54 protein-coding genes (1 of these 54 running past the window's edge) are annotated in these 57,671 nt (G+C 70.9%); 40 read left to right on the top strand and 14 right to left on the bottom strand.

Translation table 11 applies throughout. The features are described from left to right. The 9 genes from FB047_RS17110 to FB047_RS14065 all read left to right on the top strand — a co-directional run. On the top strand, positions 1-370 hold a 370-nt coding region (locus FB047_RS17110; protein WP_205823034.1), incomplete at its 5' end, for an Ig-like domain-containing protein. Positions 371-375: 5 nt separating this feature from the next. After that, positions 376-648, top strand: coding sequence for an RCC1 domain-containing protein (locus tag FB047_RS14030; RefSeq protein WP_167494254.1), 273 nt, complete (start codon positions 376-378; stop codon positions 646-648). Between the two features lie 131 nt (positions 649-779). Continuing rightward, the gene (lysA, locus tag FB047_RS14035) at positions 780-2,210 is read left to right on the top strand and encodes a diaminopimelate decarboxylase (protein WP_205823036.1); all 1,431 of its coding nucleotides are present in this window, start codon (positions 780-782) and stop codon (positions 2,208-2,210) included. After that, positions 2,207-3,529 (top strand): homoserine dehydrogenase, encoded by a 1,323-nt coding sequence (locus tag FB047_RS14040; protein ID WP_136587837.1) that lies wholly within the window; start codon positions 2,207-2,209, stop codon positions 3,527-3,529. The genes lysA and FB047_RS14040 overlap by 4 nt, the downstream gene beginning before the upstream one ends. Before the next feature lies 1 nt (position 3,530). Next, positions 3,531-4,613 (top strand): threonine synthase, encoded by a 1,083-nt coding sequence (thrC, locus tag FB047_RS14045; RefSeq protein ID WP_136587838.1) that lies wholly within the window; start codon positions 3,531-3,533, stop codon positions 4,611-4,613. Then, positions 4,610-5,542: a homoserine kinase gene (gene thrB, locus FB047_RS14050; protein ID WP_136587839.1), complete on the top strand. Its 933-nt coding sequence runs from the start codon at positions 4,610-4,612 to the stop codon at positions 5,540-5,542. The genes thrC and thrB overlap by 4 nt, the downstream gene beginning before the upstream one ends. A 152-nt stretch (positions 5,543-5,694) precedes the next feature. Then, complete coding sequence (gene rho, locus FB047_RS14055) at positions 5,695-7,878, top strand: transcription termination factor Rho (RefSeq protein WP_136587840.1); 2,184 nt, start codon at positions 5,695-5,697, stop codon at positions 7,876-7,878. A gap of 30 nt (positions 7,879-7,908) precedes the next feature. After that, a complete protein-coding gene (gene prfA / locus FB047_RS14060) occupies positions 7,909-8,985 on the top strand; it encodes a peptide chain release factor 1 (RefSeq protein WP_136587841.1) in 1,077 nt (358 codons plus the stop codon). 9 nt (positions 8,986-8,994) lie between these two features. After that, positions 8,995-9,588 carry a GrpB family protein gene (locus FB047_RS14065; protein ID WP_136587842.1) on the top strand — a complete coding sequence of 198 codons (594 nt, stop codon included), beginning with the start codon at positions 8,995-8,997 and terminating at the stop codon, positions 9,586-9,588. Positions 9,589-9,684: 96 nt separating this feature from the next. Here the strand turns inward: FB047_RS14065 and FB047_RS14070 are convergent, their stop codons facing one another. Genes FB047_RS14070 through cysK form a run of 3 tightly spaced genes read right to left on the bottom strand, consistent with a single transcriptional unit; the run spans position 9,685 to position 12,636 of the window. Then, entirely contained in the window at positions 9,685-11,085 is a 1,401-nt protein-coding gene (locus FB047_RS14070; protein WP_136587843.1) for an amidase, read from the bottom strand. Between the two features lie 41 nt (positions 11,086-11,126). Further along, entirely contained in the window at positions 11,127-11,696 is a 570-nt protein-coding gene (epsC, locus tag FB047_RS14075) for a serine O-acetyltransferase EpsC (RefSeq protein WP_136587844.1), read from the bottom strand. Between the two features lies 1 nt (position 11,697). Further along, complete coding sequence (gene cysK / locus FB047_RS14080) at positions 11,698-12,636, bottom strand: cysteine synthase A (protein ID WP_136587845.1); 939 nt, start codon at positions 12,634-12,636, stop codon at positions 11,698-11,700. Positions 12,637-12,786: 150 nt separating this feature from the next. Between cysK and prmC the strand changes: the two genes are divergently transcribed. From prmC to FB047_RS14165, 17 genes are all read left to right on the top strand, one after another. Next, on the top strand, positions 12,787-13,689 hold the full coding sequence (gene prmC, locus FB047_RS14085) for a peptide chain release factor N(5)-glutamine methyltransferase (protein WP_136587846.1): 903 nt from the start codon (positions 12,787-12,789) through the stop codon (positions 13,687-13,689). 58 nt (positions 13,690-13,747) lie between these two features. Beyond that, positions 13,748-14,464 (top strand): L-threonylcarbamoyladenylate synthase, encoded by a 717-nt coding sequence (locus FB047_RS14090; protein ID WP_136587847.1) that lies wholly within the window; start codon positions 13,748-13,750, stop codon positions 14,462-14,464. After that, a complete protein-coding gene (locus tag FB047_RS14095; RefSeq protein ID WP_136587848.1) occupies positions 14,461-15,636 on the top strand; it encodes an MraY family glycosyltransferase in 1,176 nt (391 codons plus the stop codon). The genes FB047_RS14090 and FB047_RS14095 overlap by 4 nt, the downstream gene beginning before the upstream one ends. Next, positions 15,633-16,121 (top strand): Cg1360 family ATP-synthase-associated protein, encoded by a 489-nt coding sequence (locus tag FB047_RS14100; RefSeq protein ID WP_136587849.1) that lies wholly within the window; start codon positions 15,633-15,635, stop codon positions 16,119-16,121. The genes FB047_RS14095 and FB047_RS14100 overlap by 4 nt, the downstream gene beginning before the upstream one ends. A gap of 213 nt (positions 16,122-16,334) precedes the next feature. After that, positions 16,335-17,147 carry a F0F1 ATP synthase subunit A gene (gene atpB, locus FB047_RS14105; protein ID WP_136587850.1) on the top strand — a complete coding sequence of 271 codons (813 nt, stop codon included), beginning with the start codon at positions 16,335-16,337 and terminating at the stop codon, positions 17,145-17,147. Positions 17,148-17,191: 44 nt separating this feature from the next. Continuing rightward, a complete protein-coding gene (gene atpE, locus FB047_RS14110; protein ID WP_043360904.1) occupies positions 17,192-17,425 on the top strand; it encodes a F0F1 ATP synthase subunit C in 234 nt (77 codons plus the stop codon). A 34-nt stretch (positions 17,426-17,459) separates the two neighbouring features. Further along, positions 17,460-18,017 carry a F0F1 ATP synthase subunit B gene (locus FB047_RS14115; protein WP_136587851.1) on the top strand — a complete coding sequence of 186 codons (558 nt, stop codon included), beginning with the start codon at positions 17,460-17,462 and terminating at the stop codon, positions 18,015-18,017. Beyond that, positions 18,017-18,805 carry a F0F1 ATP synthase subunit delta gene (locus FB047_RS14120; RefSeq protein ID WP_136587852.1) on the top strand — a complete coding sequence of 263 codons (789 nt, stop codon included), beginning with the start codon at positions 18,017-18,019 and terminating at the stop codon, positions 18,803-18,805. Before FB047_RS14115 ends, FB047_RS14120 begins: the two co-directional genes overlap by 1 nt. A 62-nt stretch (positions 18,806-18,867) precedes the next feature. After that, complete coding sequence (gene atpA, locus FB047_RS14125) at positions 18,868-20,499, top strand: F0F1 ATP synthase subunit alpha (RefSeq protein ID WP_136587853.1); 1,632 nt, start codon at positions 18,868-18,870, stop codon at positions 20,497-20,499. A 26-nt stretch (positions 20,500-20,525) separates the two neighbouring features. Next, entirely contained in the window at positions 20,526-21,428 is a 903-nt protein-coding gene (locus FB047_RS14130; RefSeq protein ID WP_136587854.1) for a F0F1 ATP synthase subunit gamma, read from the top strand. A gap of 22 nt (positions 21,429-21,450) precedes the next feature. Beyond that, positions 21,451-22,899 carry a F0F1 ATP synthase subunit beta gene (gene atpD, locus FB047_RS14135; protein ID WP_058232212.1) on the top strand — a complete coding sequence of 483 codons (1,449 nt, stop codon included), beginning with the start codon at positions 21,451-21,453 and terminating at the stop codon, positions 22,897-22,899. 1 nt (position 22,900) lies between these two features. Continuing rightward, complete coding sequence (locus FB047_RS14140; RefSeq protein ID WP_136587855.1) at positions 22,901-23,161, top strand: F0F1 ATP synthase subunit epsilon; 261 nt, start codon at positions 22,901-22,903, stop codon at positions 23,159-23,161. A 68-nt stretch (positions 23,162-23,229) separates the two neighbouring features. After that, positions 23,230-23,979 (top strand): YaaA family protein, encoded by a 750-nt coding sequence (locus FB047_RS14145; RefSeq protein ID WP_136587856.1) that lies wholly within the window; start codon positions 23,230-23,232, stop codon positions 23,977-23,979. A gap of 109 nt (positions 23,980-24,088) precedes the next feature. After that, complete coding sequence (locus FB047_RS14150) at positions 24,089-24,745, top strand: DUF5684 domain-containing protein (protein WP_240752831.1); 657 nt, start codon at positions 24,089-24,091, stop codon at positions 24,743-24,745. An 80-nt stretch (positions 24,746-24,825) separates the two neighbouring features. Beyond that, positions 24,826-25,806, top strand: coding sequence for an aldo/keto reductase (locus FB047_RS14155; protein ID WP_136587857.1), 981 nt, complete (start codon positions 24,826-24,828; stop codon positions 25,804-25,806). A gap of 121 nt (positions 25,807-25,927) precedes the next feature. Then, positions 25,928-26,701, top strand: a complete 774-nt coding sequence (locus tag FB047_RS14160; protein ID WP_136587858.1) for a PP2C family protein-serine/threonine phosphatase — start codon at positions 25,928-25,930, stop codon at positions 26,699-26,701. Positions 26,702-26,747: 46 nt separating this feature from the next. Next, a complete protein-coding gene (locus tag FB047_RS14165; RefSeq protein ID WP_136587859.1) occupies positions 26,748-28,280 on the top strand; it encodes an APC family permease in 1,533 nt (510 codons plus the stop codon). A 198-nt stretch (positions 28,281-28,478) separates the two neighbouring features. Here the strand turns inward: FB047_RS14165 and FB047_RS14170 are convergent, their stop codons facing one another. Then, positions 28,479-29,462 (bottom strand): asparaginase, encoded by a 984-nt coding sequence (locus tag FB047_RS14170; RefSeq protein ID WP_136587860.1) that lies wholly within the window; start codon positions 29,460-29,462, stop codon positions 28,479-28,481. Positions 29,463-29,599: 137 nt separating this feature from the next. Between FB047_RS14170 and FB047_RS14175 the strand changes: the two genes are divergently transcribed. Beyond that, on the top strand, positions 29,600-30,070 hold the full coding sequence (locus FB047_RS14175) for an OsmC family protein (protein WP_136587861.1): 471 nt from the start codon (positions 29,600-29,602) through the stop codon (positions 30,068-30,070). A gap of 80 nt (positions 30,071-30,150) precedes the next feature. Continuing rightward, positions 30,151-30,630 carry a hypothetical protein gene (locus FB047_RS14180; protein ID WP_167494255.1) on the top strand — a complete coding sequence of 160 codons (480 nt, stop codon included), beginning with the start codon at positions 30,151-30,153 and terminating at the stop codon, positions 30,628-30,630. A gap of 187 nt (positions 30,631-30,817) precedes the next feature. Here FB047_RS14180 and glpK read toward each other — a convergent pair whose 3' ends face one another. The 3 genes from glpK to FB047_RS14195 form a co-directional block, all read right to left on the bottom strand. After that, complete coding sequence (glpK, locus tag FB047_RS14185) at positions 30,818-32,329, bottom strand: glycerol kinase GlpK (protein ID WP_136587863.1); 1,512 nt, start codon at positions 32,327-32,329, stop codon at positions 30,818-30,820. A gap of 84 nt (positions 32,330-32,413) precedes the next feature. Beyond that, on the bottom strand, positions 32,414-33,169 hold the full coding sequence (locus FB047_RS14190) for an MIP/aquaporin family protein (RefSeq protein ID WP_136587864.1): 756 nt from the start codon (positions 33,167-33,169) through the stop codon (positions 32,414-32,416). A gap of 121 nt (positions 33,170-33,290) precedes the next feature. Continuing rightward, positions 33,291-35,009 carry a glycerol-3-phosphate dehydrogenase/oxidase gene (locus tag FB047_RS14195; RefSeq protein ID WP_136587865.1) on the bottom strand — a complete coding sequence of 573 codons (1,719 nt, stop codon included), beginning with the start codon at positions 35,007-35,009 and terminating at the stop codon, positions 33,291-33,293. Between the two features lie 112 nt (positions 35,010-35,121). Here FB047_RS14195 and FB047_RS14200 point away from each other — a divergent pair, with 112 nt between their 5' ends. Beyond that, a complete protein-coding gene (locus FB047_RS14200) occupies positions 35,122-36,087 on the top strand; it encodes a sugar-binding transcriptional regulator (RefSeq protein ID WP_076674632.1) in 966 nt (321 codons plus the stop codon). A gap of 21 nt (positions 36,088-36,108) precedes the next feature. Here FB047_RS14200 and dhaM read toward each other — a convergent pair whose 3' ends face one another. The 4 genes from dhaM to FB047_RS14220 form a co-directional block, all read right to left on the bottom strand. Beyond that, positions 36,109-36,858 carry a dihydroxyacetone kinase phosphoryl donor subunit DhaM gene (dhaM, locus tag FB047_RS14205; protein WP_136587866.1) on the bottom strand — a complete coding sequence of 250 codons (750 nt, stop codon included), beginning with the start codon at positions 36,856-36,858 and terminating at the stop codon, positions 36,109-36,111. Next, the gene (dhaL, locus tag FB047_RS14210) at positions 36,855-37,490 is read right to left on the bottom strand and encodes a dihydroxyacetone kinase subunit DhaL (RefSeq protein ID WP_136587867.1); all 636 of its coding nucleotides are present in this window, start codon (positions 37,488-37,490) and stop codon (positions 36,855-36,857) included. Before dhaL ends, dhaM begins: the two co-directional genes overlap by 4 nt. Then, positions 37,487-38,482: a dihydroxyacetone kinase subunit DhaK gene (dhaK, locus tag FB047_RS14215; RefSeq protein ID WP_136587868.1), complete on the bottom strand. Its 996-nt coding sequence runs from the start codon at positions 38,480-38,482 to the stop codon at positions 37,487-37,489. The genes dhaL and dhaK overlap by 4 nt, the downstream gene beginning before the upstream one ends. Positions 38,483-38,573: 91 nt before the next feature. Beyond that, the gene (locus FB047_RS14220; protein WP_240752836.1) at positions 38,574-39,275 is read right to left on the bottom strand and encodes a lysophospholipid acyltransferase family protein; all 702 of its coding nucleotides are present in this window, start codon (positions 39,273-39,275) and stop codon (positions 38,574-38,576) included. Positions 39,276-39,469: 194 nt separating this feature from the next. Here FB047_RS14220 and FB047_RS14225 point away from each other — a divergent pair, with 194 nt between their 5' ends. Together FB047_RS14225 and dxr are read left to right on the top strand one after the other, a co-directional pair. After that, a complete protein-coding gene (locus FB047_RS14225) occupies positions 39,470-40,429 on the top strand; it encodes an FKBP-type peptidyl-prolyl cis-trans isomerase (protein WP_136587870.1) in 960 nt (319 codons plus the stop codon). Positions 40,430-40,535: 106 nt separating this feature from the next. Then, a complete protein-coding gene (dxr, locus tag FB047_RS14230; RefSeq protein ID WP_136587871.1) occupies positions 40,536-41,618 on the top strand; it encodes a 1-deoxy-D-xylulose-5-phosphate reductoisomerase in 1,083 nt (360 codons plus the stop codon). Between the two features lie 275 nt (positions 41,619-41,893). On the opposite strand, the gene FB047_RS14235 is transcribed toward dxr, so the two are convergent. Beyond that, positions 41,894-43,564 carry a Mur ligase family protein gene (locus FB047_RS14235; RefSeq protein ID WP_136587872.1) on the bottom strand — a complete coding sequence of 557 codons (1,671 nt, stop codon included), beginning with the start codon at positions 43,562-43,564 and terminating at the stop codon, positions 41,894-41,896. 87 nt (positions 43,565-43,651) lie between these two features. Here FB047_RS14235 and FB047_RS14240 point away from each other — a divergent pair, with 87 nt between their 5' ends. Further along, a complete protein-coding gene (locus FB047_RS14240; RefSeq protein WP_136587873.1) occupies positions 43,652-44,968 on the top strand; it encodes a M50 family metallopeptidase in 1,317 nt (438 codons plus the stop codon). A 114-nt stretch (positions 44,969-45,082) separates the two neighbouring features. Here the strand turns inward: FB047_RS14240 and FB047_RS14245 are convergent, their stop codons facing one another. Continuing rightward, on the bottom strand, positions 45,083-47,023 hold the full coding sequence (locus FB047_RS14245) for an anthranilate synthase family protein (protein ID WP_136587874.1): 1,941 nt from the start codon (positions 47,021-47,023) through the stop codon (positions 45,083-45,085). 214 nt (positions 47,024-47,237) lie between these two features. Here FB047_RS14245 and ispG point away from each other — a divergent pair, with 214 nt between their 5' ends. The 6 genes from ispG (at position 47,238) to FB047_RS14275 (ending at position 54,179) form a co-directional block, all read left to right on the top strand. Further along, positions 47,238-48,389 carry a flavodoxin-dependent (E)-4-hydroxy-3-methylbut-2-enyl-diphosphate synthase gene (gene ispG, locus FB047_RS14250; protein ID WP_205823045.1) on the top strand — a complete coding sequence of 384 codons (1,152 nt, stop codon included), beginning with the start codon at positions 47,238-47,240 and terminating at the stop codon, positions 48,387-48,389. A 50-nt stretch (positions 48,390-48,439) separates the two neighbouring features. Beyond that, positions 48,440-49,624: a benzoate/H(+) symporter BenE family transporter gene (locus FB047_RS14255; protein WP_136587875.1), complete on the top strand. Its 1,185-nt coding sequence runs from the start codon at positions 48,440-48,442 to the stop codon at positions 49,622-49,624. Between the two features lie 74 nt (positions 49,625-49,698). Next, positions 49,699-50,229 carry an RNA polymerase sigma factor gene (locus FB047_RS14260; protein WP_167494256.1) on the top strand — a complete coding sequence of 177 codons (531 nt, stop codon included), beginning with the start codon at positions 49,699-49,701 and terminating at the stop codon, positions 50,227-50,229. Beyond that, the gene (locus tag FB047_RS14265) at positions 50,226-51,335 is read left to right on the top strand and encodes a hypothetical protein (RefSeq protein WP_136587876.1); all 1,110 of its coding nucleotides are present in this window, start codon (positions 50,226-50,228) and stop codon (positions 51,333-51,335) included. The genes FB047_RS14260 and FB047_RS14265 overlap by 4 nt, the downstream gene beginning before the upstream one ends. A 49-nt stretch (positions 51,336-51,384) precedes the next feature. Next, complete coding sequence (locus tag FB047_RS14270) at positions 51,385-53,181, top strand: proline--tRNA ligase (RefSeq protein ID WP_136587877.1); 1,797 nt, start codon at positions 51,385-51,387, stop codon at positions 53,179-53,181. A gap of 176 nt (positions 53,182-53,357) precedes the next feature. Then, positions 53,358-54,179 (top strand): aldo/keto reductase, encoded by an 822-nt coding sequence (locus FB047_RS14275; RefSeq protein WP_136587878.1) that lies wholly within the window; start codon positions 53,358-53,360, stop codon positions 54,177-54,179. A 196-nt stretch (positions 54,180-54,375) separates the two neighbouring features. Here FB047_RS14275 and FB047_RS14280 read toward each other — a convergent pair whose 3' ends face one another. Then, positions 54,376-55,185: a DUF1206 domain-containing protein gene (locus FB047_RS14280; RefSeq protein WP_136587879.1), complete on the bottom strand. Its 810-nt coding sequence runs from the start codon at positions 55,183-55,185 to the stop codon at positions 54,376-54,378. 76 nt (positions 55,186-55,261) lie between these two features. On the opposite strand from FB047_RS14280, the gene FB047_RS14285 reads away from it, so the two are divergent. After that, positions 55,262-57,100, top strand: coding sequence for an alpha/beta fold hydrolase (locus tag FB047_RS14285; RefSeq protein WP_136587880.1), 1,839 nt, complete (start codon positions 55,262-55,264; stop codon positions 57,098-57,100). Positions 57,101-57,212: 112 nt separating this feature from the next. Then, on the top strand, positions 57,213-57,671 hold the start of the coding sequence (locus FB047_RS14290) for a glycogen/starch/alpha-glucan phosphorylase (RefSeq protein ID WP_136587881.1). Its footprint extends 2,037 nt past the window's final position; only the first 459 of its 2,496 coding nucleotides appear in the window; the start codon lies at positions 57,213-57,215; the stop codon falls past the right edge of the window.

Genomic DNA, 57,671 nt, shown 5'->3' on the forward strand with positions numbered 1-57,671 from the left:
GGGGGGGGGGGTAGCTCCCGCCCCTGACGCTCCCGGGCTGCAACGGCGGACCGTCCTCGCCGGCGCCGCCTGGAGCATTCCGATCTTGTCGGTCGCGTCGGCGACGCCGGCGTTTGCAAACGCCTCCCAGGCGTCGATCATGACGATCGCGGGTCCCGCGTCGGGCGTGCCGGCGTCAGGCGCCGTGCCCGTGACGGTCACGGTGAAAGACGCGCAGGGTCAGCCGCAGGCGGGCCAGCCGGTGTCGTTCACCGGGCCGGAGGGGTCGACGTTCGACGCCGCCGACGGTGTCACGAACTGCGCGGGGCAGTACACGGCGAACTTCAATCTGAACAAACCGTGGCCGAGGCGGGGTCGTCCAGTACGGTGACGGCTGTGACCGCGAGTGCGAACGCGACCCAGACCTTCGTCGTGCTCGGCTCGAACCTGCTGTCGTGGGGCTCGGGGACCTCCGGGGTCACGGGCCACGGAGACGTCAACAACAGCCCGACGCCTTCGCAGGTGATGCGGGTCTTCCCCTCCCCGGTCGTCCAAGTCGCTCAGGGCGGGGGCTATTTCACGCTGTTCCGTCTGCAGGACGGGAGCGTATGGGGAGTGGGACGCAACAGTCAGGGGCAACTCGCAGATGGCACGACGAAGGTTCGCTAGCCGCCCTGCGGGAAGGGAGCGGCATACGCCGTGCTCTAGACTGATCGGACTGCCCGCCGCGTGACTCTCCGCGGGGGTGGGAGCCGTGATCCGCGGCCGTCGCGTCGCCGCCAAACCCGATAGGTTCCTCCGTGTCCGCCTCGCACTCCGCGCTCGTGCCCGAGTGGCTCACCGCCCCGGCCGAAGCGAACGAGCTCGTCGCCCCCGTCTGGCCCGCCAGCGCACACCGCGTCGACGACGGTTCCGTCGAGATCGGCGGAGTCTCGGTCTTCGACCTGCGCGACCGGTTCGGCACTCCGCTCTACGTCCTCGACGAGGACGAGGTGCGCGCGCACGCCCGCCGCGCTCGCGAGGCCTTCGACGGTGCGGCCGAGCGGCACGGCATCCGGGCTCGCGTCTACTACGCGGGCAAGGCGTTCCTGTCGACCGAGGTCGTCCGCTGGGTCGTCGACGAGGGGCTCTCCGTCGACGTCTGCACGCTCGGCGAACTCGAGGTCGCCCTGGCCGGGGGAGCGGAGCCCGCGCGACTCGGCTTCCACGGGAACAACAAGAGCGTGCGCGAGCTCGAGCGGGCGGTCGAGGTCGGGATCGGCTCGGTCGTCGTCGACAGCCCCATCGAGATTGAACGTCTCGCCGCGGTCGCCGAGCGGCGCGGCGCGGTGCAGTCGGTGCTCGTGCGCGTGCGCACCGGGGTGCACGCCGAGACCCACGCCTTCCTCGCCACGGCCCACGAGGACCAGAAGTTCGGCTTCTCGCTCGAGGGGGCGGCCGAGGCCGTCGCGCGCATCCGCGAGCTGCCGAGCCTGCGCTTCGTCGGCCTGCACGCCCACATCGGCTCGCAGATCTTCGACTCGTCGGGCTTCCGCGAGTCGGCGGCGCGCCTCGTCGACCTCCACGCCGACCTGCTCGCCGGGGGAGAGATCCCCCTGCTCAACGTCGGCGGCGGCTTCGGCATCTCGTACACCTCGGTCGACGACCCGAAGCCGATCGAAGAGATCGCCGACGGCATCCTGGACGCCATCGCCGACGAGTGCGCGGTGCGCGGCATCCCGATGCCCGACGTCGCCACCGAACCCGGCCGCGTGATCGTCGGCCAGGCCGGCGTGACCCTCTACGAGGTGGGCACGGTCAAGACCGTCACCGCGGCGGAGGGACTCGAGCGCACCTACGTCAGCGTCGACGGCGGCATGAGCGACAACGCCCGCCCCGCCCTGTACGGCGCCGACTTCTCGGCGCGCGTCGTCTCGCGCACGAGCTCCGCGACGCCGGCGCTCTCGCGCGTGGTCGGTCACCACTGCGAATCGGGGGACATCGTCGTGGATGCCGAATACCTCCCCGGCGACGTCACGCCCGGCGACCTGCTCGCCGTCCCCGCGACCGGCGCGTACTGCTTCTCGCTCGCGAGCAACTACAACTACACGCCCCGCCCGCCCGTCGTCGCCGTGCGCGGGGGCGAGGCCCGGGTGATCGTCCGCGGCGAGACCGTGGCCGATCTGCTCGCACGCGACGCCGGGATCTCGGCATCCGCTTCCACCGCAACACCCCACGGAGACACCGAATGACCGACTACCGCACGCTCCGCGTGGCGCTCCTCGGCGCCGGCGCCGTCGGCTCGCAGGTCGCCGACCTGCTGCTCAAGCACGGCGACGAGCTCGCCGACCGCGCGGGCGCGAAGCTCGAACTCGCCGGCATCGCCGTGCGCAACCTCGACGGCAAGCGCGACGCCGACCTTCCGCGCGAGCTCTTCACGACCGATGCCGAGACGCTCATCGTCGGCAGCGACATCGTCATCGAGCTGATGGGCGGCATCGAGCCCGCCCGCACCCAGGTGCTGCACGCGATCGCCTCGGGCGCCGACGTCGTCACCGCCAACAAGGCCCTGCTCGCGACCCACGGCTCCGAGGTGTTCGAGGCCGCCGACCAGGTCGGAGCCGAGGTCTACTACGAAGCCGCCGCCGCCGGGGCCATCCCGATCATCCGGCCGCTGCGCGACTCCCTCGCCGGCGACCGCGTCGTGCGCATCATGGGCATCGTCAACGGCACGACGAACTACATCCTCGACCGCATGGACACCGAGGGCGCCGACTTCGCCGACGTGCTCGCGCAGGCGCAGGCGCTCGGCTACGCCGAGGCCGACCCCACCGCCGACGTCGAGGGCTACGACGCCGCGCAGAAGGCCGCGATCCTCGCCAGTCTCGCGTTCCACACCACGGTGCCCCTGGACGCCGTGCACCGCGAGGGCATCACCTCGGTCGACGCCGCGATGATCGAATCCGCGCGTCACGCCGGCTATGTCATCAAGCTGCTCGCCGTGTGCGAGCGCCTCACGGCCGACGACGGCTCGGAGTCCATCTCGGTGCGCGTCTACCCCGCCCTCGTCGAGCGCACGCACCCGCTCGCGAGCGTGCACGGGGCCAACAACGCCGTCTTCGTGCAGGCCGAGGCCGCGGGCGACCTGATGTTCTACGGCGCAGGTGCCGGCGGCGTGCAGACCGCGTCGGCCGTGCTGGGCGACGTCGTCTCGGCCGCGCGCCGCCACATCGCCGGGGGAGTGGGCGTCGGTGAGTCGACCCGCGCGAACCTCCCCGCCGTGCCCATCGGGCACGTCATCACGCGCTACCAGATCACCCTCGAGGTCGACGACCAGCCCGGCGTGCTGGCGACCGTCGCCGGCATCCTGAGCGAGGGCCGCGTGTCGATCGCGACCGTCGAGCAGACCGTCATCGAGGCGGACGAGAACACCCAGACCGGCGGTTCCGCCCGTCTGGTCATCGGAACACACAAGGCCCGCGAGCAGGACCTGAGCGAGACCGTCGAGCGTCTCGCCGCGAGCGGCGTCGTCGAGCGCGTGGTCTCCGTGCTGCGTGTGGAAGGGAACTGACATGGCACACCTCTGGCGCGGAGTCCTCCGCGAATACGCCGACCGTCTCGGTGTCACCGACGCCTCCACCGTCGTCACCCTCGGCGAGGGCGGCACGCCGCTCATCCCGGCTCCGGCGCTGTCGCGGCGCACCGGCGCCGAGGTCTGGGTCAAGTTCGAGGGCATGAACCCCACCGGATCCTTCAAGGACCGCGGAATGACCGTCGCGCTCTCGCGCGCCGTCGAGCACGGTGCCAAGGCGGTCATCTGCGCCTCCACCGGCAACACCTCGGCGTCGGCGGCGGCCTACGCCGCACACGCCGGCATCACCGCCGCGGTGCTCGTGCCCGAGGGCAAGATCGCGATGGGCAAGCTCAGCCAGGCCGTGGCGCACAACGGTCGCCTCATCCAGATCCGCGGCAACTTCGACGACTGCCTCGAGATCGCCCGCGAGCTCGCCGACCACTACCCGGTCCACCTGGTCAACTCGGTCAACCCCGACCGCATCGAGGGGCAGAAGACGGCCGCCTACGAGGTCGTCGCGCAGCTCGGCGACGCCCCCGACTTCCACTTCATCCCGGTCGGCAACGCGGGCAACTACACCGCCTACTCGCGCGGATACCGCGAAGAGGCCGCCCGCGGCGTCGCGACGAAGGTGCCCCGCATGTTCGGCCTGCAGGCGGCCGGGTCCGCGCCGCTGGTGCGCGGCGAGGTCGTGAAGAACCCCGAGACGATCGCCAGCGCGATCCGCATCGGCAACCCCGCCTCGTGGGATCTCGCGCTCGAGGCGCGCGACGCCACCGACGGCTGGTTCGGCGCGATCGACGACGACGGCATCCTCGAGGCCCAGAAGATCCTCGCGGGAGAGGTCGGCGTCTTCGTCGAGCCCGCGTCGGCCATCAGCGTCGCGGGTCTGCTCAGCCGCGCCGAGGCCGGCGTCGTCCCCGCGGGCGCGAAGGTCGTGCTGACCGTCACCGGCCACGGACTCAAGGACCCGCAGTGGGCCCTGCGTCGCGCCGACGGCTCGACCGTCGAGCCCACCGTCGTCGACGCGACCACCTCGGAGGTCGCCTCCGTGCTCGACCTGCAGCCGGTGACCGCGTGAGCTCAGGCCCCGGACGCCGGGTCGCGGTCCGCGTTCCCGCGACGAGCGCGAACCTCGGCCCCGGCTTCGACACCCTGGGCCTCGCCCTCAGCGTCTACGACGAACTGATCGTCGAGCAGCTCGACGGCGACCGCCTCGAGATCGAGGTCGAGGGCGAGGGGACGGCCGACGTCCCCCGCGACGCCTCGCACCTCGTGGTGCGCGCGATGGCGCACACCTACGCCTCGGTCGGTCGCCCCCTGCCCGGATTGCGGCTGACGGCGCACAACGTCATCCCGCACGGGCGCGGCATGGGCTCCTCGGGGGCTGCGGTGGTCGCCGGCATCCTGGCCGCGAAGGGACTGCTCGAGGGAGAGGTCGCCTTCAGCGACGTCGACCTGCTGCGCCTGGCCACCGAGATGGAGGGGCACCCCGACAACGTCGCGCCCGGCCTGTTCGGCGGTCTGACCATCGCGTGGATGGATGCCGAGGGCCCCCAGCACAAGCAGCTCATCGTGCACCGCGGTGTCTCGCCCCTCGTCTTCGTGCCGAGCTTCACGATGTCGACGGCCGTGGCGCGGAGCCTGCAGCCCCTGCAGGTGCCGCGCGAGGACGCGGTGTTCAACGTCTCGCGCTCGGCGCTGCTCATCGCGGCGATGACGCAGAGCCCCGAGCTGCTGATGGCGGCGACGGAAGACAAGCTGCACCAGAACTACCGCGCGCAGGCCATGCCCGAGACCGACCGGCTCGTCCGGGCGCTCCGCGCGGAGGGGTACGCCGCCGTCGTCTCGGGTGCGGGACCGAGCGTGCTCGTGCTCGCCGACGGGCCGGGGCAGCGACTCGCGGCGGCGGATCTTATGGCATCCGTCGTCGACACCCCGTGGCAGGCGCTCATGCTCGCCGTCGACGTCAAGGGTGGTACAGTGAAAAACGCAGAGGGTTCCGCGTAATCTCGCGAATCTGAGCCTCTGCACACCTGCGAAATCCGCAACACATCGCGAACCCGGTATCGGCTGCAGTCTTCCGAACCGCTGGTGTCTCTTCGTCTGCGTTCTGCATGGCGATGCGCGATCTGATCACGTTTCATTTCTGAGGAGCACTCGTGGAGTCCATCTCCGAGACCCAGCCCGTCGACGCGCCCGAGGGCGCCGAGAACATCGAGCAGCCCGTCGCTGCCGACGAGGCGACCGACAACGACACCGCCACCGCCGAGGCGGAGCAGACCGAGGGCACGGAAGCCCCGGATGCCGCGGCCCCGGCCGACGCGGAGGCCGAGGCTGACGCCGACGCGGGCGCCACGGCCGAGCCCGAGGCGCTGTTCACCGACGACGCTCTCGCCGCGAGCGCGCCGGTGGAGGAGGCCCCCGCCGAGGAGGCTGTCGCCGCGGCACCCGCCGCGGAAGAGGCGCCCGCCGAGGAACCCGCCGCCGCTGAGGCGCCTGCCGCCGCCGAAGAGCCCGCGCCCGCCGAGAAGCCGGCCCGCGCGCCGCGCAAGCGCGCCCCGCGCCGTGCGACCACCGCCTCCGCGAAGGAGAAGGCCGCGGCCGAGGCCGCCGCTTCCGAGGCCGCCGCCACCGAGGCCACCGCGGACAAGGCCGACGCCGCCGCCGAGGAGCCGACCACCCCCGCGACCACCGCGGCCGACGTCGCCGCGGATTCCGCCGTCGAGGCCCCGGCCACCGCCGCCGACGCGTCGCCCGACGAGGCGACCGCGACCGAGACCGCGACCGAGACCACCGCTGCCGAGACCACCGCCGCCGGGGATTCCGCTCCGGCCGAGTCGGCGGCATCCGAGGCGCCCGCGGCCGACGCCGCCGAGCAGGCCGACGAGACGCCCGCCCGCGGCCGCGGACGCAGCCGCTCGCGCAACCGCAACCGCAACAAGGGCGAGACCGCCGACAAGAACGACGCGCAGCCCGCCGCCGACGAGACCGAGCAGCAGAGCGCCCCGCAGGCCGCGACCGCCTCGGCGCCGTCGGGGAATCAGCGCGACGCCTCGCAGAACGGCTCGCAGGCGCAGCAGCAGCAGCAGGGCGCGTCGAACAGTCGCAACCGTCAGCGCAACAAGCGCCGCGGCCCGAACACCACGGGTGACGAGTTCGAGACCGAGATCGGCGAGGACGACGTGCTCGTCCCGATCGCCGGTGTGCTCGACGTGCTCGACAACTACGCCTTCGTCCGCACCACCGGCTACCTCCCCGGCCCGAGCGACGTCTACGTCTCGCTCGGTCAGGTCAAGAAGTACAACCTGCGCAAGGGCGACGCCGTCGTCGGTGCGATCAAGCAGCCCCGCGAGGGCGAGCAGCAGGGTCGCCAGAAGTACAACGCGCTCGTGCAGGTCGACTCGATCAACGGTCTGTCGGTCGACGACGCGGCCGCCCGCGTCGAGTTCAACAACCTCACCCCGCTGTACCCCCAGGAGCGTCTGCGTCTGGAGACCGGCCCCGAGAAGCTCACGCAGCGCATCATCGACCTGGTCGCCCCGGTCGGCAAGGGCCAGCGCGGCCTGATCGTCGCGCCCCCGAAGGCCGGCAAGACGATCGTGCTGCAGCAGATCGCCAACGCGATCGCGACGAACAACCCCGAGGTCCACCTCATGGTCGTGCTCGTCGACGAGCGCCCCGAAGAGGTCACCGACATGCAGCGCACCGTGCGCGGTGAGGTCATCGCGTCGACCTTCGACCGTCCCGCCGAAGACCACACCACGGTCGCCGAGCTGGCCATCGAGCGCGCGAAGCGCCTCGTGGAGCTCGGTCGCGACGTCGTCGTGCTGCTGGACTCCATCACCCGCCTCGGCCGCGCCTACAACCTCGCCGCCCCCACCTCGGGTCGCGTCCTGAGCGGCGGCGTCGACGCGTCGGCGCTGTACCCGCCCAAGCGCTTCTTCGGAGCCGCGCGCAACATCGAGAACGGCGGTTCGCTCACGATCCTGGCCACGGCGCTCGTGGAGACCGGGTCGAAGATGGACGACGTGATCTTCGAGGAGTTCAAAGGCACCGGCAACAGCGAACTGCGCCTGAACCGTCAGCTCGCCGACAAGCGCATCTTCCCGGCCGTCGACGTCAACGCCTCCAGCACGCGCCGCGAAGAGATGCTGCTCTCTCCCGACGAGGTCAAGATCACCTGGAAGCTGCGTCGCGCCCTCGCCGGTCTCGAGCCCCAGCAGGCCCTCGAGGTCGTGCTCGGCAAGCTCAAGGAGACGCAGTCCAACGTCGAGTTCCTCGTGCAGATGCAGAAGTCGATCCCGGCGCCCGCGCGCGGCGGTGACGACAACAGCATCCGCTGATCGGCGGCGCTCGCGATGTCGGTCCCGGCGATGTTCGATTCGGTCCGCGGGCTCCTCGATGAGCACGCGGCCGTCGAACTCGAGCTGAACGACCCCGCGGTGCACGCCGACGCGGCGCGCGCCAAGCGGGTGAACCGGCGCTACGCCGAGCTGAGCCGCATCGTGCACGCCTACGAGGCCTGGCGCGCGGCATCCGACGATCTGGATGCCGCGCGCGAACTCGCGCGCGAAGACGAGGCTTTCGCCGACGAGGTCCCGGCGCTCGAAGAACGGGTGGACGAGACGCAGGAGCGTCTGCGGCGCCTGCTCATCCCGCGCGACCCCGACGACGCCCGCGACGTGATCATGGAGATCAAGGGCGGCGAGGGCGGTGCCGAGAGCGCGCTGTTCGCGGCCGACCTGCTGCGCATGTACCTCCAGTACGCGGCATCCATGGGGTGGAAGACCGAGCTGCTCGAGCGCACCGAGAGCGACCTCGGCGGCTACAAGGACGTTCAGGTCGCGATCAAGGGATCGTCGAGCGACCCGGCGCAGGGCGTCTGGGCGCACCTGAAGTACGAGGGCGGCGTGCACCGCGTGCAGCGCGTGCCGGCGACCGAATCGCAGGGGCGCATCCACACCTCCACGACGGGCGTGCTCGTCTTCCCCGAGGTCGACGAGCCCGAAGAGGTCGCGATCGACCCTAACGACCTCAAGATCGACGTGTTCCGTTCATCGGGACCCGGCGGGCAGTCGGTCAACACGACCGACTCGGCCGTGCGCATCACCCACGTGCCCACGGGCATTGTCGTGTCGATGCAGAACGAGAAGTCGCAGCTGCAGAACCGCGAGGCCGGGATGCGCGTGCTGCGCGCCCGCCTGCTCGCGAAGCAGCAGGAGGAGCGCGACGCCGTCGCCGCCGACGCGCGACGCTCGCAGATCCGCGGCATGGACCGTTCGGAGCGCATCCGCACCTACAATTTCCCCGAGAACCGCATCGCCGATCACCGCACCGGATACAAGGCGTACAACCTCGACCAGGTGATGGACGGCGCCCTCGGTCCGATCATCGAGTCGGCGATCGCCGCCGACGAGGAGGCGCGGCTCGCCGCTCTCGCCGACTCCTAGGATCGGGTGATGCCCACCCCCGCCGAGATCGTCGCGTTCGACGACACGCCCCCGCCGCCCGGGATGTCTCCCTGGGTCGGTGCGGCGGAGCAGCCTCGGCGTATCGAGGTGGTGGACCCGGATGCCGCGTGGCCCGAGGTCTTCGACACGCTCTGCGCGCAGATCCGCGGGGCCCTCGGCGAACGCGCCCTCTCGATCGAGCACGTCGGCTCGACGTCGGTGCCCGGTCTCGCCGCCAAACCGGTGATCGACATCGACCTCACCGTCGGCGACACGGACGACGAGGCGGCGTACGTTCCCGCGCTGGAGAACCTCGGCTTCGTGCTGCGGGTGCGCGAGCCCTGGTGGCTTGGACACCGCTGCCTCGTGCGTACCGCGCCCGAAGCGAACCTGCACGTCTGGCCCCCGGACAGCCCCGAAGCGGCGCGACACCGGATCTTCCGGGACTGGCTGCGCGCGGATGCGGCCGACCGCGAGCTCTACGCCGAGACGAAGCGCGCCGTCGCCGCCGACGGCCTGATGAGCGCCTACAACGCCCGCAAGGAGCGCGTCGTCCGCGAGATCTACGCGCGTGCGTTCGCCGCGGCCGGCCTGCTTCCCTGACCGGGCCGTCGCTCGACGTCGAGTCGAGCGGAACGGGGCCACAACGCAGGATCGGCCGACCGTCCGGAACGTCCTGCGTCGTGTCGCTGCGTGCGGTCAGGCGTCCCACACGGGCGGGTGGGGGAGTGGGCCGCGGCGGCGCTCGAGCTGCGCGGCGAGCGAGAGCAGCACGGCTTCGCCGCCGGGCCGACCGACCAGCTGCACCGACACGGGGTGGCCGGAGGGGTCGGCGGTCACCGGCAGCGTGAGGGCGGGCAGACCCGCGACGTTGACGAAGCTCGAGTACGGCGCGTACTCGACCTGCATCGCGAAGGTGCGCTCGGGGCTGTGACCCGCGTAGGCTCCGACGGGCTGCGGCGGCTGCGCGAGAGCGGGCGTCAGGACGGCGTCGAAGCGCGAGAAGTCCGCCACGGTCCGCCTCTCGAAGGCGCGAGCGGCGGCGAGGCCGCCGAGCAGCTCGACCGCCGACAGGCGGCGTCCTTCCTCGACCAACCACGCCGTCAGCGGTTCCACGAGGGCGGCGTCCGCTTCGTCGAGGGGGATGCGCGCCGCGCTCGCGCGCCAGAGCACGTGGAAGAGGTCGGGGTACCCGACCGGATGCCAATCGGCATCCGTCACGTCGTGCCCGGCATCCGCGAACCACGCCGCCGCCGTCGAGAACGCGTCGCGGGCGGCGGCATCCAGGACGATGTCTTCGCTGTCGTCCCAGGGCGACACCGTGGTGGTGCCCAGGCGCAGAGGACCGGGATCGCGTCGGGCGGCGTCGACGAACGGGCCCGCCCCGGGTGCGCCCGTGGCATAGGGGAAGGGCGAAAGGGAGACGAGGGCGTCGAGCAGCAGGCCGGCGTCTTCCACGGTCCGGGCGATCGGCCCGGTCACCGACAGCTGATCGGGGGAGTCCAGCCCCGAACCGATCGGCAGTCGACCCCGCGAGGGCTTGAGTCCGACGACCCCCACGGTGGCCGAGGGGATGCGGATGGATCCGCCGCCGTCCGACCCGACGGCCGCGGGGAGCAGACCCACCGCCACGGCGACCGCCGCGCCGCCGCTGGAGCCGCCCGCACCCGCCGAGGGTCGCCAGGGATCGCGCGCCGGGGCGTGGATGAGGGGCTCGGTGAACCCGGTGAGCCCGAACTCCGACGTGCTCGTCTTGCCCACGTTCACCGCGCCGGCGGCGTCGAGCGCGATCGCCAGCGGATCGGATGCCGCCGGGACGTGGTCCTCCCGCGATCTCGACCCGTACCGCGTCGGCACACCGGCCCGCGCGACGAGATCCTTGTCGGCGAGCGGAACGCCCCACAGCGACCCCCGCGCCGGCCGCTCGAGCCCCGCGGCGCGACGGACCGCGGCATTCGCCGTCACCTCCGCGAACGCACCGAGGTCGTCGAGGCGCTCGATGCGGTCGAGGTAGTGCCCGACCACTTCGACGGGGGAGAGGTCACCGTCGCGCAGTCCCCGTACCTGGGCGGTCAGGGACATGTCGTGCAGGCGGGTCATGGACCGAGCCTACGTCCGTGCTCCGCCGGGCCGCTCGCCGCTCAGATCCAGTACTCCGGCGTCGTGAGCAGCGCGCGCGTGTCTTCGCCGTTGCGGCGCGTGCGCGCCTTGGCCGGGACGCCCACGAGCACGCTGTCGGCCGGGGCGTCGCGCGTGACGACGGCGTTCGCCCCCACGACCGAGCGGGCACCGAGGGTGATCGGCCCGAGGATCTTCGCCCCCGCGCCCACGGCGACGCCGTCGTGCAGCGTGGGGTGCCGCTTCCCGCCCTCGCGCTGTCGACCGCCCAGGGTCACGCCGTGGTAGAGCATGACGTCGTCGCCGACCTCCGCGGTCTCGCCGACGACGACGCCCATGCCGTGGTCGATGAAGAACCGCCGACCGATCGTCGCTCCGGGGTGGATCTCGATGCCGGTGAGCCAGCGGGTCACCTGCGACAGGGCCCGCGCGGGGAAGCGCAGCCCCCGTCGCCACAGGCGGTGGGCGACGCGGTACGCCCACACAGCGTGCAGCCCCGGGTACAGCAGCGCGATCTCGATCCCGCCGCGCGCCGCGGGATCGCGGAGCTTGGCGGAGGCGATGTCTTCTCGGATGCGGGAGAGCACTCCCACGTCAGTCTTCGCGCAGGTGCTCGTAGAGCGCGGTTGAGAGGTACCGCTCGCCGTAGGACGGGATGATCACGACGATGTTCTTGCCCGCGGCCTCGGGGCGACGAGCGACCTCAAGTGCCGCCCAGATGGCGGCACCCGACGACATGCCGACCAGGATGCCGTCCTTCGCGGCCGTCTCGCGGGCCAGGCGGATGGCGTCGTCGAACTCGACGTCGATGACCTCGTCGATGATGTCGCGGTCGAGGATCGCCGGCACGAAGTTGGGTCCGATGCCCTGGATCTTGTGCGGGCCCGGGTGCCCCTTGGTCAGCACGGGGGAGTCCGCGGGCTCGACGGCCACGATCTTGACGTCGGGGTTGCGCTCCTTGAGCACCTGGCCGACGCCGGTGATGGTGCCGCCGGTGCCGATGCCGGCGACGAAGTAGTCGACCTTGCCCTCGGTGTCGCGCAGGATCTCTTCGGCCGTCGTCTTGCGGTGGATCGCCGGGTTGGCCTCGTTCTCGAACTGGCGGGCCCAGACCGCGCCCGGCGTCTCGGCGACGATGCGCTTGGCCTCGTCGACGGCGTGCGACATGCCCTTGGTGGGATCGGTCAGCACGAGTTCGGCGCCGAAGGCCTTGAGCAGGATGCGGCGCTCCTTCGACATCGAGGCCGGCATCGTCAGGATGACCTTGTAGCCGCGCGCCGCGCCGACCATCGCCAGCGCGATGCCCGTGTTGCCGCTCGTCGACTCGACGAGGGTGCCACCGGGCTTGAGCTCGCCCGAGGCTTCGGCGGCGTCGACGATCGCGATGCCGAGGCGGTCCTTCACGCTCGAGGCCGGGTTGTAGAACTCGAGCTTCGCGAGGATCTGCCCCCCGGCGCCCTCGGCCACGCGGTTCAGCCGCACGAGCGGCGTGTCGCCGAATGCAGAGGTGATGTCGGAGTGGATGCCGGGCATGGCTCGCCTTTCGCCGTCGGTCGGGACGCGATCATTTTAGGCGAGCCCTCCGACACGGCGGCTCGTGTGACGCTGCTTGACGCGGCGGGGCGCACCCGTCCCGAGCCCGCGCGGGCCGGAGGCGTCCCGCGGCTAGGCTGGGTGCCCGTCATGTCTGAGCCCGCCTCGCCTCCCCACCCCCCGGTCCCCGCCCCCGAGCGGGTCGCCGACGTGCTCCGCGACATCGCGGAGCGTCTCCGCGCCGCCGGCGTCACCGACCCCCAGGTGGATGCCGAACTCCTCCTCGCCCATGTGCTCGACTCCTCGCGCGGAGGCGTGCAGGCCGCCGCGATCCGCGGGGATCGCCTGCCCGAGGCGGCATCCGTCGCCCTGGCTCCGCTCGTGGACCGCCGCTGCGCGCGCGAGCCCCTGCAGCACCTGACCGGACGCGCCCCCTTCCGCTCCCTCGAGCTGGCCGTCGGACCGGGCGTGTTCGTGCCGCGACCCGAGACCGAGATGGTCGCGCAGCTCGCGATCGACGCGCTGCGGGCCGTCGCCTCCGACGCCCCTGTCGCCGTCGACCTCGGCACCGGCAGCGGCGCGATCGCCCTCGCGATGGCGACCGAGGTGCCGCACGCACGCGTGTACGCCGCGGAGAACAGCGTGGACGCGTTCATCTGGACGAAGCAGAACCACGCCCTCGTGGGCGCCGAGAACCTCACCCTCGCCTTCATCGACCTCGCCGACGCCTTCCCCGAGCTCGACGGCACGGTCTCGGTCGTGGCATCCAACCCTCCTTACGTGCCCGACGACGCGATCCCGCGCGATCCCGAGGTGCGTCTCTACGACCCCCCGGCCGCGCTCTACGGCGGGGCGGACGGATTGGATGCCGTGCGCCGACTGAGTCGTGTGGGGCTGCGCCTCGCGCACCCCGGCGGGACGATCGTCATCGAGCACGGAGAGTGGCAGGGAGAGGCGATCCGGCAGATCCTCACGGCGGACGGCTGGCTCTCGGCATCCACTCATCCCGACCTCACCACGCGCGATCGCGCCACGACCGCCGTCCGTCCCTGACCGGAGCGCTCGAGCGTGAGCGTGCAGCGCGCGCGGCGCGACTAGACTGGCGCGCGTCATGTCACCCGTCTACGACTGCCGAGACGAGTCGCAGCTGCTGTCCGGAATGCGCCATGCGCGTCAGGCGATCGGCCGAGGCGAACTCGTCGTGCTCCCCACCGATACCGTCTACGGAATCGCCGCCGACGCGTTCAACGCGCGCGCCGTCGCCGGGCTCCTCGAAGCGAAGGGGCGCGGTCGTCAGCAGCCGCCGCCGGTCCTGGTCGCGGGCGTCGGCACGCTCCGCGCGCTGGTGGCCGAGATCCCCGCCGCCGTCGAGGACCTCGTCCGCGAGTTCTGGCCCGGAGGCCTCACCATCGTCCTCCCGGCGCAGCCGTCGCTGTCGTGGGACCTGGGCGACACCCACGGAACGGTCGCCGTACGCATGCCGGCGCAGAAGATGACGCTCGAGCTGCTCGAAGAGACCGGGCCGCTCGCGGTGTCGAGTGCGAACCTCACCGGCATGCCCGCCGCCGTCGACATCGACGCCGCGCGCGACATGCTCGGCGACAGCGTCGCGGCCTACCTCGACGCGGGCGTGAGCGAGACCGGGGTCGCCTCGACGATCGTCGACGCCACGCTGCTGGTCGGGGGAGCCGATCCCGTCGTGCGCGTGCTGCGCGAGGGCGCGATCTCGCGGGAGCGGCTGCGCGAGGTGCTCGGCGACCTGCTCGAGCCCGATCCGGCCGACGCGCCCTCCGACGCAGCCCCGGATGCCGAGGCTCCCGGTCCGTGACCCAGTACCTCCTCACCATCCTCTTCACGGCGGCGGTCACACTCGCGCTGTCGTGGGTGGTGTGGAAGCTCGCGCTGCGGTTCAAGCTCTACCCCGGCATCCGTGACCGGGACGTCCACAAGACCCCCACGCCGCGCCTGGGCGGGGTCGCGATGTTCCTCGGCGTGGTCGCCGCCTTCGCGCTGTCGAGCCGCAACCCCTACTTCTCGATCTTCTGGACCGATCCGGTCCCGGTCCTGTCCCTGCTGGGGGCCGTGCTGCTCATCGTCCTCGTCGGCGTCGCCGACGACCTCTGGGACCTCGACTGGATGATCAAGCTCGGGGCGCAGTTCGTCGCCGCGGGCGTCATCGCCTGGTTCGGACAGCTGCAGATCCTCTCCCTGCCCATCGGCGCCCTGACCGTGGGCTCGAGCTGGGTGAGCTTCCTGCTGACCGTCTTCGCCCTCGTCGTCGTCATGAACGCGGTGAACTTCATCGACGGGCTCAACGGTCTGGTCGCGGGGGTGTGCCTGATCGCCAACGGCGTCTTCTTCGCCTACTCGTACCTGCTGGTGCGCGATACCGGAGCGAGCACCTACTTCAACCTCGCGTCGTTCATCGCGGCGGTCCTGGTCGGCGCCTGCTTGGGCTTCCTGCCGATGAACTGGACCCCCGCCAAGCTCTTCATGGGCGACGCGGGCGCCCTCATGCTGGGCCTTCTGATGGCCAGCTCCGCCGTGGCGATCACCGGGCAGCTCGACCCCGCCGTCCTCGACCCCGAGAAGATCGGTCGCTCGCAGCTGCTCGGTGCCTTCATCCCGATCCTGCTGCCGGTGGTCATCGTGCTGCTGCCCCTGCTCGACTTCGGCCTCGCCGTCGCCCGGCGGCAGTGGGCGGGGAAGTCCCCGTTCTCGCCCGACCGCAAGCACCTGCATCATCGGATGCTCGACATGGGGCACTCCGACCGCGACGCCGTGCTGATCTTCTACAGCTGGACGGCGGTGGTCAGCCTCGCGTTCCTGCTGATGTACATCGGCACCCAGCAGAGCTGGCCGGGCGACTACGCCATCGGGATCGCCTTCGGCGTCACCGGGGTGCTCGCGTGCGCCGTCCTGACCCTCCTTCCCTCATCGCACCGTCTGCGACGGCTCTCCCGTCGCGTCCGACCCACCCGACCGGAGTCCCCCTCATGAGCAGCGTCTCTCCCGCCCCCCGTCGTCCTCTCTCCAGCACGCCCGTCCTGCGCACCGCTCTCGTCTGGGGCGGGATCGTCACGGCCGTGCTGCTCGTCGTGGGCGCGGTGGTCGGTTTCGCCGTCGGGGGAGCGGGGGGTCTCGGCAGCGCTCTGGCGGGGGTCGCCGTCAGCGCGATCTTCCTCGCCGTCACGGCGACGAGCATCCTCGTCGCCAACCGATGGTTCGGCGACCCGCTGTACGTGCCCATCTTCTTCGGCATCGTCCTGGGCGGGTGGCTGCTGAAGCTGATCCTCTTCATCGTCGCGATCGTCGTTCTGCGCGGGCAGGGCTGGGTCGACCCGGTCGTCTTCTACGTCGCGCTGGTGGTCAGCGTCATCGCCTCTCTCGCCGTCGACGTCGTGGTGCTGCTGCGCATGCGCATCCCGAGCGTCAGCGACATCACGCTGCCCACCGACCCCGACGCCGGCGACCTTCGCGCCTGACGGATGCCATAACCCACCCGTGCGTCTCGTCGCGCCCTTTAGTCCGCGGACGAGACGATCGGCCCTCGCGGACTCATGGATCCGCCGGGAGTTTGATAGGGTGGCATAAGTACCCGCCCGCGATGGGAAATCTTCTCCAGGTTCGCACTTCGGGTACCATCACCGACCATCGTCGCAACGGTTCACACCGATGCCCCGAAGCTGGAGCCAGCGCTGTCCACTCAAGCTGCGACCCTGATCACGAACTTCGCGTCTGCGGGTGCGGAGTTCCACCCGCCCTCCATCTCTGAGTTCTTCCCCGACGCGGTCCTGTTCGAGGGCACGATCTTCGCGATCACCCGCATCAACCTCACGCAGATGCTGGCGACGCTCGCGCTCGTCCTCTTCCTCGTCCTCGGCACCCGCCGGATGAAGATCGTCCCCGGCCGCTTCCAGAGCATCGCCGAGATGGGCCTCGACTTCGTCCGCGTGAACATCGCCGAAGACATCCTCGGACGCAAGGACGGCAAGCGGTTCCTTCCGATCCTCACCACGATCTTCTTCATGGTGCTGTTCATGAACATCACGGGTGTCATCCCGTTCCTGAACATCGCCGGTACGAGCGTCATCGCCGTGCCGCTGCTGCTCGCGATCGTCGCCTACGTCACGTTCATCTACGCCGGCATCAAGAAGAGCCCCGGAGGCTTCTTCAAGAACGCGCTGCTGCCCTCGGGCGTGCCGTGGCCGCTGTACATCATCATCGTCCCGCTCGAGTTCCTCTCGACCTTCATCATCCGCCCCGTCACGCTGACGCTGCGTCTGCTGATGAACATGGTCGTCGGCCACCTCATGCTGGTGCTGTTCTTCTCGGCCACCCAGTTCTTCGTGGTCGGGCTCAGCGGATGGTGGACGGCGCTCGGCGCCGGCTCCCTCGCCTTCGGCTTCGCCTTCACCCTGTTCGAAATCTTCGTCGCCTTCCTCCAGGCGTACGTCTTCGCGATCCTCACCGCGGTCTACATCCAGCTCGCGGTCGCAGAAGAGCACTGAGCGGCCCGGCGCACGCCGAGCCACCCAACGAAAGGAAAAAACCCGTGGACGCAACTACGGTTCTCGCCCAGGTCACCGGTAACGTCGCCACGATCGGCTACGGCCTCGCCGCCATCGGCCCCGCCATCGGCGTGGGCATCGTCGTCGGCAAGACGATCGAGGGCGTCGCCCGTCAGCCCGAGCTCGCGGGCCGCCTGCAGGTCCTGATGTTCATCGGTATCGCCTTCACCGAGGCGCTCGCCTTCATCGGTATCGCGACCGGCTTCATCTTCACCTGATCCGGCCGCTCTCGACTCACTGTAAGGAGACAGGATGCTGAACGCTCTTGTCACACTCGCCGCGGAGCCCGCGGGAGAGGCGCACAACCCGCTGATCCCGGCGGTGTACGACATCATCTGGTCGGCGGTGTGCTTCGTCGTCATCATCTTCGTGGTGTGGCGTGTGGCCCTGCCGCGGATGGCGAAGCTGCTCGACGAGCGCAGTGCTGCCATCGAGGGCAACATCGCCAAGGCCGACGAGGCTCAGCGCCAGGCCGAGGCCGCCCTCGAGGAGTACACCGCGCAGCTCGCCGAGGCGCGTCGCGAAGCCGGTGAGATCCGCGAGTCCGCGACCCAGGACGGTCGCAAGATCGTCGCCGAGGCCAAGGAGACCGCCGCGTCCGAGGCGGCTCGCATCACCGCCAGCGCTCACGCGCAGATCGAGGCCGAGCGTCAGACGGCCCTCGTGCAGCTCCGCTCCGAGGTCGGGACCCTCGCGGTCGACCTCGCGGGCAACGTGATCGGTGAGACCCTGTCGGACGACGCGCGCGCCAACGCCGTGGTCGACCGCTTCCTCGCCGAGCTCGAGGCCTCCGAGAAGGCGGCCAAGTAATGGGCAGCGCGACCACTCAGGCCCGGACCGCGACGTCGGAGGCCCTGGCCTCAACGTCGGGTGTCGATCTCGACGTCGCACGCGAGCTGTTCGCTGCCGTGGCCGCCGTGAGCGGATCGGCGCAGCTGAGCGGCGCGCTGTCCGACTCGTCGGTCCCGGCCGAGGCCCGCGCGGGCCTCGTGTCGGCCGTGTTCGGTCCGTCGTATCGGCCCGCCACGGTGTCGCTGCTCACGAGCGCCGTCCAGCAGCGCTGGTCGAGCGCGGCGGAGTTCGTCGAGGGTCTCGAGGAGCTCGCCGTCCGCGCGACCTCGGTCGCCGAGGCCGGCGACATCGAGGCGGAACTCTTCTCGTTCTCGCGCACCGTCGCCTCCAACGGCGAGCTCGAGCTCGCCCTGGGCGGACGGTTGGGTGACGCATCGGCGAAGGGGACGCTCGTCTCGACCCTCCTCGACGGACGCGCGAGCGCCGGAACCGCCCTCATCGTGTCCTCGCTCGTCGAGCACGCGCGAGGACGACGGGTGCGTGCCCTGCTCCGTCGCGCGGAGCGCATCGTCGCCGACCAGCGTTCGCGCATCGTCGCCACGGTCTCCGCGGCCGCCCCCCTGAGCGCCGACCAGCAGACCCGTCTGCAGAACGCTCTCAGCGCACGTTACGGCTCAGCTGTCACGCTGAACACCGTGATCGACCCGACCGTGCTCGGAGGCCTGCGCGTGCAGGTGGCCGACGACGTCATCGACGCGAGCGTGTCCGCACGTCTCGCCGACCTCCGCCAGCGGATCGCCGGCTGAAGACTTTCCGCCCGAGCGGGCGTGATCTTGGGGGCCGAGGGCCCCACGAACGAAGGAAGACAATGGCAGATCTCTCTATCAGCCCCGACGTCATTCGTGACGCGCTGAAGGACTTCGTCAACGCCTACGAGCCCACCGGCGCCGCGGCGACCGAGGTCGGCGCCGTCGTCGACGCGGCCGACGGCATCGCTCACGTCGAGGGCCTTCCCGGCGTCATGGCCAACGAGCTCATCCGCTTCGCGGACGGCACGCTCGGCCTCGCCCAGAACCTCGACGAGAACGAGGTCGGTGTCGTCGTGCTCGGCGAGTTCTCCGGCATCGAAGAGGGCCAGAGCGTCACCCGCACGGGCGAGGTCCTCTCCGTCGGCGTCGGCGAGGGCTACCTCGGCCGCGTCGTCGACCCGCTGGGCAACCCCATCGACGGTCTCGGCGAGATCGCGACGACCGGCCGCCGCGCCCTCGAGCTCCAGGCTCCGGGCGTGATGCAGCGCAAGAGCGTCCACGAGCCCCTGCAGACCGGCATCAAGGCGATCGACGCCATGATCCCCGTCGGCCGCGGTCAGCGTCAGCTCATCATCGGCGACCGCCAGACCGGCAAGACGGCCATCGCGATCGACACGATCATCAACCAGAAGGCCAACTGGGAGTCGGGCGACGTCAACAAGCAGGTGCGCTGCATCTACGTCGCCATCGGTCAGAAGGGCTCGACCATCGCTTCGGTGAAGGGCGCGCTCGAGGACGCCGGAGCGATGGAGTACACCACCATCGTCGCCGCCCCCGCCTCCGACCCCGCGGGCTTCAAGTACCTCGCGCCCTACACCGGCTCGGCCATCGGCCAGCACTGGATGTACGAGGGCAAGCACGTCCTGATCATCTTCGACGACCTGTCGAAGCAGGCCGAGGCCTACCGCGCCGTGTCCCTCCTCCTGCGTCGCCCGCCGGGCCGCGAGGCGTACCCCGGCGACGTCTTCTACCTGCACTCGCGTCTGCTCGAGCGTTGCGCGAAGCTGTCCGACGAGCTCGGCGCCGGATCGATGACGGGTCTGCCCATCATCGAGACCAAGGCCAACGACGTCTCGGCGTACATCCCGACCAACGTGATCTCGATCACCGACGGCCAGATCTTCCTGCAGTCCGACCTGTTCAACGCCAACCAGCGTCCCGCGGTCGACGTGGGTATCTCGGTGTCGCGCGTCGGCGGTGACGCCCAGGTCAAGTCGATCAAGAAGGTCTCCGGAACGCTGAAGCTCGAGCTCGCGCAGTACCGCTCGCTCGAAGCCTTCGCGATGTTCGCGAGCGACCTCGACGCGGCTTCGCGTCGTCAGCTCGCCCGCGGTGCACGTCTGACCGAGCTGCTCAAGCAGCCGCAGTACTCGCCGTACCCCGTCGAGGAGCAGGTCGTCTCGATCTGGGCCGGCACCAACGGCAAGCTCGACGCGGTCGAGGTGTCCGACGTGCTGCGCTTCGAGCGCGAGCTGCTGGACTACCTGCGCCGCAACTCGACCGTGCTCGACACGCTGCGCGAGACCAACGTGCTCGGTGACGACACGCTCGCTGAGCTCGAGAAGCACGTCGACGCGTTCTCGAAGGAGTTCCAGCCCGGCAAGGACCAGAGCGTCGTCGGCGCCGAGAAGGTCGACGCCGCGGAGGCCGAAGACGTCAACCAGGAGCGAATCGTCAAGGGCCGTCGCTGAGTAGCGGCGACACGAGGACGTAAATCATGGGCGCACAACTGCGGGTCTACAAGCAGAAGATCTCTTCTGCTCAGACCACCAAGAAGATCACCAAGGCGATGGAGCTCATCGCGGCCTCGCGCATCCAGAAGGCGATGGCGCGTGTGCGCGCGGCATCCCCCTTCGCGCGGGCCGTCACGAGCGCCGTCTCGGCGGTCGCCACGCACTCCTCCGTCGATCACCCGCTGACGACCGAGCGCGAGAACATCCGCCGTTCGGCCGTGGTCATCTTCACCTCCGACCGCGGTCTCGCCGGCGCGTTCAACTCGCAGATCCTCCGCGAGGGTCTCGAGCTGGCCGAGCTGCTCCGTTCGCAGGGCAAGGAGGTCGTCTACTACCTGGTCGGGCGCAAGGCCGTCGGATACTTCCAGTTCCGTCGCATGCCGAGCGTCGCCCAGTGGGTCGGCGACACCGACACCCCGCAGTTCTCCACCGCGGAGGAGATCTCGGATGCCGTGATCGAGGCGTACCGCAAGAGCGGCGAGAACGAGGGCGGCGTCGACGAGATCCACCTCGTCTACAACCGCTTCGTCAGCATGATGACCCAGTCGCCCGAATCCGTGCGTCTGCTCCCGCTCGAGGTGCTCGAGGCCGATGAGGCTCCCGCGCAGTCCGAGGTCTACCCGCTCTACGAGTTCGAGCCGGACGCCGAGACGGTTCTCGACGCGCTCCTCCCGACGTACGTCCAGAGCCGCATCTTCAACGCCCTGCTGCAGTCGTCGGCCGCCAAGCACGCCGCGACGCAGAAGGCCATGAAGTCGGCCAGCGACAACGCCGACAAGCTCATCACCGACTACACCCGCCTGCGCAACAACGCGCGTCAGGCGGAGATCACGCAGCAGATCGCCGAGATCGTCGGCGGCGCCGATGCCCTGGCATCCGGCAAGTAAGTTCCCAAGGAGAGAAGAAGCCATGAGCCTCACCGCCGAGAAGACCGACGCGGCCGTCGTCGGACGCGTCGCGCGCGTCACCGGCCCGGTCGTCGACATCGAGTTCCCGCATGACGCGATCCCCGAGATCTACAACGCGCTGAAGACCACGATCACCATCGGTGACGAGTCGACCGAGATCACGCTCGAGGTCGCTCAGCACCTCGGTGACGACCTCGTCCGCGCCATCGCCCTCAAGCCCACCGACGGCATCGTCCGCGGTCAGGACGTGCGCGACACCGGCGGCCCCATCTCGGTGCCCGTCGGCGACGTCACCAAGGGCAAGGTGTTCGACGTGACCGGCGAGGTGCTCAATGGCGCTCCCGGCGAGACCATCGAGGTCACCGAGCGCTGGGGCATCCACCGCAAGGCGCCCAGCTTCGACCAGCTCGAGTCCAAGACCGAGATGTTCGAGACCGGCATCAAGTCGATCGACCTCCTCACGCCCTACGTGCAGGGTGGAAAGATCGGTCTGTTCGGTGGTGCCGGTGTCGGCAAGACCGTCCTCATCCAGGAGATGATCCAGCGCGTCGCGCAGGACCACGGTGGTGTGTCGGTGTTCGCCGGTGTCGGCGAGCGCACCCGTGAGGGCAACGACCTCATCGGCGAGATGGAAGAGGCGGGGGTCTTCGACAAGACCGCCCTCGTCTTCGGCCAGATGGACGAGCCGCCGGGGACGCGTCTTCGCGTGGCCCTGTCGGCGCTGACGATGGCGGAGTACTTCCGCGACGTGCAGAAGCAGGACGTGCTGCTGTTCATCGACAACATCTTCCGCTTCACGCAGGCCGGTTCCGAGGTCTCCACGCTGCTGGGCCGCATGCCCTCGGCCGTGGGATACCAGCCGAACCTCGCCGACGAGATGGGTGTGCTCCAGGAGCGCATCACCTCGACCCGCGGTCACTCGATCACGTCGCTCCAGGCCATCTACGTGCCCGCCGACGACTACACCGACCCGGCCCCGGCGACCACGTTCGCGCACCTCGACGCCACCACCGAGCTCTCGCGTGAGATCGCGTCGAAGGGTCTGTACCCGGCCATCGACCCGCTGACGTCGACCAGCCGCATCCTCGACCCGCGCTATATCGGTGCGGACCACTACCGCGTGGCCACCGCCGTGAAGCAGATCCTGCAGAAGAACAAGGAACTGCAGGAGATCATCGCGATCCTCGGTGTCGACGAGCTCTCCGAGGAAGACAAGATCGTCGTGTCGCGTGCACGTCGCATCCAGCAGTTCCTCTCGCAGAACACCTACATGGCCAAGAAGTTCACCGGCGTCGAGGGCTCCACGGTCCCGATCAAGGAGACCATCGAGTCGTTCGACGCGATCGTCAAGGGTGACTTCGACCACGTCGCCGAGCAGGCGTTCTTCAACGTCGGTGGCATCTCCGACGTCGAGGCCAAGTGGGCGCAGATCCAGAAGGAGAACGGCTGACATGTCGTTGCGCGTGAGCCTGGTGTCGGCGGACGCCGAGGTGTGGACGGGGGAGGCCTCGCTCGTCGTGGCCAAGACCGTCGAGGGTGAGATCGGCTTCATGCAGGGTCATGAGCCGGTGCTCGCGATCCTCGCCCAGGGCGAGGTGCGCATCACCCGCGCCGACGGCACGAAGATCCTGGCCAACGCCGAGGACGGCTTCCTGTCGATGGCCGACGACGAACTCACGATCGTCGCCGGAAACGCCGCTCTCGTCTCCTGACACCGCTTCATCGCCGACGCGCGTCGCCCGACTCCGGGCGGCGCGCGTCGCTTTTTCCCGGAGGGCCCATGCTCGTCCTGCTTCCGCCGTCCGAGACCAAGACGCCGGGCGGTGATGGCGCGCCGCTGTCGCTCGCGTCGCTGTGGGCTCCCTCGCTCCTGCCGCAGCGGGAGGCCGTGGTCGACGCCCTCGTCGCGCTGAGCGCCGACGAAGACGCGGCGGCGCGCGTTCTCAAGCTCAGCGCGAAGCGCCGGCACGAGATCGCCGACAACGCCGCTCTGCGATCGGCGCCGACGATGCCCGCGGTCGACCGCTACACCGGCGTCCTGTTCGACGCCCTGGATGCCGGCAGCCTCGACGGGCACGCCCGCGGCTGGCTCGCGGAGCACGTCGTCATCCATTCGGCACCGCTCGGTCCGGTGGCGGCGCTCGACGGCATCCCCGCGTACCGTCTGGCGGCGGGGACGTCGATTCCCGGCCTGCCGGCGCTCCGGCGCGTGTGGGCGGACGCCGTGGGCACGGCGCTGGCGGATGCCGGTGTGCCGTTCGTGCTCGACCTGCGCTCCGAGGCGTACGTCGCTCTCGGGCCGGTGCCCGATGAGGTGGCGTCGGCGTACGTGCGCGTGGTCACCGCGGGCGAGGACGGCGCCGTCCGCGCGCTGAACCACTTCAACAAGCACGCGAAGGGCGAGCTCGTGCGCGCGCTGGCGATCAGCGGAGCGCGCATCTCGTCAGCGGATGATTTCACCTGGTGGGCGGACGCGAACGGGTTCACCGTCCGGGCCTCGGGCGAGGGCGAGTTGCACCTCGCAGTCTGAGGCGCGCGAAATCGGGGGATGTCAGCGAACACTCAGGTTCGCTAGCATGTCACGCGCGGGAGACACCCGCCGGCTCGCGTGACCGCGCGAGCCGCTCGAGAGGATCGACGTGAACAACATCAATCTCGCTTACTCCGACTACGGGACGACCAGTGCCGGCGAGGCGGCATTCCTGGCCGTCGCGTACCTCTTCATCTTCCTGTTCTCGATCATCGGCTACGTGATCATCGCCTTCCTTCTGATGAAGGTGTTCGATCGGGCGGGCGTGCAGGGCAAGTGGCGCGCCTGGGTTCCGGTCTACAACGCGATGGTCTTCGCCAAGCTCGGCGACGTCTCGCCGTGGGCCGTGCTCATCACGCTCGTGGCGGCGAGCATCCCGGTGCTCAACTTCATCGCGCTGCCCGCCTACCTGGTCGTCATGATCATGGCCGCGGTGCGCGTCAACGCGAAGTTCGGTCGCACGTGGCCGATCCTGCTGCTGTTCCTTCTGAACGCCATCGGCATCTGGATCTGGCTCGGCATCCTGGGCTTCAGCAGCAACCGTTGGAACCCGGCCGCAGCGTCGCCGTCGCCGTGGGGCTCGTCCTTCATAGCCGACAAGACCTTCTGGAACGGCATCCCCGCGCAGCCCGCGCAGAACGTCCAGGGCCAGAACGGCGGCGGTTACGGCGCCCCGGTCGCTCCGCCGGCGCAGGGCTACGCCCCGCCGGCCGCTCCCGGCACCACGCCCCCGCCGCCGGCGCCTCCCGCCGGACCGCAGGTCTGATCGAGCACGACCCGATCCGCGGGCTCCTCGCGCGCTCCGCGCGGGGAGCCCTTCCTCGTTCCCGGGGATAGCGTGGAGGTATGAGCTCCCACCCCGTTCCCCTCCGTCCCGTCGGCCGATCCGGGCTCCGCGTCTCGGCGGTCGGCCTCGGATGCAACAACTTCGGGCGGGCGGGCACCGCCACCGAGACCCTCGAGGGCACGCGCGACGTGCTCGACGCGGCCATCGAGGCGGGGGTCACGTTCCTCGACACCGCCGACATCTACGGTCGCTCGTTCGGACTCTCCGAGACGCTGATGGGCGAAGCGCTCCAGGGTCGACGCGACAGCGTCGTGCTCGCCACCAAGTTCGGGCACGCCGACCTGGCTCCCGCTTTTCCCGGCGGAGCGAAAGGATCGCGCGCGCACATCCGCCGCGCGGTCGAGGACTCCCTCCGACGTCTGCGCACGGACTGGATCGACCTGTACCAGCTGCACACGCCCGACCCCGAGACGCCGATCGACGAGACGCTCGACGCCCTCGCGGACCTCGTGCGCGAGGGCAAGGTGCGCTACGTCGGGCACTCGAACTTCGCCGGGTGGCAGATCGCCGAGGCGGATGCCGCGGCCTCGGGCGTGCGTTTCGTGTCGGCGCAGAACCAGTACAGCCTGCTGGCCCGGGCGGCGGAGCGGGAGGTGCTGCCCGCCGCGCAGCACTTCGGACTCGGGTTCCTCCCCTTCTTCCCGCTGCACAACGGCCTGCTGACCGGCAAGTTCACGCGCGACGGCGGGCCGGAGGGGAGCCGCATCATGCGCCAGCGTCCGCACCTGTGGCGCGACGCGCCCTGGGACGCGCTGGAGAGCTACCAGGCGTTCTGCGACGCACGCGGGATCTCGATGCTCGAGGCCACTTTCGGGTGGTTCCTCGCCCACCCGGTCGTCTCCAGCGTGATCGCGGGAGCGACCAGCGCCGAGCAGATCCGGTCGAACGCCGCCGCCGCCACCGCATGGTCGCCGAGTCCCGAGGATCTCGCCGAACTCGATGGCATCCTGGCCCTTCCCGCCGACCCGGCCGCGGGGTGATTCCCGACGCGGGGGAGGCGGTGTCGCGCGGCGCGTCCCCGGGCTCGGCGCACGGGTCGACTAGGATGACAGGGCCGCGCGGTTCCGCCGGCGCAGCTGTCGGCCAACCGGAGGATCTTTCGTGCCCGAGGTGACCACCCACACGCGTACCGTCTCCCTCTCCGACGGTTCCCTCGATCTGCGGTGGGCGGCCCTCACCGACACCGGGCGTCGACGTGAGGTCAATCAGGACGCCGTCCTCGCCGACTACCCCCTGTTCGTCGTCGCCGACGGGATGGGCGGTCATCTGGGCGGCGAGATCGCCAGCGCGAGCACCGTCGATCGTCTGCGCGCCGTGGTCGAGACGGGCCCGGTGACGACCAAGAACATCGAGAAGGCCCTCTCGCGCGCGGTGAAAGACATCGTCTCCCACCCCGAGACCACCGACGAGGGGACCGGTACCACGCTCACGGGGCTGTACCTCGAGACGCAGACCGACGAGCCGCACTGGGTGACGCTCAACATCGGCGATTCCCGCGTCTACCTCCTGCGCGACGACGAGATCGTGCAGGTGACGACGGATCACTCGGTGGTGCAGGAACTCATCGCCGCCGGTCGACTGAGCCCCGAAGAGGCCGAGAACCACCCCTACGGCAACGTGATCACGCGCGCCGTCGGCCCGAGCGACAGCGTCAAGCCAGACTACCTGCGCCTCGACGTGCTCGACGGCGACCGGTTCGTCGTCTGCTCCGACGGCCTCACCAAAGAACTCACCGACTTCGGCATCCGTCACTTCCTCGAGGCCAACGCGGATCCCGCCGCGGCCGTCGAGGCGATGATGGCGGCGGCGCTCGAGAACGGCGGGCGCGACAACATCACGATCGTCGTGCTCGACGTGGCCCGCCGCTCCGCCTGAGAATCTCCTCTTGACCGCGGCTGGCCGCGGATTCTACGTTCGGCATATGACCTCCGCACCCGAACGGACGGCCGGCAAAGGCCTGGCCAGTGGAACGCTGGGGCTGTGGGGCTCGACCGTCATCGGTCTGGCATCCACCGCTCCCGTCTACTCCCTCGTGGCCACCCTCGGCTTCGTCGTCCTCGCGGTCGGCGCGCAAGCGCCCATCGCCTTCGTCGTGGCCTTCGTGCCGATGCTGTTCATCGCCTTCGCGTACCGCGAGTTGAACAACGAGATCCCCGACTGCGGAACCACGTTCACGTGGGGCACCAAGGCCTTCGGACCCTGGATCGGCTGGATGGGCGGGTGGGGCGTCGCCGTGGCCGGCATGGTCGTGCTCGCCAACCTGTCGCAGATCGCCGGCATCTACCTGTGGTCGCTCATCGGCGACGGCTCGCTCGCCGAGAACGTGCCCCTGGTCACGGCGACCGGTGTCGCCTTCATCGCCGCGATGACGTACGTCAGCTACCGCGGCGTCGAGATCGGGGAGCGGATCCAGAACATCCTCCTCGCCGTCCAGTACCTCGTCCTCGCCCTTTTCGTCGTGCTCGCGCTGTGGAAGTTCTTCGACGGAACGGCCCCGAACCCCACCCCGTTCGACATCGCCTGGTTCAACCCGCTGGGCTTCACGGACTGGAGCGGGTTCACCGAGGCCGTCCTGCTGGCGCTGTTCATCTACTGGGGATGGGACACCTGCCTCGCGCTCAACGAGGAGACGAAGGACCCCAAGCGCATCCCCGGGCGGGCCGCCCTGCTGACCACCGTCATCCTGCTCGGCACCTACGTCACCGTCACCGTGGCGGCGATGATGTACGCCGGCGTCGGGGAGGACGGGGCCGGCCTGGCCAACCCCGACAACGCGGACGACGTCTTCCTCGCCCTGAAGGACGGCCTCTTCGGTCCGTTCGGGTGGGTGCTGATCGTCGCGGTGCTCATCTCGGCCGTCTCGTCGACGCAGACCACCATCCTCCCGACCGCGCGCGGAACGCTCGCCATGGCCGCGTACAAGGCGCTTCCGGGGCGGTTCCGGTCGGTGCACCCGCGCTACAAGACGCCGTCGTTCTCGACGCTGGTGATGGGGATCGTCGCGAGCGTCTACTACGTCGGGATGACCCTCATCAGCGACAACATCCTGCAGGACTCGATCCTCTCGCTCGGCCTCGCGATCGCGTTCTACTACGCGATGACCGGATACGCGTGCGTCTGGTACTACCGACGCGAGCTGTTCTCCTCCGGCAAGAACCTCGTGTACCGCGGCATCCTGCCCCTGCTGGGTGCGCTCATGCTGACCTACGCATTCGTGCAGTCGGCGATCGACATGTACGACCCGGAGTACGGCAACACCGTCTTGTTGGGCGTCGGCGGGACGTTCGTGGTCGGCATCGGCGCCCTCGCGATCGGCGTCGTGCTGATGGTGGTGTGGTTCGCCTTCCCGGGGTCGAAGCCGTTCTTCCGGGGCGAGAGCCTCAACCGCGACACCGAGGTGCTGGTGCCCGACGAGCCCATCGCCTACCCGCGCTCGGTCGACGGCGGCATCTGAGGGCGCCGCCCGGTCGGACACGGCCGGGCGGCCGTCGGGATCCGCGCGAGTGGGCGCGAGCAGGGGTCCGCGCACGCCGGGATCTGCGCGAGCCGGCGCTTTAGCGAGCAGGCTCAAGCCGGGGTCCGCGCGGGCCGGGGCCTGCGCGAGATGGATCGAGCCGGGGTCCGCGCGAGCGGGCGCCCCGGCCGCGACGGGTCAGACCACGGCGCGGATCGAGCCGACGACGCCCCCGCCGCCGGACACCGTGAGCGGCAGGAGCGCGAGCGTGTCGGCGACGGCCTCGCTCGAGAGGGCTCCCGCGCGCTCGAGCAGGCGCAGGGCCACGGCCCACCCCGCCCGGTTGGAGCCGTCGAGCATCTTCAGGGCGACGGTCGTGCCGTCGGGGGCCGTCATGACCTGGACGCCCTCGGCACCCATCTTGGAGAAGACGCCGAGACGCTCGATGACGATCGTGTCGGGACGGCCCGGACCGTCGATGGTCCAGGGGTGCTCCTTGACGGCGCGCACGAGCGCTCCGGCGCTGCGGTGCAGGGCGAAGGGGGAGCGCTCGGACGAGGTCGCGATGCGCTGGATCGCCCGCGCCAGCCCGACGAGGCTCATCGCGTAGACGGGGGCGCCGCAGCCGTCGATGGCCGTGGTGGTCATGCGCTCGCCCACGAGACGCTCCAGCACCTCGCGGATGTGCACCTGCAGGGGGTGCTGCGGGTCGAGGTAGTCCGCGGTCGACCACCCGTTGGCCACGCAGGTCAGCAGCATCGCGGCGTGCTTGCCCGAGCAGTTCATGCGCAGCGGGGAGGGGGCGCCGTGATCGCGCACGAGCTCGTCGCGCGACGCGGTGTCGGTGGGCCAGGCCGCAGGGCAGCCGAGGTCGTCTTCGGTGAGTCCGGCGGACTGCAGGATGCCGCGCGCGAGCTCCGCGTGGCGGTCGGTGCCGCAGTGGCTCGCCATCGAGATCGCGAGGCGCTCGTCGGCGAGGTCCGCCCCCGCGGACAGGCACGCCAGCGCCTGCAGGGGTTTCATGCTCGAGCGCGGCAGGAACGCCGCCGTCACGTCGCCCAGGGCGAGCTTCTCGGTGCCGTCGGGGGCGAGCACGACGGCGACGCCGACGTGGCGGGATTCGACGAAGCCGTTGCGGTCGACGACGGCGAGTTCGACGGAGGCGGGGGGCGTGGCGGGCATCCCTTCATCGTATCCCGCCGGCCCCCTCCCGACCCTGCCGAGCCACCCGCGCGAGTCGCCAGGATCTGTCGCTTCAGCGGCCCTCGAAGCGACGAATCCTGGCGCCTCGCGCGGGGGAAGAGGGCAGACTGGAGGGCATGAACGGAGAGCACCACTACCGCCTGCGCTCGACCTGGACCGGCGATCGGGGGACGGGCACGAGCGGGTACCGCGACTACGACCGGGCGGTGACGCTGACGGTCGACGGCAAGCCCGAGATCGCGGCATCCGCCGACAAGCCCTTCCGGGGCGACCCGGCCAAGTGGAACCCGGAGGAACTGCTGCTCGCCGCGCTCAGCGAGTGCCACCTGCTGTCGTACCTGCACGCGTGCGTCACGACGGGAGTGGTCGTCACCTCGTACGAGGACGACGCCTCGGGAACGATGCTGGAGGACGGCAACAGCGGGGGAGCGTTCACCGAGGTGGTGCTGCGTCCGCGCGTCACGGTCGCCGAGCAGTCGATGGTGGAGGCGGCCACCGCCGCCCACCGTCAGGCGCGGGAGTGGTGCTTCATCGCGAACTCGGTCAACTTCCCGGTCCGGCACGAGCCGGTGATCACCGTCGGCTGAGGCGCGCCCACCGCTCGGACCGCCCGCACGGACCCGCCGGCCGGACGATGCGACGCGTCCGTGCGTCGTACAGTGAGCGCATGCAGATCGAACCCGCTTTGCGTCGACTCGACCGCGTCGCCGGAGGCCGACAGGCCGACCACCGGGTGCAGGTGTCCGACGACCCGAAGGTGCGGCGCGCGTTCCGCGCGATGACGCTGCTGCTCGCCCTCGGTTTCGTGCTCGGCGTCGCGACGGTCGTGATCGCCCTCGTGATGACGCTCAACGGCGACGACGTGGGCTTCGCCGTCTGGATGCGCTGCCTCGTGGTGCTGGCGATCACCACGACCCTGTTCTACTTCCTCTGGCGCGCGCACGCCGGCTGGTACTGGGCCTTCCGCCGCCTGCAGCTGTTCAGCCGCATCTTCCCGGTCGTGGCGCTCGTGCTCGCGGCCATCCCCGGGCTGTACCCGTTCTGGGTGGTCACCGAGCAGATCCTCTTCGCCATCCTGCTCATCGGCGTCTCGGACTACCTGCAGTCCGACGCCGTACGGGCGGCGTACCCCAAGCCGCAGCGCTGAGGCGGCGGCATCCGGATGCCGCGTGGCCGGCGCCCCGCGACCTCTTCGGCGGGCGCGGGGGAGCCGCGGTGGCGAGGCTCGCGAACGCAGGGGCGACGGCGCGCGACGCGACGCCGCGGGCGCCCCGGAGAGACGACGGAACCCCGCCGGCCTGAGGCCGACGGGGTTCCGGAAGGGGGCGTGCGGGTCAGCGCACGTCGTCGTCGATCCAGTCCATCGACTTGGTGACGGCCTTCTTCCACAGGCGCAGCTCGCGCTCGCGCTCGCTGTCGTCCATGTTGGGCTCCCAGCGCTTGTCTTCCTGCCAGTTGGCGCGCAGGTCGTCGAGGTTGTCCCAGAAACCGGTCGCCAGACCCGCGGCGTACGCGGCACCGAGCGCGGTGGTCTCGGCGACGACCGGGCGCACGACCGGGACGCCGAGGATGTCGGCCTGGAACTGCATGAGCGCGTCGTTGGCGGTCATGCCGCCGTCGACCTTGAGCTCGGCGAGGTCGACACCGGAGTCGGCGTTGACCGCGTCGAGGACCTCGCGCGACTGGAAGGCGGTGGCCTCCAGTGCGGCGCGGGCGATGTGGCCCTTGTTGACGTAGCGCGTCATGCCCACGATCGCGCCGCGGGCGTCGGGACGCCAGTACGGAGCGAACAGACCCGAGAACGCCGGCACGAAGTACACGCCGCCGTTGTCGTCGACGCTCGAGGCGAGCGCCTCGACCTCGGGGGCCGAGGAGATGATGCCGAGTTGGTCGCGCAGCCACTGGATGAGCGAGCCGGTCACGGCGATCGAACCCTCGAGCGCGTAGCGCGCCGGCTGGTCGCCCAGCTTGTAACCGAGCGTGGTCAGCAGGCCGTTCTTCGAGTGGACGATCTCTTCGCCCGTCTGGAAGATGAGGAAGTTGCCCGTGCCGTAGGTGTTCTTGCTCTCGCCCGGATCGAACGCCGCCTGGCCGAAGGTCGCGGCCTGCTGGTCGCCCAGGATGCCGGCGATCGGGGTCTCGCGCAGCAGCGACGAGGACTCGACGGTGCCGTACACCTCGGAGGAGGAGCGGATCTCGGGCATCATCGAGCGCGGCACGCCGAAGTCGGACAGGATGTCGTCGCGCCACTCGAGGGTCTCGAGGTCCATGAAGAGGGTGCGGCTGGCGTTGGTGACGTCGGTCGCGTGCACGCCACCGTCGATGCCGCCGGTGAGGTTCCACAGCACCCAGGTGTCGGTGGTGCCGAAGATCAGGTCGCCGGCCTCGGCCTTCTCGCGGGCCCCGTCGACGTTCTCGAGGATCCACACGATCTTGGTGCCCGAGAAGTAGGTGGCCAGGGGCAGGCCGACGATGCTCTTGTAACGCTCCGGGTCGCCGTCCGCGAGGCGGTCGACGATCGACTGCGTGCGGGTGTCCTGCCAGACGATGGCGTTGTAGACGGGCTTACCGGTGTTCTTGTCCCAGACCACCGCGGTCTCGCGCTGGTTGGTGATGCCGACGGCGGCGACGTCGTGGCGGGTGATGTCGGCGCGGCTGAGGGCCAGGCCGATCACCTCCTGGGTGTTGCGCCAGATCTCGAGCGGGTCGTGCTCGACCCATCCCGCGCGCGGGAAGATCTGCTCGTGCTCCTTCTGTCCGACGGAGATGACACTCCCGGACTTGTCGAAGATCATCGCGCGGGTCGAGGTCGTGCCCTGGTCGATGGCGAGGACGTAGTCGGCCATGGATGGACTCCTTTGTCTTGTTCGGTGAACGGTGTTGCGGGAAGGAAGTAGGCGGGGGCGCCGGGCGACGCCCCCGCGGAAGTGTTACTTGCCGAGGCTCAGGAGCACCGGGGCGAGCAGACCCGCGAGCAGACCGCCCACGAGCGGGCCCGCCACGGGGACCCAGGCGTAGCCCCAGTCGCTGGAACCCTTGCCCTTGATCGGGAGGATCGCGTGGGCGATGCGGGGGCCGAGGTCACGGGCGGGGTTGATGGCGTATCCCGTGGGGCCACCGAGCGAGGCGCCGATACCGACGACGAGCAGGGCCACGGGCACGGCCGCGAGACCGCCGATGCCGCCGGGGACGCCGATGTCGGCCACGCCGTAGTCGCTGAAGCCGAAGATCACGAAGACCAGCACGAAGGTCGCGATGACCTCGGTGAGGAAGTTGAAGCCGTAGGAACGGATCGCGGGGCCCGTCGAGAAGACGCCGAGCTTCGAGGCGGGGTCGGGCTCGTCGTCGAAGTGCTGCTTGTAGGACGCCCACGCGAGGACGGCACCGATGATCGCGCCGACGAGCTGGGCGGCCACGGCCACGAGGAACTGGACGAAGCCGATCTTGCCGGCCACGAGGAGGCCGATCGACACGGCGGGGTTGAGCTGTGCGCCGGAGTAGGCGGACACGATGACACCGGCGAAGACCGCCAGGCCCCATCCCCAGTTGACCATCAGGGTGCCGCCGGCGTTGCCCTTGGTCTTGGCCAGGGCCACGTTGGCGACCACGCCACAGCCCAACAGGATGAGCATCGCGGTGCCGACCACCTCCGAGAGGAAGTACAGCCCCAGGTTCACTTCTTGCATGTCGTCATCGACCTTTCTTTTCTCACCCGGACACCTTCGGCACGGGTGGTGATGCGGCTCGGTGTTCCGAACCTATGCGCGACGTGCGGGCGCGCAACAGACGGCGCGCCCGCACGTTCTCTCAGATTCGCGCGACTCCGGCCTGGGCCAGGTCGACCCGGTGCGCCGAGCGCAGGATCTCGGTGGTCCGGCCGATCTCCTCGTCGACGCGGTCCGCGTCCCAGCCGAGGGGGCCGGAGACGGCCTCCGCGACCTCGCGCAGCGTGCGCTCGGTCATCCCGCCGACGAAGGCGAGGTGCGTGCGGCGCAGCAGCACGTCGATCAGGTGCACGACCTGCTCGTTCGCGGCGATCCACTCGAGCTCTTCGCGGTAGTAGCCGTCTGCGTCGGCGACGGGGGTCGGCTCGGCCGGGAGTGCGTCGAGGATGGTGTCGGCGCGGGTGCCGTAGCGCTCGAGCATGGCCTCCACGAGCTCGGCGGAGTGCGCATTCGTGCGAGCGGCGACCCAGCGGCGACGCTGCTCGGGCGTGGCCGGGAAGCCGGCGCCGCCACCGATCGACAGTCCCTGCGTGCTCACGCGGTGGGGACGGCGGAGCTTCTGCAGCGTCTTCATGCTGAGGTGCTCCGCGAGCGCGCGGAACGTGGTCCACTTCCCGCCGACGAGGCTCATCGCGGGGGTGCCGGCGATTTCATCCTCGACGATGCGATAGTCGCGCGAGACGAATCCGGGGGCGGTGTCGTCGTGACGCGGGAGGGGGCGGATGCCGCTGAAGGTGTAGACGATCTGCGAGCGGTCGACGCCGATGGTCGGGAAGACGTGCCCGATGAGGTCGAAGAAGTACTCGATCTCGTCGTCGGTGCACACGACGGGCTTCGATGGGTCGGCGTCGATGTCGGTGGTGCCGACCAGGACGCGGTCCTTGAGCGGGTAGATCAGCACGATGCGCCCGTCCGAGTGCTCGAAGAAGATCTCGCGGCCGCCGGTCGCGGCGAGGAGCTCGGGGTTGTCGAGCACGATGTGCGAGCCCTTGGTCCCGCCCATGAACTGGGTCTTCAGACCCATGGCCTCGTTGGCGAGGTCGGTCCAGGGGCCGGCGGTGTTGAGGATGACCTTGGCCTTGACGCTGAACTCCTCGCCGGAGACCTCGTCGCGCACCCGCACGCCGTTCGCGTCGGCGCCGACGGCGGAGACGTAGTTGACGGCCTGCGTGCGACCGGCGCCGGCCTCGATGCCGTCGCGCAGCACGTCGAGGGCGATGCGCTCGGGGTCGTGCATCGACGCGTCGAAGTACGTGGCCGTGTAGGCGAGGTCGTGGTTGAGCTTCGGCAGTTCGGCGAGCGACTTCTTCTTGCCGAGGAATTTGTGGCGGGGCACCGAGCCGCCGTCGCGCGAGAAGGTGTCGTACATGATGAGGCCGACCTTGATCAGCAGCGCGCCGCGCTCGTTCGGCTTGCCGCGGCCGTGCGTCACCAGCAGGCGGAACGGGGCGGACAGGATGCCGGAGAACGTCTTATAAATCGGGATGGTCGTCTCGAGCGGCTTGACGTAGTGGGGGGCCGTCTTGAGCAGGTCGTTGCGCTCGGTCACGGCTTCCTTCACGAGGCGGAACTCGCCGTTCTCGAGGTAGCGGATGCCGCCGTGCACCATGTGGCTGGAGGCCGACGAGGCGCCCGACACGAAGTCGCCGCGCTCGACGAGGGCGACGCTGACACCCTGAAGGGCCAGATCGCGCAGGGTGGCGAGGCCGTTGATGCCCCCACCGATGATCAGGACGTCGAGGTCTTCGGCGTCACGGAGCGCCTGGACGTCGGCGCGGAGCGAAGAAGTAGGGGACGACATGTCGACTGCGACCTTTCGTTGTTGGTACGACGATCAGGATGCGCCCCCCTGCACGTTGTTGCAAGCCCCTTGAACAAACGTGCAGAATGGTGTCCATGAAGGTGGCAGGACGGTGACGACGCAGGCCGAGGAGCGCTCCCGCGACGCGTTGCGCGCAGCGCAGCTGTACTACATGCAGGACCTGACGATGGATGCCATCGCGCACGAGATGCGCGTCTCGCGCTCGTCCGTCTCGCGTCTGCTGCAGCACGCCCGCGACGTGGGCCTGGTGACGATCTCGATCAGTCCCCCCGACGACGCGCGGGGGCAGATGGCGCAGCGCATCGCCGACCGGTTCGGGATCACCGCGCACATCGTGCCCACCCCGGCCCGCACCTCGGAGGCCGAGCGCCTCGAACGCACCGCCCTCACGGCCGCGCGCATCCTCGCCGAGCGCGTCGAGTCGTCGATGACCGTGGGCGTCGCCTGGGGATCCACGCTCTCGGCCATGGCGCGACACGTACCGCAGAAAGACGTCCACGACACCCACATCGTGCAGATGAACGGCGCGGCCAACGTCCGCACCTCCGGCATCCCGTACGCGGGGGAGATCCTGTCGAAGTTCGGGGCGGCGTGGTCCTCGTCGGTGCACCAATTCCCGGTGCCGGCCCTCTTCGACGACCCGCGCACGAAGCAGGCGATGTGGCGGGAGCGCTCGGTGCGGTCGGTGCTGGAGATCCAGCAACGCGTGGGCCTGTTCGTCTTCGGACTCGGATCGCCCCACGCCGACGTGCCCTCGCACGTCTACAGCGGCGACTACTTCGACGAACGCGATCGCGCGGTGATCGAGCGCGAGGGCGTCGTGGGCGATTGCGCCACGGTCTTCTACCGCGCCGACGGCTCGAGCGACATCCCCGAGCTCAACGCGCGCTCCAGCGGACCCGACCTCGACACCGTGCGTCGCATCCCGCGGCGCTTCTGCGTCGTGTCGAGCCTGTCGAAGCTCGACGGCCTGCGCGGCGCGCTCGCCGCGGGCCTGGTGACCGAGCTCGTCGTGGAGGAGTCGCTCGCGCGTCGGCTGTTGAGCGTCACCCGCTGACCCCGCCTCCTCGGGGTGGGCTCAGCGCTCGCCGAACCCGTCGTCGATGAGGGAGCGCAGTTCGTCGAGGGCCTGCCGCGCCTGCGGCCCGGTCGCGCTGACCCGCACCCGGGACCCCTGCCGGACGCCGAGAGCCATGAGCGCGAGCAGGCTGCGGCCCGAGACCTCGTCGCCGCCGGCCTCCAGATCGGCGATGCGCACGTCGGCGTCGTAACGCGACGCGGCCTTGACGAACGTCGCCGCCGGACGCGCGTGCAGGCCCGACGGGTTGACGACCACCGCCTCGAAGGACGGCGCATCGGCGGTGCCCTCGTCGGCGGTGTCCTCGTCGACGGATGCCGCGGGCGAGGGGCTCGTGACCTCGTCGCCCGCCGCGCCGAGCTGCCGTCTCTTCGCGTCACCGGCACCCGCCACCTCGGCGGCCACCTCGTCGAGACCGGCGCCGCCGGCCGCGGTCACGACCGCCGCCACGAGACCCTCCACGAAGGGCGCGGGGCTCAGCCGGACCCGCTCGGGGGCGCCAACGAACTCCAGAGCCGTCTCGGCGCTGAGGATCGCGGACCCCAGGTCCATCAGGACGAGCACGCCGTCGCCCGAATCCGCCTCGTCGATCGCGGCGGCGATGGCCACGGCATCCGTACCGAGATCGCCGTCGGGGCCCCCCGCCGCCACGCGAACGGCGGGAGGCTCGGCGCCGCCCATCTGCAGCGAGAGGTGCACCGCGGCGTCGGCGAGGGCGCGGCTGTGCGAGACCGCGACGATCCCGATCACTCCGCGGCCGCCAGCGTGTCGGCCAACGCCTCGAGGAGCAGCGTCGAGGAGGCCGCCCCCGGGTCGATGTGTCCGGCGCTGCGCCCGCCGAGGTAGCTCGCGCGCCCCTTGCGGGCGACGAGCGGTTCCGTCGCGTCGCGGCCCCGGGCGGCGGCCTCGGCGGCGGCGCGCGCGGCCGCGGCGGGGCCGTCGTCGGCTGCCGCGTCCCACGCGTCGATCGCGGGGGAGAGGGCGTCGATCATCGTCTTGTCGCCCGGCTCGGCCTTGCCGCGGGCGATGACGCCCTCGACACCGGCGCGGAGCGCCGCGCCCAGGGCAGCGGTATCCACCCCGTCCGGGGATGGCAGCGCGGGCCCCATGCGCAGGAAGAGCGTTCCGTAGAGCGGGCCGCTCGCCCCGCCGACCGTCGAGACGAGCGTCATCCCCACGGTCTTGAACAGCTCGGCGGGGCTCGCCGGCGCCGGGTCGAGCTTGGCGACCACCGCATCGAGACCGCGGGCCATGTTCGAGCCGTGGTCGGCGTCGCCGATCTCGGAGTCCAGGCGCGTCAACTCGTCTTTGTGGTCGGTCACGGCGTCGCGGAACGCGCGGATCCAGGCGACGAGATCGTCGGTCGACACCGCGGCGCTCACGCGCCCCACCGGAGACCGGGGGTGACCACGGGCGCGTCCCACAGCCGCAGCATCTCGTCGTCGGCCTTCACGACCGTGAGCGATGCGCCCGCCATGTCGAGGCTGGTGATGTAGTCGCCGATCAGCACCCGCTGCACGTCGACCCCGGCCTCCGCGAGGAGAGGGGCGATCTCGCCGTAGAGCAGGTACTGCTCGATGAGGGGAGTGCCGCCGAGCCCCGACAGCAGGACGATCGCCGGTCCCGCCGCGTCGCCGAAATCGTGCACGATCGGGTCGACCATCAGCTTCGCGATCTCGCGGGCGGAGGCGAGCTTCACGCGCGAGCGTCCGGGCTCGCCGTGGATGCCGACACCGACCTCCATCTCGTCGTCGGGGAGCTCGAACGTGGGCCGGCCGGCCGCGGGCACGGTGCAGCTGGTGAGGGCGACGCCCATCGAGCGACCGGCCTCCGACACGCGGCGCGCGAGGGCGGCGACGGCGGCGAGGTCGGCTCCCTCTTCGGCGAGGGCGCCGACGATCTTCTCCAGGATGACGGTGGTCCCCGTGCCGCGCCGACCGGCGGTCCACGTGGAGTCCTGCACGGCCACGTCGTCGGCGACGACGACCGACTCGACCTGCACGCCCTCGGCGGCGGCGAGCTCGGCGGCCATCTCGAAGTTGAGCACGTCGCCGGTGTAGTTCTTCACGATGTGCAGCACGCCCGCGCCGGAGTCGGCGGCCTGCGTGGCGGCGAGCACCTGATCGGGCGTGGGAGAGGTGAACACCTCGCCCGCCGCGGCCGCGTCGAGCATGCCGCGCCCGACGAAGCCGCCGTGCATCGGCTCGTGTCCGGAGCCTCCACCCGAGACGAGAGCCACTTTGCCCGCGCGGGTCGGTTCCGCGCGCAGGATGACGCGGTTCTCGGCATCCACGCGGAGATCGGTGTGAGCAGCCTGGATCCCCCGCAGGGCTTCGGCCAGCACATCAGCCGGGTCGTTGACGAACTTCTTCACGATGCCTCCTCGTTGTGGCTTCGACGGTTCGGGCCGTCGGTTTCGACCCTGGTCGTCGGATGCCGTCGCGTCAAGGGCGAGGAGGCGCGTGTCAGAGTCGCTCGTGCGGGAGGACCTGCTTGATGCGTTCGATCGGATTCTGCGCGGGGGCCTCGTTGTACGCGTTCGCCAGTTCCTGCCCGCTGAGGGCGTGGATCGCGGCCATGATCTCGTCGGTCGCGCCGCGACGCGCCCGGCCCGAGGTCGCCGGACCGTGCGGCGAGAGGTCGAGCGGCTCTCCGAAGCGCACCGTGATGCGCTCGCTCGTGCTGGGGAACTTCGCGCCGACGGGCATCGCCTTGTCGGTGCCGATGAGACCGACCGGGACCACGGGGGCGCCGGTCTGCAGCGCGAGGAAGGCGACACCCGTGCGGCCCTTGTAGAGCCGGCCGTCGAGGGAGCGCGTGCCCTCGGGGTACAGCGCGACCGCGCGACCGTCCTCGAGCAGAACGCGCTGCTGGTCGAGGGCGTCGAGGGCCTTCTGGCCGGCACCGCGCTCGACGGCGATCGCGCCGATCGCGGTGAAGAACTGCCGCGACGCCCACTTCTCGAAGTACGCCGACTTCGCGAGGAAGTGCACGGGCCGGGGAGCGGCGACCGGGATCGCGATCGAGTCGATGAACGACAGGTGGTTGCTCGCGAAGATCACCGGTCCGGTGCGGGGGACGTTCTCGCGCCCCTCGACGTGCGGCCGGTACACGGCGCGGGCGAGCGGGGCGATGAGGAACCGTCCGAGGCCGTAAGCGGCGCCCATCTGCTGCGGCGGTGCGGCGGCGGGGGTCTCGGCGGGCAGGTCGGAACTCACCCGACGAGGCTACTAGCCGCCGCATGCCGAGGTGCGCATGGGGCGCGGCGCGCGACGGACGTCCGCACCGACCGCTCTCCCAGCCGCGCCAAAGCCGGATGCGCGAGGATGGGTGCTTCCCGTCTTCTTCCGAGAGGTCTCCCGTGCGCTTCCGCCCGATCGCTTCCCTGTCCGTCGCCGCCGTCGCGGTGCTGCTGCTGGCCGGATGCTCCGGCTCGTCCACCGACGCGCAGACGCCGGATGCCACGGCCACCCCGGATGCCGGCGCGTGCCAGACCCCCTTCACCGGCGACGTCCCCGCGGGACTCGAGGTGTCGGGCGACTTCCAGGGCCCCGTCACGGTGACCCGTCCCGACGGCTTCGCCCCCAGCGACATCCAGCGCAGCACGCTCATCGAGGGCACCGGGCAGGAGATCCAGTCCGGTGACATCGTGAAGGCCAACTACACGGTCCTCGACGCCGCCACGGGCGAGGTGGTCCTGGACTCGCTGACGTCCGACCCCTCCGGCATGGACATGATCGTCAACTCCCAGCAGATCTTCGGTGCCGCGGTGTCGTGCGTCCCGGTCGGCTCGCGCACCGTGTCGACCTTCCCCGCCGGCATCCTGGGTGAAGGCTCGCCCGCGTACGTCCTCGTGGCCGACGCGATCGCGGAGCTGCCGACGCGCGCCGACGGCGCCGAGGTCGCCCCGGTCGACGGCATGCCGACCGTGACCTTCGCCGACAACGGCGCCCCCACCATCACCGTCCCGAGCACCCCCGCGCCCACCGAGACGCGCATCGAGAACCTGCGCCAGGGCACGGGCGACGTGGTCAACCCCGGCGACACCGTGATCGTGCAGTACACCGGCGTGCTCTACGACGGCGGTACCGTCTTCGACTCGAGCTGGGACAAGGGCGCTCCGACGCAGTTCGCCACCACGGCCGTCGTGCCCGGCTTCAAGAAGGCCCTCGAGGGGCAGACCGTCGGGTCGCAGGTGCTCGCGGTGATCCCGCCGGCCGACGGCTACGGCGACCAGGCGCAGGGCTCGATCCCGGCGGGCGCCACGCTCGTCTTCGTCGTCGACATCCTCGGCGTGCAGCACGCCCCCGCCGCGCAGTAAGCCCCCGCACCGCGGCGTCCCCGTGGCCCCGCGGCATGCGGGGTGCGGTCCGGCCCGCACGACTCGGGCGGGCACGGGTCGCGTCGCGGCTCAGTAGGCTGACGGCATGCGCCGCGTCCTCATCCTCGGTTCCACCGGTTCGATCGGCACCCAGGCGCTCGACGTCATCCGGGCCCACACCGACCGCTTCGAGGTGGTCGGCCTGGCGGCGGGGTCGGACCGCGCCGGCGTCGAGGCGCAGGCGCGGGAATTCGGCGTCGAGCACCTCGCCCTCGGGGCGATCGAGGCCGAGCAGCTGGTGCGCGACGTCGAGGCCGACGTCGTGCTCAACGGCATCACCGGGTCCGTGGGACTCGGCCCGACGCTCGCGGCCCTCGAGGAGGGACGCACCCTCGCCCTGGCGAACAAGGAGTCGCTGATCGTCGGGGGAGAGCTGGTCACCGCCCTCGCCGCCCCCGGCCAGATCGTCCCGGTCGACTCGGAGCACTCCGCGATCGCCCAGGCCCTGCGCTCCGGGGCGGCCCACGAGGTGCGACGGCTCGTGCTCACGGCATCCGGAGGTCCCTTCCGCGGGCGCTCGCGCGACGAGCTCGGAGACGTCACGCCCGCACAGGCGCTCGCCCACCCCACGTGGGACATGGGACGCGTCGTGACGACGAACTCCGCGACGCTGGTCAACAAGGGCCTCGAGGTGATCGAGGCGCACCTGCTGTTCGACGTCGCCTACGACCGCATCGCCGTCACCGTCCACCCGCAGTCGATCGTGCACTCGATGGTCGAGTTCGTCGACGGCTCGACCATCGCCCAAGCATCGCCGCCCGACATGCGACTGCCCATCTCGCTCGGCCTCGACTGGCCGCACCGCGTCGGCGGGGTGGGGACACCCCTGGACTGGACCACCGCCTCGCAGTGGACGTTCGAGCCCCTCGACGAGGAAGCCTTCGGCTCCGTGGCGCTCGCAAAGCGCGTGGGACGCGCGGGGGCGACCTTCCCCGCCGTGTTCAACGCCGCGAACGAGCAGGCCGTCGACGCCTTCCACGAGGGGCGTCTGAGCTTCCTCGGGATCGTCGACCTCATCGAACGCGTGGTCGACCGGCACGAGCCGCCCGCGACCCTCACGCGGGAGTCGCTCGCCGAGGCGGAGGCCTGGGCGCGGCGGACGGCCGACGAGATCATCGCCGCGCGCTGACGCCTGCACAACTCCTGCACGAAGGTCTCTGACCGCCGTTTCGGCGGCTCGCGGTGCGGATCTGCAGGAGGTGTGCGGCTCGGGCGGCGGCGTCGGCGCTCGGCCTGAGTAGGGTCGTTGCGGTTGCCGCGGTTGCGGCTGCGGGGCGGGGCCTGCACAACTCCTGCACGAACGTCGTTGACGGCGGTTTTCGCGGCTCTCAGTGCGAATATGCCGGAGGTGTGCAGCGGAGGCGACGGGAACCAGCTGAGCGGCGCCGGCCTCGCCCGCAGGCGTCAGGCGGGGAAGTCGACCGGGCGCTCGGGGTCAGACGACGGGGTGCTGTCGGCCGGGTAGGGCACCGGCCACTGCGGGTCCGGCACGGCCCACCCCGCGGCGCGCAGGGCCCGACGCGACAGTTCGCGCGCCGAGTACGGGGTGCGCACGCCGCGGATGTCGCGGTAGTCCTGGTGTCCGGGGCCGGCCCACAGGATCGCATCGCCCTCGCCGACCAGCTTCACGGCCTCGAGGATCGCGCGCTCGGGCGGCGTGAACTCGAGGATCTCGGCGTCGGGACGCGCGAGGCGTGCACCCTCGACGAGCACCGTGCGGATGGCATCCGGGTTCTCGTGACGGGGGTGGTGGTCGGTGACGATGAGGATGTCGCTGCCCTCGACCGCCGTGCGGCCCATGTCGTGACGCTTCGTGGCGTCGCGGTCGCCGTCGGCGCCGAAGAGCATGACGACCGTGCCGGGGGTCACGCGGCGGACCGCGGCGAGGGTCTTCTCGAACGCGTCGGGGGAGTGCCCGAAGTCGACGTACACCGCGGGGCCTTCGGCGCCGGACACGAGCTGCGTGCGTCCCGGGAGGGACGCGTCGATGCGCTCGCCGTCGAGGGTGCTGAACAGGTGCTCCCAGGTGTAGCCCGCCTCGAGCAGCATGACGATGGCGAGTCCGGCGTTGGCGGCCATGTGCCGACCGATCACCGGCACCACCGTCGTCAGCGAGCGGCCCTTGCCGTCGGAGAGGGTGAACTCGGTGCCCTCCTGGCGCTCGTCGACGATGTCGACGGTCCAGTCGGCACCGGCACCGGCACCGACACCGGCATCGTGCGCGATCGCGGGGGTCGCGATGGTGACGACCGGGATCTCGGCGCGCGCGGCGATCTCGGCGCCCGCGGGGGAGTCCAGGCAGACCACGCCGCGGCGGGCGCGGTCGGGGCGGAAGAGCGGGAGCTTCGCCTCGAAGTACTCGCGCATGTCGGCGTAATCGTCGAGGTGGTCGTGCGTGAGGTTGGTGAAGCCGGCGACGTCGAACACGAGGCCGTCGACGCGGTGACGCGTGAGGGCCTGGGCGCTGACCTCGACGGCGACGGCCTCGACGCCGCGCTCGCGCATGAGGGCGAGGAGGGCGTGGAACTCGGATGCCTCGGGCGTGGTCAGACGCGAGACGATGACTTCGCCCGCGATGTGGCGTTCGGCGGTCGACGACAGGCCCGTGACGACCCCGAGCTGGCCGAGGATCCCCTCGAGCAGGTGCGACACGCTCGTCTTGCCGTTGGTGCCCGTGGTCGCGAGCAGACGCGGCAGGTCGTCGTCGGGTCCGGTGCCGTAGACCCACGCCGACAGGTCTCCCAGCAGCGCGCGGGGGTCGTCGACCACGACGATCGGAAGACCCGCGGATGCCGCGATGGCGGCGCCCGCCTCATCGGTGACGACGGCGACCGCGCCGCGCTCGGCGGCGGTGGTCGCGAACTCCGCTCCGTGCCGGTTCACGCCCTGGATGGCCACGAAGGCCTCGCCGGCGCGGAGGTCGGCCGTGGCGAGGGTGATCCCCGACAGGACGGTCGCGTCGATGTCGCCGACCGTGCGCACTCCCCACCGGCGGGCCAGTTCCGCGAGGTCGCGACGGGGCGGATGCTCCGGTCGGAGGACGGGGGGCAGGTTCGAGGGGGCGTCGCTGGGCATCGCGTCCATTGTCTCATCCGGTGTCGCACAGACACCGCATCGCGGCCGCACGGGCCGTTCAAAGGCTGTCGGCGGTATCGTCGCCGGGTGACCGCGATCGCCTTCCTCATCGGCGTGCTCGTGCTCGTGATCGGTCTCGCGATCTCGATCGCCCTGCACGAGATCGGGCATCTCCTGCCCGCCAAGCTCTTCGGCGTGCGCGTCGGCCAGTACATGATCGGCTTCGGTCCGACGCTGTGGTCCAAGCGGATCGGCGAGACCGAGTACGGGTTCAAGGTGCTGCCGCTCGGCGGGTTCATCTCGATGGCCGGCATGTACCCGCCCGCCCCCGACGACGCCGAACCCGGGACGAAGCGCTCGCGGTTCTTCGCGACCATGGTGCAGGACGCCCGGGATGCCAACGCTGAGACGCTCATCGCCGCCGACGACCGCGTGTTCTACAAGCTCCCGGTCTACAAGCGCATCATCGTGATGCTCGGCGGGCCGATCATGAACCTCCTGCTGGCCTTCGTCCTGTCGGCGATCGCGGTCAGCGGCATCGGCATCGCGCAGGGGACGACCACGGTCGCCTCCGTGTCGCAGTGCGTGATCCCCGCCGGTGCCGACAGGTCCGACTGCGCCGCGGGCGATCCGGTCGCGCCCGCCGCCGCCGCCGGCATCCTGCCCGGAGACACCATCGTCTCGATCGACGGCACCGCGGTGTCGACCTTCGACGAGGCCGCCGCCGTCATCCAGCGTTCGCCGGGTCAGGCGCTCGCCGTGGTCGTCGAGCGGGACGGTGCGCAGCAGACCCTCACGCTCACCCCTGTCCAGGCCGACCGTGCCGTCACCGGTGCGGACGGACGGGCGGTGCGGGATGCCTCCGGTCAGCCCGAGTACCGCAGCGTCGGCTTCGCCGGGCTCAGCCCGCAGTCGGCCCTCGTTCCGCAGCCGATCTGGGTGGGTCCTGAGGCGACCATCCAGCAGGTCGGGGCCGTGGCGCAGATCATGACCCAGCTTCCGGTGCGCGTTTACGACACGGCCGTCGACCTCGTGACGGGTCAGCCGCGCGACCCGAACGGACCGCTCAGCGTGGTGGGTGCCGGCCGGCTCGCGGGGGAGTACGCCGCGGTCGACGCTCCGATCCTCGCCCGCGTGCAGTCGATCATCGGGCTGCTCGCGGCGCTGAACATCGCCCTGTTCGTGTTCAACCTCATCCCCCTGCTGCCCTTGGACGGCGGGCACGTCGTGGTCGCGCTGTGGGACGGGATCAAGCGGTGGTTCGCCCGCATGCGCGGAAAGGTCGCGCGGCCGGTGGATGCCACGAAGCTCGTCCCGCTGACCTTCGTCGTTGTCGTGCTGCTGGTCGGTATGGGCGGCGTGCTGTTCCTCGCCGACGTCTTCAACCCGGTGCAGCTGCTGTAGTCCGCGGCGCACAGGGGCTTCGACGGGCTCAGCCACCTGTGCCGTGTGGACCGGGGGCTTCGACGGGCTCAGCCGCCCCGGGGTGGTCCCTGAGCCCGTCGAAGGGACAGTGCGTCAGAGCACGTGCGAGATCAGCCGCTCGAGCGTCCGCATGCCGTCGCGCGACAGGATCGACTCGAGGTGCCCCTGCACGCTCGCGAACCCGGGGCCGCGGAGGGCGTACACGTCGCCGGTCTCGGCATCCGCCGCGACCTCGGTGATGATCTCGGTCGTCACCGATCCGCGGCCTGTCGTGAGCCCCCGCTGCGAGGTGCCGGGCGCGACGCGCGCCGTGAACGTGTTGTAGAACCCGATCGACGCCGGTTCGCCGAACACGTCGACGCTCTTCTGCAGGCCCTGGTGCGGCTTCGCGAGGGGGGCGAGGTCGATCCCCAGCTGGTCGGCGAGGATCTGGTGGCTCAGGCACACCGCCAGCAGTGGAGCGGAGCCGCTCAGCCGCCGCGCGACGACCCCGTGCATGGAGGCGATGCGGGCGCTGTCGGCGTCGCGCGGGTCGCCCGGTCCCGGGCCCGAGACGACGAGGTCGGCGGCATCCACCTCCGCATCGGTCACCTCGGCCCAGTGCACGATGCGGGTGTCGAGCCCGAGGTGGCGCAGCTGGTGGGCGAGCATCGTGGTGAAGCGGTCCTCGGCATCCACGACGAGGGCCGTGCGGCCGGCGAACGGCCCCGAACCGTCGGGGTCCTGCGGGTTCATCCAGAACGGGGCGAGACGCTCGTTGCGAGAGGTCAGGAGCTCGGCGATCGCGGGATCCTCGGCGAGCGGTCGGCCCTCGGCGACGGGGGCGTCGGGGTCCGCCTCGGCGGGGGCGACGGGCACGTCGCGCGGGATCGCGCCGATCGCGCCGAGCACGCCCGCGGCCTTGCCGTGCGTCTCGCCGACCTCGCCGTACGGGTCGGAGTGACGCACGAGCGTCGCTCCCACCGGTACGCGCAGGCGCCCGTCGACGAGGTAGGCGGTGCGGATGAGGATCGGCGCGTCGAGATCGTGGGACGGACCGGTGGCGTCGCTGTTCGGCGTGAACAGCGCCGCGACGCCGGAGTAGTAGCCGCGCGGGGTCGTCTCGTGACGGGCGATGACCGTGCACGCGTTCTGCATGGGCGAGCCCGTGACGGTGGGGGCGAACATCGTCTCGCGCAGGATGTCGCGGGGATCGAGGTCGCTGTGCCCGCGGAGCATGTACTCGGTGTGGGTCAGCCGCGACATCTCCTTCAGGTGCGGGCCCGTGATGCGGCCGCCGTCGCTGCAGACGGCGCTCATCATCTTCAGCTCCTCGTCGACGACCATGAAGAGCTCCTCGGTCTCCTTGGTCGAGCGCAGGAACTCCGCGAGGGTCTCGGCCGTCGACCCGCCCGCCGGGTGGCGGAACGTGCCCGAGATCGGGTTCATCGTGACCACGCCGTCGCGGGCGCTGACGTGCGCCTCGGGGCTGGCGCCGACCGCGACATGCCCGTCGGTGACGACGGCGAAGGTCCAGTACGCGCCCTTCTCGTGTTCGAGCAGCGCGCGGAACCACGTCAGCGCCGCCACGCGCGGGTCGGCGTCGACGTCGGCCACGAAGTCGCGGCGGATGACGAAGTTCGCGCCCTCGCCCCGACCGATCTCGTCGGCGATCACGCGGCGCACGATGTCGGCGTAGTCCTCGTCGGCGATGTCGAAGCCCGCTCCCTCGAGGTGAACGGGGGAGGAGGGCAGGGATGCCATGACCTCCGCGCGCGACAGGACCGTCCGCTCCCCGATGACCAGGCAGCGCAGCGGCGCACCGTCGTCGTGGCACACGAACCCGCGCTCGCGCACCTGGCGGAAGGGGACGAGCGCGAGGACCTCCCGAGCGGTCCCGTCGTCGTCGATCAGGGGGATGTCCGCGAGGAGCTCGACGTCGACGACGTCGCCCGTGAGCACCTCGACGGTGTCGGGGTCGCGCGCGATGAGCGCGAACGGCGCGTCGCCGGCGAGGAGGCTGTGGAGCGGAGAGGAGGGGTCGGGCCCGGTCATCGAAGTACTTCCGTCTGTGAGCGAGGGTCCTACGCGGCCGCCGAAAACACGAAGACCGCCCGGATCCCGAGGGAGGGCGGTCTGTCGCACGCGAACTCACCGCCTAGACGGTGGGCCACCAGCTGAAATGCGCGCGCATGGCGCCGAACCTACCACAGGGAGCATTTGCAGCCTGTTCCGACTCCGTCCAGCGAGGGCGGCGTAGGCTGAGCCCGTGCCTGCTGTGAATCTCGGAATGCCCCGCGTGCCGGAGACCCTCGCTCCCCGTCGCAAGACCCGTCAGATCCGGGTCGGCAAGGTGCTCGTCGGGGGCGACGCCCCCGTGAGCGTGCAGTCGATGACGACGACGCCGACGACGAACATCAACGCCACCCTGCAGCAGATCGCCGAGCTCACGGCATCCGGCTGCGAGATCGTGCGCGTGGCCGTGCCGTCGCAGGACGACGCCGACGTGCTGCACATCATCGCCAAGAAGAGCCAGATCCCGGTCATCGCCGACATCCACTTCCAGCCGAAGTACGTCTTCCAGGCGATCGACGCCGGCTGCGGCGCCGTGCGCGTGAACCCCGGCAACATCCGCAAGTTCGACGACCAGGTCGGCGCGATCGCGAAGGCGGCCAAGGACGCCGGAGTGTCGCTGCGCATCGGCGTGAACGCCGGTTCGCTCGACCGCCGCCTGCTCGAGAAGTACGGCAAGGCCACGCCCGAGGCGCTCGTCGAGAGCGCCGTCTGGGAGGCCTCGCTGTTCGAGGAGCACGACTTCCACGACTTCAAGATCTCGGTCAAGCACAACGACCCGATCGTCATGGTCAAGGCGTACCGCCTCCTCGCCGAGCGGGGCGACTGGCCCCTGCACCTCGGCGTGACCGAGGCCGGCCCCGCGTTCCAGGGCACGATCAAGAGCGCCACGGCCTTCGGCATCCTGCTCTCCGAGGGCATCGGCGACACGATCCGCGTCTCGCTGTCGGCCCCGCCCGCCGAAGAGGTCAAGGTCGGCCACCAGATCCTGCAGTCGCTCAACCTGCGCGAGCGCAAGCTCGAGATCGTCTCGTGCCCCTCGTGCGGTCGCGCGCAGGTCGACGTCTACACCCTCGCCGACGACGTCACCGAGGGCCTGAAAGACATGACCGTGCCGCTGCGCGTGGCCGTCATGGGCTGCGTCGTGAACGGTCCCGGAGAGGCGCGCGACGCCGACCTCGGCGTGGCGTCGGGCAACGGCAAGGGCCAGATCTTCGTCAAGGGCCAGGTCATCAAGACCGTGCCCGAGGCTGAGATCGTGCAGACCCTCATCGAGGAGGCCAACCGCCTCGCCGATGAGATGGGCCCGGATGCCGCGCCCGGGACCGCGCAGGTCATCACGGCCTGAGCCGCCCGTCGCGGGGCGGCGCCCGGTCTTCCGATAGCGTCGGGAGTCCCATGACCGTGACTCCCGCGCCCTCTCTCGCCCGTCCGCTCGTCGCCGGGGTCGTGACCGCCCTCGTCGGTTTCACCAGCACCTTCGCCGTCGTGCTGACCGGTCTTCGTACGGTCGGGGCCTCTCCGGCCCAGGCCGCGAGCGGGCTGCTCGCGATCTCGATCGTCGTCGGCATCGGATGCATCGTGCTGGCGGGACGCTTCCGCATCCCCATCACCGTCGCGTGGTCGACCCCGGGCGTCGCCCTGCTCGCGGCGACCGGCGCGGTCGACGGCGGGTGGCCGGCGGTCGTGGGCGGCTTCTTCGTCTGCGCCGCGCTCATCCTCTGCACGGCCCTGTTCCCCCCGCTCGGCGCCCTCATCGCGCGGATTCCGCCCTCGATCGCGCAGGCGATGCTCGCGGGCGTCCTCCTGCCGCTGTGCATCGCCCCGTTCGTCGGCCTGGTCGACGACCCGTGGGGCGTCGCACCCGTGCTGATCGTGTGGCTCGTGGCATCCCGCCTGCTCCCGCGGTGGGCGGTTCCGCTCGCCTTCGTCGCGGCGATCGTCGTCGTCGCGGTCGAGCTGACCCGCACCGGCGTCGACACGGATGCCGCTTCGCTGCTGCCGCGGCTCGAGTTCACCGTCCCGACCCTCACCGTCGGCGCCGTGGTGGGGATCGCCCTGCCCCTGTTCGTCGTCACGATGGCCTCGCAGAACGTGCCCGGCGTCGCGGTGATGAAGAGCCTCGGCTACACGATCCCGTGGCGTCCGGCGATGCTCGTCACCGGGCTCGGTTCGGCGGCGGCCGCCGGGTTCGGCGGTCACGTGATGAACCTCGGTGCCATCAGCGCGGCGATCGCGGCGGGCCCCGACGCGCACCCCGACCCGCGTCGCCGCTGGGTCGCGGGCGTGTCGGCCGGGGGCACCTACCTCGTGCTCGGCGCCCTGTCCGCGGCCTTCGCGGCGATCGTGCTGCTCGCTCCGGCGGGGGTCATCCCCGCGGTCGCCGGCGTCGCCCTGTTCGGGGCCTTCGGGTCCGCGGTGCAGCAGGCGATCGACGACCCCGGCGAGCGGGTGCCCGCGGTGGTAACGTTCCTCGTCGCGGCATCCGGGATCGCGGTGTTGGGCGTGAGCGCCGCGTTCTGGGCGCTGCTGGCGGGGCTCGTCACGCGCGCGGTGCTGCACGTGGGGCGGCGGGCCGGCTGACCACCGTCACCGTTTCGTTATCCGTGGCCTCGTCCGCGTGGGAACCGAACGGGGATTCGCGGACACTTCAGAGTGTGGATGACGACGACACCGGGCTGTGGGACCGGGTACGCCAGGGGGACGAACTTGCGCTCGCCGCGCTGTTCGACCGGCACGAGGGGCGGCTGTTCCGGCACGCCTCGAGACTGCTGACCCATCGGGAGGACGCGAAGGATGCCGTGACGGTCGCCTTCTTCGAGCTATGGCGCAAGCGGGCGACGGTGCGACTGGTCGACGGATCGCCGCTGCCGTGGCTGCTGACGACGGTGGCGCACTGCGCACGCAATCTCGAGCGCTCGAGCCGGCGGTACCGAGCGCTCCTGGACCGAGCGCCGGTGGCCGAGCCGCGGGCGGTGCACGGGCGCGACGACAGCGGCGTGATGGAGGCGTTGAAGCGGCTGCCGGAGCGAGAGCAGGCGGTGGTGGTGCTGTCGGTGCTGGAGGGGTACGCCGAACGCGAGGTGGCCCAGGCCCTCGGCATCCCGCCGGGGACGGTGAAGTCGCGGCTGGCCCGCGCGAGGGCGAAATTGCGCAGCGAGATCGCGATGGGAGGGGCACGGGCATGAACGACGAACTGACGCCCGAGGAGCGTGCGGCCCTGCGCGCACGAATCATGGGAGGCGCTCGTGACATCATGCCCGTCGGCGGGCACCGGGCAGCCTGGATCGCCGGATCGATCGCCGCGGTGCTGGTGGTCGGCATCGCGGGGGGCGTGGCGGTGACCTCGACGCTGGGCGCGCCGCAGGTCGCGACCTCGCCGAGTCCGACGGCCGCGGTGATCGAGCCCGAGCCCACGACGACCCCCACCCCTACTCCCACCCCCACCCCGAGTGCGACGTCGACCGCACCGACGCCGGACGCGTTCGGCGGCGATTGCGCGAACGTCTTGAGCGATGAGGAGGCCTCGGCGATCGTCGGGGTCGAGATGGTGCTCGCGAACGGTCTGGCCCCGGACGACCCCGGGGTCCTCGGCGGAATCTCCTGCCAGTGGCGCGCCTCCGGCGAGGGGTACGAAGCGGTGGGCGTCTCCGTGTTCCCCTCCGATGTGGTGCCCGAAACGCTGCGCGGTTCGCTCGGCGTTCCGTCGAACTGCTCCCTGGATGCACTCGGTTGCCGATCCGACGCGCGGTTCGGCGACGCCGTCGTCTCGGCGTGGGGTTCGACGGACGCGCAGGTGGCGGCGCTTCTCGCGGAAGTCGGGCCGCGAGCGGAGGAGAGACCCGGTGTGGGAAGTGCCGTTCCTCCGGGAGCCTGGGCCGTGCCGGACTGCGAAACCGTCCTGCGTCTCGCTCAGGACGCGCGCGGTGAAGGTGATCTGACACCCCACCGAGGCGATTACTTCCCCTTCGGGCTCGCCTGGGACGTTATGAGCGCGAACGGGGCCGCGGGGTACTGCGCGCTCGACAACGGGTCGAGCGTCGACAGTGCGGCGGTGATCGACATCCTCTTCGGTCCGGGCTCGGAGCCGGACGCCGCGGCCATCGAGAAGATGTCGGGTGTCGCCGTCTCGGTCGAGGGAGCGGACGCCGCGTGGCATTTCCCGGAATTCACGCCGGCCTTCGAACTCCTCCTCGTGCAGTCCGGCCGCAACATGCTCTCGATCGGGACGGGCAATCTCACCGAGGCGGAGATGGCGCGGATCGCCGAGGGGCTGATCGGCGGTCTCGAGTGACGCGCCGCCGACCGCTGGCCCTCATCCGCGCGGCCTAGACTCGACTCTCGTGGTCACCCGTCTGTCGAACTACTTCCTCCGCACGCTCCGCGAAGACCCCTCGGATGCCGAGGTCACGAGCCACCGCCTGCTCGTGCGCGCCGGCTACATCCGCCGCAACGCCCCGGGCATCTTCGCGTGGCTGCCTCTCGGCCTGAAGGTCAAGGCCAAGATCGAGGCCGTCGTGCGCGAGGAGATGGCGAACGCCGGTGCGTTCGAGGTGCACTTCCCGGCTCTGCTGCCGCGTGAGCCCTACGAGGTCACCGGCCGCTGGGAGGAGTACGGCGACGCGCTGTTCCGCCTGCAGGACCGCAAGGGAGCCGACTACCTGCTCGCGCCCACGCACGAGGAGATGTTCACCCTGCTGGTGAAGGACCTCTACTCGTCGTACAAGGACCTGCCGCTGACGATCTATCAGATCCAGGACAAGTACCGCGACGAGGCTCGCCCGCGCGCCGGTCTCCTGCGCGGTCGCGAGTTCACGATGAAGGACGCGTACTCGTTCGACGCGACCGACGCCGGTCTCGACGCCTCGTACCAGGCGCAGCGCGACGCCTACGAGCGCATCTTCACGCGCCTCGGCCTCGAGTACGTCATCGTCGCCGCCGACGCCGGCGCCATGGGCGGGTCGAAGTCCGAGGAGTTCCTGCACCCGACCCCCATCGGCGAAGACACCTTCGTGCGCTCCGCGGGCGGCTACGCCGCGAACGTCGAGGCCTTCACGACCGTCGTGCCCGACGCCCTCCCGATCGAGGGACAGCCGGATGCCGTGATCTTCGACTCCCCGAACACGCCCACGATCGCGACTCTCGTCGACCACGCCAACGCGCACCTCGACGCCCCCGCCCCCGGCATCGCCGGACCCGCGACCGCCGAGGCCACCGCGTGGACCGCCGCGCACACGCTCAAGAACGTCGTCCTCGCCCTCACCCACCTCGACGGCACGCGCGAACTCGTCGTCGTGGGCCTGCCCGGCGACCGCGACGTCGACGACAAGCGCGTCGAGGTGGCCTTCGCCCCGGCCGAGGTCGAGGCCGCGACCGAGAAGGACTTCGCTGAGAACCCGCTCCTGGTCAAGGGCTACATCGGCCCCTGGTCGCCCACCGGTCCCGTTCTGGGCGAGGAGTCGGCGACGAAGATCCGCTACGTGCTCGACCCCCGCGTGGTCGACGGAACCGCGTGGATCACCGGCGCCAACATCGACCAGAAGCACGTGCAGTCGCTCGTCGCCGGTCGCGACTTCGTCGGCGACGGCTTCGTCGAGGTCTCGACCGTGCGCGCCGGCGATCCGGCCCCCGACGGCTCGGGCCCCGTGGAGCTCGCGCGCGGCATGGAGGTCGGCCACGTCTTCCAGCTCGGCCGCAAGTACGCCGAGGCCCTGGGTTTGAAGGTCCTCGACGAGAACGGCAAGCTCGCCACGGTCACGATGGGCTCGTACGGCATCGGCGTGACCCGCATCCTCGCGATCATCGCCGAGCTCAACAACGACGACAAGGGGCTGATCTGGCCGGAGTCGGTCGCTCCGTTCGACGTGCACGTGGTGGCCACCGGCCGCGACGCGGCGGCGTTCGAGCTCGCGGCATCCGTCTCCGACCGGCTCGAGACCGCGGGACTCGACGTGCTCTACGACGACCGCCCCAAGGTCTCGCCCGGTGTGAAGTTCGGCGACGCCGAGCTCGTCGGCATCCCGCGCATCCTCATCGTGGGCCGCGGCGCGGCCGACGGCCAGGTCGAGCTGTGGGACCGCCGCACGGGCGAGCGCGAGACGGTGTCGGTCGATGACGCCGTGGCGGCTCTGACCCGCTGACGTCGCCGCTCCGGCGCCTCTTCACCGCGAGACGGCATCTCGCTGACGAAACCGTTGCAGGCTGCAACCGACTCGTCGGTGAGATGCCGTCTCGCGGTCGTCGAGGGGGCTACCGGGGAGGGGGCTACCGGGGAGGGAGCAGACCGGGAGGGGGAAGCATCGGTACCGTGGATGCCATGATCTCCGCTCCCCGCCTGTCGCTGAGCGACGGCTCCACGATCCCGCAGCTCGGCGTCGGCACGTACAAGGTGCCGGCCGAGGTCACCGTCGATCTCGTGGAGGGCGCGCTCGCCGCGGGCTACCGCCACGTCGACACCGCGGCCCTCTACGGCAACGAGGCGGAGGTCGGCGCGGGACTGCGCGCGTCGGGCCTGGACCGCGACGAGGTCTTCGTCACGACGAAGGTCTGGAACGACGATCAGGGCTTCGACCGCACGCTGCGGGCGTTCGACGAGAGCGCCGTGAAGCTCGGCCTCGACCGGGTCGACCTGTACCTGATCCACTGGCCCATCCCGAGCGCCGACCGGTACGTCGACACGTGGAAGGCGCTGCTGCGCCTGCAGCAGGAGGGGCGCGCCACCTCGATCGGCGTGAGCAACTTCTCGATCCCGCACCTGGAGCGCCTGCGCGACGAGACGGGCGTGCTGCCGGCGGTCAACCAGGTCGAGCTGCACCCGCGCTTCCCGCAGGACGAGCTCGTCGCCTGGCACGCGGCGCACGGCATCGTGACCGAGTCGTGGGCCCCGCTCGCGCGCGGTGGTCTGCTCGACGAGCCGGTGCTGTCGCAGATCGCCGCGAAGTACGGCAAGACCCCCGCTCAGGTCGTCATCCGCTGGCACCTCGACCGCGACCTCGTGGTGTTCCCCAAATCGGTGTCGCTGGACCGCATCCGCGAGAACGGGGATGTGTTCGACTTCACGCTCGACGCCGACGATCGCGCGCGGATCGCCGGGCTCGAGACGGGCGAGCGGACGGGGCGCAACCCCGACCTGGACTGACCGCCCGGGTCGTGCTTCCCGCGACGCCGTGCACGACGCAGGAGATCCGGCGAACGTCGGGCGGTCACGGGCGTGGCCACCGGCCCGCCGTCGTCGGCCGGCCGCCGATCTCCTGCGTTGTGCTCGGGCCCGGACGGCCGTTGTGCTCGGGCCCGGACGGCCGTTGTGCTCGGGCCCGCTCGACGCGGGCCGCCGCTCACGCGTCGAGGCGGGCGTACCGTGCGCGGAAGACCGTGAACACGCCGTAGGCGAGGAAGCCGAGCCCGACGAGGCAGGCGAGCAGCGGACCCGCGGGCACCGCGAGCACCGCCGACACGGCCCCGTCGAGACCGCCCGCCGTGTCGGGCTCGACCGTGACGGCCGCGACGACGACGAGCGTGCCGACGATCAGCAGCGCGATGCCCTTCGTCACGAATCCGATCACCCCGAGGGTCGTGAGGGCGAAGCCCGCCGGTCCGTCGGGCGTGCGCACCTTCGTGCGGAACGACCGGCGCACCCCCATCCACACGAACCCGACGCCCACCGCGGCCACCGCGACGCCGACCGTCCCGAGCACGAACCCGCCGACCGACCACGTCAGCACGCCCTCGCTGAGGTCTTCCGCGGCTTGTTCGGCGCGCGGGCGCGCACCGAGGGCGACGGATGCCGAGACGAGACCGATCGCGACGAAGACCACGCCCTGCGGCGCCTCGGTGAGGATCCGGCCGATCCGGCGCCACACGGTGAGGTGGCGGGGAGCGAACGCCTGCAGCAGATGCCAGCCCCCGAGGGCGACGAGGCCGACCGCGAGGGCCCACAACGCCGCCGACCCGAGAGGGACGGCCGCGAGGGCGCGGAACGCGCCCGTCTGATCGCTGTCCTCCTGCGCGCCGAAGCCGACGGCGATCACCAGCCCGCCGATCAGCAGGTGCAGGACGCCGTTCGCGGCGTACCCGGCGCGCGCGGCGACGCGGAACGCGGGGTTGGCCTCCGCGTCACGGGCGGCGGCGCGGGCGGGGGTCGACATCACGCCACCGTAGGCGCCGAGGCGGTGCCCGCGCGAGGGGCGTCGGGCCCGCCGACGTGATGCCTATCATGGCCTGATGCCCGCCACCCGCCGACCGCAGCTGCGCCGGTGGAACGCCCTCCCCGCCCTCGTGCGCGACGCGCCCCCGCGGGTGCTCCTGATCGTCGGCGTCGTCGTGGTGGTGCTCGGTGCGCTGATCCTCTCGCGCCCGCTCACGTCCCTCGTGCTCCTGGGCGTGTACGTGGGCGCGAGCGCCGTGGTCATGGGCATCCTCGAGCTCGTCGGTCGCCCCGCGAGCTGGTGGGCCCGCTCGGTGTCGGCGGCGTGGATCATCGCGGGCATCGCCGTGCTCGTCTGGCTGGGCCGCAGCCTCGAGCTGCTGCCGCCGGTGCTCGCCGTGCTGCTCGTGATCGGCGGTCTCGCGTCGATCGGGCGCGCGGTCAGTCGCGGAGGGGTCAGCGCTCGCGTGCTCGCCCTCTCGTGGGGCGTGGCCCAGGTGGCGTTCGGCGTGCTCTCCTTCACCTGGCCGGATGTCACGGTGCTCGTGCTGGCCGTCGTCTTCGGTGTGCGCACGATCGTGTTCGGTCTCGGGGTGCTCGGGCGCGGGGTCGCCGGCATCCGTCGTCCGCGGCCGCGAACGGAGCCCTTCGACGCGCAGCGCGCGGTGCGGCGGCGGCGCGTGCGCGCGGGGTGGGCGGCCGCCGGTCGCTACGCCCTCTCGCTCGTGCTGGTGGCCACCGCGGCGGGCGGATGGTGGCTCAACGACTGGCTCGACGCGGGCGCGCCCGTCGTGGATGCGTTCTACGACCCGCCGGCGCAGGTGCCCAGCGGGCACGGCCGGCTCATCCGCTCCGACGCCTACCTCGGACGCCTCCCCGAGAACGGCGACGTCTCGCGCATTCTCTACACCACACGGGATGCCGAGAACCGACCGGCCGTGGCCAGCGCGCTCGTGATCGTGCCGAAGGATCCCCCCGCGGGTCCGCGCCCGGTCATCGTCTGGAACCACGGCACGACCGGCGTCGCCCAGGGGTGCGCGCCGAGCCTGCGCGACGCCTCCGCGACCAAGTGGTCGATCCCCGCGCTCGAGCAGGCGCTCAAGGCCGGGTGGGTCGTCGTCGCCTCGGACTTCTCGGGACAGGGCGCCCCCGGCGCCTACCCGTACCTCATCGGGGAGGGCGAGGCCCGATCGTCCCTCGACGCCGTGCTGGCCACGAGCGAGCTGCGCACCGACCTCACGCTCTCGCCCGACACCGTCGTGTGGGGGCACTCGCAGGGCGGCCACGCGGCGCTGTGGACCACGGCGATCGCGAAGGACTACGCCCCGGGCCTCGACGTGCTCGGCACCGCGGTGGTCGCCCCGGTCGCCGATCCGCCCGCTCTCGCCCGCGAACTGCTCTCGGGACCGCCGAACGCGATGCTGTCGGTGATCACGTCGTGGGTGCTCGTGCCGTACTCCGAGACCTACGCCGACGTGCACCTCGACGACTACATCGCCGAGGGGTCGCGCTCGATCGTGCTCGAGATGACCCAGCGGTGCCCGAGCGAACCGGGCGTCGTGGTCTCGGTGCTCACCGCGCTGGGCGTGTCGGAGGACCGGCCGCTGTACAGCGCCGATCTGACGTCGGGAGCGCTCGGCCGCCGTCTCGCCGAGAACGCCATGACCGCGCCGCTGGGCACGCCCATGCTCGTCGCGTGGGGCGCCGACGACGAGGTCATCCCGCCGACGCTGCAGCGCGACTACGTGCAGAAGCTGTGCGCGGAGGGGCAGCCGGTGCGCTGGGCCACCTACGCCGGTTACGACCACCTGCGCCCGATCCTGCCGAAGTCGCGCTTCCTCCCCGTGCTCTACACGTGGACGAAGAACCTGATCGACCGCACGGACCAGGTCGTGAACGGCTGCGGGCTGCGCTGACGCGTCGGGGAGCGTCCGAGGCGGTTCCGCCCGTGCGGCGAACGGGTGAAGATCATGTGTCGGCCCGGATGCCGTCTTGGCAGGCGGAGGGGGTTCTGATTACGGTCGGAGGGTGCCCGAGAACACCCCTGAGCTGCGCCCCACTCACCCCCTGGCTCTCGCGCCCGTCGTCGCCCCCGCGGCATCCGTCGACGGCTTCGCGAAGCAGTTCCTGCAGAACCTGAACTTCGACCAGGGGGTGACGCTGTCGAACTCCGACGTCAACGACCAGTACCTGGCCCTGGCGTACACGGTCCGCGACTACCTCATGGCGCGCTGGTTCGACGATCGCGCCCAGCAGAAGGCCCAGCAGAACAAGACCGTCTGCTACCTCTCGGCCGAGTACCTGCTCGGTCGTCAGCTCGACAACAACCTCCTCGCCGCGCGCCTGACCGACATCGCCACCGAGGCGCTCGCGCAGTGCGGCATCGACATCGACGACCTCCGCGCGGTCGAGATCGAGCCGGGCCTGGGCAACGGCGGCCTCGGACGCCTGGCCGCCTGCTTCGTCGACTCGCTCGCGACCATGAGC

This window comes from Microbacterium hydrothermale, from assembly GCF_004854025.1.
GTDB classification, from domain to species: Bacteria; Actinomycetota; Actinomycetes; order Actinomycetales; family Microbacteriaceae; genus Microbacterium; species Microbacterium hydrothermale.

Bases quoted from the DNA above. Each gene is read 5' to 3' on its own strand.
- FB047_RS14165 (WP_136587859.1), top strand. From the start codon at position 26,748: ATGACCTCCGCACCCGAACGGACGGCCGGCAAAGGCCTGGCCAGTGGA.
- FB047_RS14235 (WP_136587872.1), bottom strand. From the start codon at position 43,564: ATGCCCAGCGACGCCCCCTCGAACCTGCCCCCCGTCCTCCGACCGGAG.
- FB047_RS14170 (WP_136587860.1), bottom strand. From the start codon at position 29,462: ATGCCCGCCACGCCCCCCGCCTCCGTCGAACTCGCCGTCGTCGACCGC.
- FB047_RS14100 (WP_136587849.1), top strand. From the start codon at position 15,633: ATGAGCAGCGTCTCTCCCGCCCCCCGTCGTCCTCTCTCCAGCACGCCC.
- glpK (WP_136587863.1), bottom strand. From the start codon at position 32,329: ATGGCCGACTACGTCCTCGCCATCGACCAGGGCACGACCTCGACCCGC.
- FB047_RS14275 (WP_136587878.1), top strand. From the start codon at position 53,358: ATGATCTCCGCTCCCCGCCTGTCGCTGAGCGACGGCTCCACGATCCCG.
- FB047_RS14190 (WP_136587864.1), bottom strand. From the start codon at position 33,169: ATGCAAGAAGTGAACCTGGGGCTGTACTTCCTCTCGGAGGTGGTCGGC.
- dxr (WP_136587871.1), top strand. From the start codon at position 40,536: ATGCGCCGCGTCCTCATCCTCGGTTCCACCGGTTCGATCGGCACCCAG.
- atpA (WP_136587853.1), top strand. From the start codon at position 18,868: ATGGCAGATCTCTCTATCAGCCCCGACGTCATTCGTGACGCGCTGAAG.
- FB047_RS14180 (WP_167494255.1), top strand. From the start codon at position 30,151: ATGCAGATCGAACCCGCTTTGCGTCGACTCGACCGCGTCGCCGGAGGC.
- FB047_RS14090 (WP_136587847.1), top strand. From the start codon at position 13,748: ATGTCACCCGTCTACGACTGCCGAGACGAGTCGCAGCTGCTGTCCGGA.
- cysK (WP_136587845.1), bottom strand. From the start codon at position 12,636: ATGCCCGGCATCCACTCCGACATCACCTCTGCATTCGGCGACACGCCG.
- FB047_RS14255 (WP_136587875.1), top strand. From the start codon at position 48,440: ATGACCGTGACTCCCGCGCCCTCTCTCGCCCGTCCGCTCGTCGCCGGG.
- FB047_RS14285 (WP_136587880.1), top strand. From the start codon at position 55,262: ATGCCCGCCACCCGCCGACCGCAGCTGCGCCGGTGGAACGCCCTCCCC.
- FB047_RS14120 (WP_136587852.1), top strand. From the start codon at position 18,017: ATGGGCAGCGCGACCACTCAGGCCCGGACCGCGACGTCGGAGGCCCTG.
- FB047_RS14065 (WP_136587842.1), top strand. From the start codon at position 8,995: ATGCCCACCCCCGCCGAGATCGTCGCGTTCGACGACACGCCCCCGCCG.
- atpD (WP_058232212.1), top strand. From the start codon at position 21,451: ATGAGCCTCACCGCCGAGAAGACCGACGCGGCCGTCGTCGGACGCGTC.
- FB047_RS14280 (WP_136587879.1), bottom strand. From the start codon at position 55,185: ATGTCGACCCCCGCCCGCGCCGCCGCCCGTGACGCGGAGGCCAACCCC.
- prmC (WP_136587846.1), top strand. From the start codon at position 12,787: ATGTCTGAGCCCGCCTCGCCTCCCCACCCCCCGGTCCCCGCCCCCGAG.
- FB047_RS14175 (WP_136587861.1), top strand. From the start codon at position 29,600: ATGAACGGAGAGCACCACTACCGCCTGCGCTCGACCTGGACCGGCGAT.
- FB047_RS14145 (WP_136587856.1), top strand. From the start codon at position 23,230: ATGCTCGTCCTGCTTCCGCCGTCCGAGACCAAGACGCCGGGCGGTGAT.
- FB047_RS14265 (WP_136587876.1), top strand. From the start codon at position 50,226: ATGAACGACGAACTGACGCCCGAGGAGCGTGCGGCCCTGCGCGCACGA.
- thrC (WP_136587838.1), top strand. From the start codon at position 3,531: ATGGCACACCTCTGGCGCGGAGTCCTCCGCGAATACGCCGACCGTCTC.
- FB047_RS14070 (WP_136587843.1), bottom strand. From the start codon at position 11,085: ATGACCCGCCTGCACGACATGTCCCTGACCGCCCAGGTACGGGGACTG.
- FB047_RS14130 (WP_136587854.1), top strand. From the start codon at position 20,526: ATGGGCGCACAACTGCGGGTCTACAAGCAGAAGATCTCTTCTGCTCAG.
- prfA (WP_136587841.1), top strand. From the start codon at position 7,909: ATGTTCGATTCGGTCCGCGGGCTCCTCGATGAGCACGCGGCCGTCGAA.
- FB047_RS14040 (WP_136587837.1), top strand. From the start codon at position 2,207: ATGACCGACTACCGCACGCTCCGCGTGGCGCTCCTCGGCGCCGGCGCC.
- FB047_RS14115 (WP_136587851.1), top strand. From the start codon at position 17,460: ATGCTGAACGCTCTTGTCACACTCGCCGCGGAGCCCGCGGGAGAGGCG.
- FB047_RS14220 (WP_240752836.1), bottom strand. From the start codon at position 39,275: ATGGGCGCCGCTTACGGCCTCGGACGGTTCCTCATCGCCCCGCTCGCC.
- FB047_RS14140 (WP_136587855.1), top strand. From the start codon at position 22,901: ATGTCGTTGCGCGTGAGCCTGGTGTCGGCGGACGCCGAGGTGTGGACG.
- FB047_RS14245 (WP_136587874.1), bottom strand. From the start codon at position 47,023: ATGACCGGGCCCGACCCCTCCTCTCCGCTCCACAGCCTCCTCGCCGGC.
- FB047_RS14195 (WP_136587865.1), bottom strand. From the start codon at position 35,009: ATGTCGTCCCCTACTTCTTCGCTCCGCGCCGACGTCCAGGCGCTCCGT.
- FB047_RS14155 (WP_136587857.1), top strand. From the start codon at position 24,826: ATGAGCTCCCACCCCGTTCCCCTCCGTCCCGTCGGCCGATCCGGGCTC.